This window comes from Microbacterium sp. KRD172 (genome assembly GCF_017168295.1).
Classification (GTDB): domain Bacteria; phylum Actinomycetota; class Actinomycetes; order Actinomycetales; family Microbacteriaceae; genus Microbacterium; species Microbacterium profundi.
Map to the genome: position 1 here is coordinate 1,134,101 of NZ_JABFAS010000002.1, position 56,440 is coordinate 1,190,540.

A 56,440-nucleotide genomic window follows, 5' to 3' on the forward strand; every position below is an offset into this window, starting at 1 on the left:
GATCAGCGGATGCCGCCGCCGCCCTCGTCGCGTGCGATGCGCTCTGGGGCACCGGGCTCTCGCCGCAGCGCCTGCATGAACTCGCCGCCCGCCTCGGTGCCGATGTGCCGTTCGCGCTGCATGGCGGGACTGCGGTCGGCACGGGGCGCGGGGATCAGCTGAACCCCGCGCTCGCGAGGGGACGCTTCGATTGGGTGCTCGTGCCCAGCGATGAGGGGCTGTCGACACCGGAGATCTACGCGCGCCTCGACACTCATCGAGCGGAGAACGGCGCCCTGGCAGATGACCCGCCGCTGTCGCTGGACGTGCCTGTCCCGGTTCTGCAGGCGCTGCGCGCAGGAGATCCCAACTCGCTCGCCGCGTGCATGTTCAACGATCTCGAGGTGCCGGCGCTGCTGGAGCGTCCCGCACTCGATGACATCATCAGCGACGGACTGCACGCCGGGGCTCTGAGCGGGATCGTCTCGGGCTCAGGCCCGACAGTGGCGTTCCTGTGCGAGACGCCGGAGAGTGCGCAGTACGTGCAGGCCTCACTCGAGGCGACGGGCCGCACGGCCCTGCACGTGCACGGACCCGTACCGGGCGCCCGGATCATCTCGGCCTGAGTTCATCCGATCTTCACCGAAAACCGTGATCGGGAGCATCCTCGGTTGCCTAACGTGGTGTCAAAGCCCGCACGTCATCCTCCACCTCGACGTCGCCGGTCAGGCCGCCGCCATCGCGACTCTGGTGTCGCGGCTGGAGATCCCGCGGACGGGCGACCAGGTGCTCGTGATGCGCGACCCGCAGAGCGGGAACCTGCTGTACGCCGGGCTCGCACCGCGCAGCTGACGGCGAGATCGGGAGGCGTGTGGCGACCGCAGGGTGCGTCGGGTGTGCGCGGGGGACATAATGGAAGGAGTTATGTGACCGTGCACACGCGAAGGAGGCGTCGCAATGGCAGCCTCCGTAGAGCGCGCACGGCTGCCCAGTATCCGTGACGTCGCGCGCCTCGCCGGGGTCTCGCACCAGACGGTCTCCCGTGTGCTGAATGACCATCCCAGCATCCGTCCGGAGACGAAGAAACGCGTGCAGGACGCGATCGCAGTTCTCGACTACAAGCCGAACCTCGCGGCTCGCGCCCTCGTCACCAGCCGTTCGCACACGATCGGAATACTGTCGGCCACCATCGGCGAGTTCGGTCCGACATCGTCGATCGCGAGCATCGAGGATGCCGCGCGCGTCGAAGGGTATTCGGTCACGACCGTCAACCTGCCGACCACCACTCCCGAGGCGATCGGGGATGCGATCCGGCAGCTGGGGCGGGAGCAGGTCAGCGGCATCGTCGTGCTCGCCCCGCAGGTGCGGGTGTTCAATGTGCTGCGAGGCATGGCCGTCGGCGTGCCGTTCGTGAGTCTTCAGACCGCCTCCGGCTCCGACGGCTTCTCGCACTCTGCGGATCAGGTGGCCGGAGCGCGTGCCGTCACGGAGCACCTGATCTCACTGGGGCACAGCGACATACTGCATCTGGCGGGCCCCCAGGACTGGATCGAGGCGGAGTCGCGCATGCGCGGTTATCTCGATGCCCTGCGCGAGGCCGACCTGCCGACGTTCCCGCCCATCCGCGGCGACTGGACGGCGGATTTCGGCTACTTCGCCGGCACCGAACTGGTGCGGCGCAGAGATTTCACCGCGGTGTTCGCCGCGAACGATCTGATGGCGATCGGCCTCATGCACGGGTTCAGGGATGCCGGCATCGAGGTGCCGCGCCAGGTGAGTGTCGTGGGATTCGATGACATTCCCGTCGCCGCTCACGTCTGGCCGCCGCTCACCACCGTGCACCAGGACTTTCCGTCGCTGGGGCAGCGCGCCGTGCACATCCTGCTCGCGCAGATCCGCGGGGACGACATCCCCGATTTCGGCCCGGCCGTGCCGCAGTTGCGCCTGCGTTCCTCCAGCGCGTCGCGCTGACTTCGCGACCGTCGCGTCTCGATAGCGCAACGACAGAGGACCCGTACTTGACACCGGAGATCAAGAGGCGCAATATTGTGTCTCATGTGAACGGTCACATTAAGAACGACCGTCAAGTATCGAGGAAGATCCGTGAGCAGCACAGCAACGATGCCAACAGTGTCGGGGCCGATCTTGGAGATGCGAAACATCACCAAGGAGTTCCCCGGTGTGAAAGCACTCTCCGACGTCTCGATCGCCGTGCGCGCGGGCGAGATCCACGCGATCTGCGGTGAGAACGGCGCAGGCAAGTCGACTCTGATGAAGGTGCTGTCCGGGGTCTACCCGTACGGCTCGTACGACGGCGACATCCTGCTGTACGGCGAGGAGCAGCGCTTCAAGGACATCGTGGCCAGCGAGCAGGCCGGCATCGCGATCATCCACCAGGAGCTCGCACTGATCCCCGAGCTCTCGATCACCGAGAACATCTTCCTCGGCAACGAGATCGCCAGCGGCGGCGTCATCGACTGGAGCGCGGCCAAGATGCGCGCCACTGAACTGCTCGCCAGGGTCGGCCTCAACGAGGATCCCGATATCGCGATCAAGCACCTCGGCGTCGGCAAGCAGCAGCTCATCGAGATCGCGAAGGCCCTCAATAAGGACGTGCGACTGCTCATCCTCGATGAGCCGACAGCGGCCCTGAACGAGAACGACTCGCAGCACCTGCTCGACCTGATCCTCGGCCTCAAGGCCAAGGGCATCGCGTCGATCATGATCAGCCACAAGCTCAATGAGATCGAGCAGATCGCCGACGAGATCACGATCATCCGCGACGGTCGCACCGTCGAGACCCTCGACATCACCAAGGGCGAGATCAACGAGGACCGCATCATCCGCGGCATGGTCGGTCGCTCGCTGGAGAGCCGTTATCCCGATCGCACCCCCGAGATCGGCGAGGTCTTCTTCGAGGTCAAGGACTGGTGGGTTCAGCATCCGACCGTCTCGGAGCGCATGGTCGTCAAGGGCTCAGGGCTGACCGTCCGTCGTGGCGAAGTCGTCGGCATCGCCGGCCTCATGGGTGCAGGACGCACCGAGTTCGCTCGCAGCATCTTCGGCCGCTCGTACGGCAACTTCCTCAGCGGCCAGATGTTCAAGGACGGCGAGGAGATCGAACTGCGCGACGTCTCCAGTGCGATCCGTCACGGACTCGCCTACGTCAGTGAGGACCGCAAGACCCTCGGACTGAATCTGCTCGACACCATCAAGCGCGCGGTCGTCTCCGCCAAGCTGTCGAAGATCTCCACCAGGGGAGTGGTCGACGACCGCGAGGAGTTCTCCGTCGCCGAGCGGTACCGCAAGGCGCTGCGGATCAAGACCCCGACGGTCGAGGAGGGTGTCAACAAGCTCTCCGGCGGAAACCAGCAGAAGGTCGTGCTCGCCAAGTGGATGTTCACCGACCCCGATCTGCTGATCCTCGATGAGCCCACCCGCGGTATCGACGTCGGCGCGAAGTACGAGATCTATTCGATCATCAACGAACTCGCGGCTTCCGGCAAGGGCGTCATCGTCATCTCCAGCGAGCTGCCGGAGCTGATGGGCATCTCCGACCGCATCTACACGATCTTCGAGGGACGCGTCACCGACTGCATCCCCGCCGATCAGGCAACTCCGGAGGCGCTCATGCGCAGCATGACCTCCACGAACCAGAAAGCGACCGCATGAGCACCAGCACGACCCCCGAGGTCAAGAATCAGGGATTCCACTTCCGCGACATCCGCAAGATGTTCGGCGGCGCGCAGTCGTCGTTGCGTCAGTTCGGCATCTTCGGCAGCCTCGTCGTCATCGTCCTGCTGTTCGAGATCCTGACGATCGTACGCAACGGCCCGAACGGTGCGACGCTCACGCCGGGCAACCTGATCAACGTCATCAACCAGTACTCCTTCATCCTGATCCTCGCGATCGGCATGGTGATGGTGATCATCATGGGCCACATCGACCTGTCGGTCGGTTCTGTCGCGGCCTTCACCGGCATCATCGTCGCGAAGTCGATGGCGGAATGGAATCTCCCCTGGCCGCTGGCGATCGTGCTCGGACTCGTCGTCGGAGCTCTGGTGGGAGCATGGCAGGGGTTCTGGGTCGCATACGTCGGGGTGCCGGCGTTCATCGTGACGCTGGCCGGCATGCTCTTCTTCCGCGGTGCCAACCAGTGGATCGGCAACTCGCAGTCGATCCCGGTGCCCAAGGAGTTCGTGTACATCGGCGCGGGCTATCTGCCCGAGGTCGGCGGTCCGTTCCAGTTCAACGTGCCGACCATGCTGCTCGCCCTCGCCGGCGTCGCCTGGCTGGTCTTCTGGGAGATCCGCACCCGCCGCATCCAGCACAAGATGGGCTCGATCATGGCGCCGCTGTGGGTGAGCGTGACCAAGGTCGTGCTGCTGTCCGTGGTCGTGCTCGCCGCTGGCTGGATGTTCGCCACCGGTCGTCCAGGCACGAGCTTCCCGGTGTCCGGACTGATCCTGCTCGCACTGGTCATCATCTACTCGTTCATCACCCGCAACACGGTCTTCGGCCGGCACATCTACGCCGTCGGCGGCAACCGCCAGGCGGCGAGTCTCTCGGGCGTGAAGGATCGCTGGGTCGACTTCTTCGTGATGATGAACATGTCCGTGCTCGCTGCCCTCGCCGGAATGATCTTCGTCGCACGGTCGCAGGCCTCCGGTCCCGGTGACGGCAACGGCTGGGAGCTCGACGCGATCGCGAGCGTGTTCATCGGCGGCGCCGCCGTCGCCGGCGGCATCGGCACCGTGATCGGGTCGATCATCGGTGGTCTTGTCATGGCGTTCCTCAACAACGGCCTGCAGCTGCTCGGCCAGGGTGCAGACGTCGTCTCGATGATCAAGGGGCTCGTGCTCCTGGTCGCGGTCGGCATCGACGTCTGGAACAAGCAGCAGGGGCGCCCGTCGCTGATCGGATTCATGATGCGCAAGCGGAACCGCCCAGACGCCCCCAACCTCACCGACTATCCAAAATCCAAGTAATCCACACCAAGAAACAGAGAAAGAGATCGCATGAAGAGAATGGCATTTGCGGCCACAGTGATTGTCGCCGCTACAGCTCTCGCCCTCACCGGTTGCTCAGGCGAACGTGGCGGCGACACCGGGGGAGGCACCGAAGAGGAAGCCGCCGGTTTCGACGCAGGTTCGACGATCGGCGTCGCGCTGCCCGACAAGACCAGTGAGAACTGGGTGCTGGCAGGTCAGCTGTTCACCGACGGACTGGAAGAAGCCGGCTACAAGGCCGACGTCCAGTACGCCCCGGCGAGCAACACGGTCGCCGAGCAGCAGAACCAGATCCAGTCGATGGTCACCAACGGCGCCAAGGTCATCATCATCGGCGCGAAGGACGGCAAGCAGCTGGCCACGCAGGTGCAGGCGGCCAAGGATGCTGGCGCCTACGTGATCGCATACGACCGTCTGATCGAGAACACCGACGCGCTCGACTACTACGTCGCGTTCGACAACTTCAAGGTCGGCAACCTCCAGGGCCAGGCCCTGCTCGACGGGCTCGCCGAGCGCGCCGATCACGAGGCGCCGTACAACGTCGAGCTGTTCTCAGGCTCGCCGGATGACGCGAACTCGGCTGTCTTCTTCGACGGTGCGATGGAGGTACTGCAGCCGGCGATCGATGACGGCACGCTGAACGTCGTCTCGGGTCAGACCGAGATCGCTCAGACCGCCACAGAGGGCTGGTTGGCAGAGAACGCGCAGAACCGCATGGACACGCTGCTCACCGGCTCATACGGCGGCGACGTGTTGCTCGACGGCGTGCTGTCGCCGAACGACACGCTGGCACGCGCCATCCTCACCTCTGCACAGCAGGCGGGCAAGGGCGTCCCGGTCGTCACCGGTCAGGACTCCGAGGTCGAGTCGGTGAAGTCGATCATGGAGGGCATCCAGTACTCCACGATCAACAAGGACACCACGCTGCTCGTGGAGCAGGCCATCAAGATGGTCGGCCAGCTGCAGAAGGGCGAAGAGGTCGATGTGAACGACACCGAGTCCTACGACAACGGCTCGAAGGTCGTGCCGTCGTACCTGCTCGACCCGGTGATCGTCACGAAGGACAACGCTGCCGAGGCCTATGCCAACGTGCCGAGCCTCCTGGAGATCGTGGAGTCGTACAAGTAACGACTCCGTTTGGGGACGCGCGAGCCGTCCGGACCTTTGGGTCCGGGCGGCTCGTTGCACATGCCATCGAGGCCGACGATCAGCCGGCTGCCGTAGCCTTGGAGTGACATGGCACATCTTCTCGGGGCCGAGGGCCTCCATCTGGAATACCCGACCAAGGTCGTCTTCGACTCCATCACTCTCGGCATCGAGGAGGGGGATCGCATCGGCATCGTCGGACGCAACGGTGACGGAAAATCCTCTCTGCTGGCGATGCTCGCCGGCCGCAAGGAGCCGGATGCCGGACGCGTGACGATGCGCGCCGGCACAACAGTCGGCGTGCTGGATCAGGCCGACACCCTCGACGACTCGCTCACCATCGCACAGTCGGTCGTCGGCGACATGCCGGAATACGAGTGGGCAGGCGACGCCCGCGTGCGCGACGTCATCCAGGGGCTGCTCGCAGACCTGGACTGGGACGCGCAGGTGCTGGGTCTCAGCGGTGGACAGCGGCGTCGCGTGGCGCTCGCCGCGCTGCTCGTCAAGGACTGGGACATCGTCGCGCTGGATGAGCCGACCAACCACCTCGACGTCGAGGCGATCACCTGGCTCGCCGGGCACCTGAAGAAACGATGGGCCGTGAACTCCGGCGCCTTCCTCGTCGTCACGCACGACCGCTGGTTCCTCGACGAGGTCTGCACCGAGACCTGGGAGGTGCACGACCGGATCGTCGAGCCCTTCGAGGGCGGCTACGCCGCGTACATCCTGCAGCGCGTGGAGCGGGACCGCATGTCGGCGGTCACAGAGGCGAAGCGGCAGAACCTCGCGCGCAAGGAGCTCGCGTGGCTGCGCCGCGGCGCGCCGGCGCGTACGGCGAAGCCGAAGTTCCGCATCGATGCCGCGAACGAACTGATCGAGGATGTGCCGGAGATCCGCGACAAGGTCTCGCTGCAGTCGCTCGCCGTCTCCCGCCTCGGCAAGGACGTCGTCGATCTGCTGGATGCCGGCGTGACGTACCCTTCGACGGGCTCAGTGACCGGTGAAATCGGTGCTCCCCGCGAGGTGCTGCGCGACGTCGAGTGGCGCATCGCACCGGGCGAGCGGACCGGGATCCTCGGCGTGAACGGTGCAGGCAAGTCGACGCTTCTCGGGCTCGTCGCGGGCACGATCGAACCGACCAGCGGACGAGTCAAGCGCGGCACGACCGTCAAGGTCAAGACTCTCACCCAGAGGATCGATGAGCTCACCACGGTCTGGAACGACCCGGTGCGCAAGGTCATCGAGAGTCTGCGCACCGAGTACACCTTCGGCACCGGATCCAAGTCGCAGTCCCTCACTCCCGGCCAGCTCCTCGAGCGCCTCGGCTTCTCGTCCGCTCAGCTCTCGACGCCGGTGAAGGATCTCTCCGGTGGTCAGCAGCGACGGCTGCAACTGCTGCTCGTGCTGCTCGAGCAGCCCAACGTGCTGATCCTCGACGAGCCGACCAACGACATGGACACCGACATGCTCGCGGCCATCGAAGACCTGCTGGACTCCTGGCCGGGCACTCTGCTCGTGGTCAGTCACGACCGGTACTTCCTCGAGCGCGTCACCGACCAGCAGTTCGCTGTCATGGGAGGCAGGCTCCGGCACCTTCCGGGTGGCGTGGACGAGTATCTGCGGCTGCGGACGGCAGAGCAGAGCGGCGCGCCATCGGCGAAGGCGACGACGTCGTCATCCGGACTGGACGGTGCCGCGCTCCGCGCAGCGCAGAAGGAGGTCGCTGCTCTCGAACGCAAGATCCAGAAACTCACCCAGCAGATCGACAAGGCCAAGCACGCGCTGGTGGAGCACGATCAATCCGACTATGAGGGACTCGCTCAGAAGATGAAGCGGATCAGCGCGCTGGAGTCCGAGGTCGAAGAGAACGAGACACGCTGGCTGGAGGTCAGCGACCAGGTCAACTGAGTGCTCAGGTACGAGGTGCGTAGCGCAGCGTCTGCCGTGTGCGGAAGTCTCGCTCTTCACCGCTGAGCGGGTCGACGAAGCGCAGCTCCCGGGCGAGAAGCTGCAGAGGCCGGTCGTGGTCGTCGGGCTTCTCGTCCGTGAGAATCGGATACAGGTTGTCGTGCAGGATGCCGAGACCGATGCTCGCGAGGTGCACGCGCAGCTGATGCATCTTCCCGGTGTGCGGACGCAGCAGCGTGTGGACCACGTGCTCGTCGGCGTCGAACAGCTCGATGAGCGTCTCGGAGTTCGGCTCGCGATCGGCGTCGACGTCGACGCATACCTGACTGCGCAGCTTCTCGATGTGCAGCCGCACAGTGCGAGGAAGATCGTTCGTCCATCCTGCGGGCCGTGCCGACACCGCTTCGTAGACCTTCTCGATCCTGCGACGTTGGAACAGTGTCTGGTACGCGCCGCGCGTCACGGGGCGTGCGGAGAACATCAGCAGTCCCGCTGTCGCACGATCCAGGCGGTGCACCGGAGCGAGATCAGGATTGTCCAGCAGGCGGCGCAGACGCACGAGCGCGGAGTTCTGCACATACCTGCCCGCCGGTGTCGATGGAAGGAAGTGCGGCTTGTCGACCACGACGAGATCCCTGTCCTCATGCAGGATCTCGATGTCGAACGGGATGTGCGTCTCCGCGGGCGGTTCACGGTAGTACCAGACGAACTCCTCGGCGCCCAGCGGTGCATCTCGGGCGACGGGCGAGCCGTCGAATGCGACGATCTCACCGTCGTCGAAACGCGTCAGAAGCTGCTGCGAATCGAGGTGGAAGAAGCGCTCGATCATGTATGCGCTCACGGTGGGCCATGGGCCGGTGAGTGGCACATGCAGGCGGGTGGCGCCGACGCCGTCGCGCACGGGCAGGGGGGAGCGCATCGCCATCATGAGTCGTAGCTCAGGCTGAGCTTGCGCAGCAGCGCTGCCATCCGGTCGCGGTCGGCGCGGGAGAGCGCCTGCAGCAGTTCGGCTTCGACGTCGACGAGGCGGGTGATCGCGGCATCCACCCGCATCTGGCCGTCCTCGGTCAGAGTGACGAGCACGCTCCGGCCGTCGCCGGGATCTGCCTCGCGCCTCACGAAGCGGCGCGCGACCAGCCGGTCGATCCGGTTCGTCATGGTGCCGCTGGAGACCAGGGTCTGCTGCAGCAGCTGCTTGGGCGAGAGCTGGAAAGGGGCGCCTGCGCGCCGCAGCGCCGAGAGCACATCCCACTCCCAGGGCTCGATGTCACTGCGGCGGAACACGTCGCGTCGCGCGCGGTCGAGGTGTTTGGAGAGCCGGTCCATCCGGGACAGCACCTCGAGGGGGGAGAAGTCGAGATCGGGACGCTGTGTGTTCCACGCGCCGACGATCCGGTCGACTTCGTCTGCCTCGCTCATCCTTCTATTATCCGTGTCAGACGAACATCACACGCAGTTCGGGAGTGTCGATGTACTCGCGTCCGAGCGGACTCGTCCACACCAGAGTCCCCTCGGGCTGCTGTCGGACAGTCCATCGATGTCGTGCATCGACGTCCGGATGCTTCAGCGGATGATGGCTCGTGCAGAAACAGGCGAGGTTGCACAATGACGTCGCCCCACCCAGCGCGCGATCGTGATTGTGATCGATCTGGCACCGAGAAGTCTTCGCCCGGCAACCGGGGAACCGGCAGTGCTGATCTCGAGCTCGCAGGTACCTCTTCATCCGACTGGAGGGGACGTACGTGTCGACGTTGGTGACCATGCCGTCGGGATCGAGGAAGAGTCGGGTAAAGCTCAGCGCCCGACCGGCGAGGCTGCGGGCGATGTCCGGGTGGATGGGGCCGATCCCGTCGAGTTCGGCCATGGCGTCGTCCCGGCCCGCCAGGGTGCTCGCAGCGATCGTCACCTGCACGTTCGGACGGAACGCATCCATATCGGTGCCGGTGGCCGTCGTCGCCATGGCGGTCAGCAGCAGATCGCAGAACAGGTCCGCGCGGCGCTGGTCCATCGTGCGGTCATCATCCATCGCTGCCGCCATCGCGGTGAGACGGTCGAAGATCGCATAGGCGAGAACTTCGGGGATCACCCCGATCAACTGGGCGATGCCGTCGCAGGTCGGGCGCACGCTGACCTCGCGCTCATCTCGCGCCTCGCGGTGCGCCTGCTCCTGGGTGACCGGTCGGAGCGCCGCTGTCACGGCCCTCGCGTGGGCTCTGGTCCGCGGAGCAGTCGTCTTGCAGGCGTAAGGCACGACGTCGTGTTCGTATGCCGCCCGCAGGGTCTCACCACCGTCGTCGGCGTCTTGGTCACCCTTCGGTGCCTCTTCCAAGATCACCTCGGCGTGTCGGCGGCTGATGTGCCCATCCTGCAGTGCCGCGAGAGTGCGCGGGTAGTCCCGCACGAGTATCGCAGCGACGGCGAAATGGTTGGTCATCACGCCGGGAGCGACATGACCGGCCGCGGCGAACTCGGCGACCATCGATCGCTGCGCCATCGAGCTGTGTACGATCTTCGGCCCGGTCTCATAGGCAAGAAGTTCATCGCGTTCGGCGAGTATGCGCATACGGCGCGCCTCGAGTCGAGCAATCTCCGCTCCGACGTCGACCCATTCGTCGAGCAGTACAGCCCGGCGGTCGGTGACGACCGCCGGGTCCGTTCGATTGTCTGCGATGATGGGCATATTCAAGTATCGAACATAACTACCAATAATGCAAGAGATTGTGTGAACCAATGTCGAATCTATCTGCACCTGCGAATCGTCAAGCGGCCGGCATGGCAGAATCGTCTGGTGGCCTTCAGGGTCGCGGTCCGCCGTGGTGTAATGGCAGCACGACAGCCTTTGGAGCTGTTAGGTCTAGGTTCGAATCCTGGCGGCGGAGCATGACGGAGAACAAGCTCGCGATCATCGTGCTCGCCGCAGGCCAGGGCACCAGGATGAAGTCCAGACTTCCGAAGGTGCTGCATCGGATCAGTGGTCGCCCGCTGGTGGGACATGTGCTGACCACGGCGGCTGCGCTCGACGCCGCACACGTCGAAGTGGTCGTGCGCCATGAGCGCGACCAGGTGGTGACGGCACTCTCCGCGGACTACCCGCACGTGACGTTCGTCGATCAGGATGAGGTTCCAGGAACCGGGCGTGCTGTCCAGGTCGCGGTCGACGCGCTGCCATCCGGTTTCGAGGGCGATGTACTGGTCCTCTCCGGTGACTGCCCGTTGGCGGATGCGGAGACGCTGACCTCATTCGTCGCGGCGCACAGGGCCGCCGCCGCCGCCGCGACGCTCATGACGGCGGTCGTGGACGATCCGAACGGCTACGGTCGCGTGATCCGTGACGCCGACGGCGGCGTCGACCGCATCGTCGAGCAGAAGGACGCCACTGCCGACGAGGCATCCGTCAATGAGATCAACGCGGGAATGTACGTGTTCCGCGCCTCCACGCTGCGCGAGTACCTCCCCGCGATCGGCGTCGACAATGCGCAGGGCGAGATGTACCTCACGGATGTTCCGGGGCTTCTTCGCCGCGACGGCGGCCGGGTGGCGGCATCCGTCGTCTCTGATGTCACGGTGACCTACGGTGTCAACGACCGCGCGCAGCTGGCGGAGGTGGGCCGCCTTCTCAACGCCCGCATCGTCAGGCGCTGGCAGCTCGAGGGCGTCACGATCGTCGATCCGTCCACCACCTGGATCGACGACGATGCGAAGCTCGCCGCCGATGTGACGATCCTGCCGAACACGCACATCGTCGGCGCGACGGTCATCGAATCCGGCGCCGTCGTCGGCCCCGACACATCGCTCGTCGACTGCGAGGTGGGCGCGGATGCCGTTATCCGCCGCTCGGAGGCGACCCTCGCCGTCATCGGCGCCGGAGCGACCGTCGGGCCGTTCTCGTACCTCCGCGCAGGAACGACCCTCGGCGTGGGCGGCAAGATCGGCGCCTTCGTCGAGACGAAGAATGCGCAGATCGGCGAGGGAAGCAAGGTGCCGCACCTCTCGTACGTCGGCGATGCGACTATCGGCCGCGGCGTGAATCTCGGCGCGAGCACGATCACCGCGAACTACGACGATGTGAACAAGCACCGCACCGAGATCGGCGACGAAGTGCACACCGGTTCGCACACGGTGCTGGTCGCGCCCGTTAAGCTGGGAGCCGGTGCGAAGACCGGTGCCGGCGCCGTCGTCCGCAAGGACGTCCCCGCCGGAGCGCTGGCCATGAGCGTGGCCCCGCAACGCAACATCGAGGGCTGGGTCGAGAAGAACAGAGCAGGCACGGGCGCGGCGGATGCCGCAGCTCGGGAACAATCGGCGGAATAGGCGGACCATGGCGCGCAAGAAGAAGACCGTTGAACTGGATCGGGACAACGGTGTCGCGCCGGGACTCGTCGCCAAGACGAAGAAGCGACTCGTCATCGCGGGCGGACGTTCGCACCCGGCTCTGACATCAGCGGTCGCCGCGGGCCTCGGCACCGAGATCGCACCGACCGAGCACCGCACGTTCGCGTCGGGAGAGATCTACTCCCGCTTCGAGGTGTCGATCCGCGGCTGCGACCTCTTCCTCATCCAGACCTTCGGCGAGCCGGTCAATGAGTGGCTCATGGAGACGCTCATCATGATCGATGCCGCCAAGCGCGCATCGGCCAAGCGCATCACCGTCGTCGCGCCGTACTATCCGTACTCGCGTCAGGACAAGAAGGGCCGTGGCCGCGAGCCGATCAGCGCCCGCCTGGTCGCCGACCTGCTCAAGACGGCCGGCGCCGATCGCGTCATGAGCGTCGACCTGCACGCCGCACAGATCCAGGGTTTTTTCGACGGTCCGGTCGATCACCTGTTCGCCAAGCCCGTTCTCCTCGAGTACTTCCGTGAGAATCTCACCGCCGAGGACCGCGAGACGCTCACGATCGTCTCGCCCGACATGGGTCGCGTCCGCGTGGCCGACACCTGGTCCGACAGTCTGGATGCTCCGCTCGCGATCATCCACAAGCGCCGCGACCCGAAGATCGCCAACCAGGTGTCGGTGCATGAGATCGTCGGCACGGTCGAGGGTCGTACGTGCCTGCTGGTGGACGACATGATCGACACCGGTGGCACCATCGTCAAGGCTGCGCAGGCTCTCAAGGCGGCCGGCGCCCGACGGGTGATCGTCGCAGCCACGCATGCGATCTTCAGCGACCCCGCCAGCGAGCGACTTCAGGACGCATCGATCGACGAGGTCGTCGTCACCGACACGATTCCGCTCACCGAGTCCCGTCGCTGGGACGGCCTCACGATCCTCCCGATCGCGCCGCTGCTCGCACGTGCCATCCACGAGGTCTTCGAGGACGGATCGGTCACGAGCATGTTCGGCGGCGACGCGTAACAGCACAGCCTGCCCATAGCGGGCCGACATAATCTCACAACCATGACCAGCCTGAGAGTCTCCTCCTCAATTCGCAAGGGTGCCGCTGTCGTCGGCGTCGCCGGTCTTCTCGCTCTGGCCGGGTGCTCCGGTGCGGCCGGCGCCGAAGACGCGGCCGGCGCCGAAGACGCGGCCGGCGCCGAAGACGCGGCCGACGCCGAAGACGCGGCCGACGGCACCGCGACGAACGACAGCGGGACAGACGCAGACACGTCGACGGCGTCATCAGATGCCGCGTACGCCGATGGCACCTACTCAGCGGACGGTTCGTACCAGACGCCCGAGACGGTCGAGCAGATCTCTGTCACGCTCACGCTCGAAGACGGCGTCGTCGCCGACGTCGAAGTGACCGGCGACCCGCAGGCGCGCGAGACCGAGCAGTATCAGGGGCAGTTCATCGACGGCATCGCCGAAGAGGTCGTCGGCGTCTCCATCGACGAGCTGAATGTCACCCGTGTCGCGGGATCCTCGCTCACGAGCGGCGGCTTCAACGCAGCGGTCGACGACATCAAGGCCCAGGCCGCAGCCTGAGCACCATGTCCGTCTGGCGCTTCGACGCGATCGGCACGCGCTGGGAGATCGAGACCGAGAATCCTCTCGGAGACGACGAGCGCGCCGCGGTGAACGTGGTGGTCGACGCCTTCGATCGCACATGGTCGCGATTCCGCGCCGACTCGCTCGTGTCCTCGCTCGCTCGCAGCGGTGGTGATGTGCCGAGCCCGACGGATGCCGTGGCGATGCTCGATGCGTACCGCGAACTCTCCGACGCCACAGGCGGTGCCGTGAACCCGCTGGTGGGGGAGAGCCTCAGTGCACTCGGCTACGACGCCGCGGTGTCGCTCGTCGTCGGTGCGCCGCAGCCGGCGCCCGCCGACTGGGCCGGCATTCTCACTTGGACCGATACGCGTCTGACCCTCGTATCGCCTCGGCAGATCGATGTCGGTGCCATCGGAAAGGGCCGCCTCGTCGATCTGGTTCTCGCGGAGCTCGCCGGCGTTCGCGGCGGCGTCACAGTGGATGCCGGTGGCGACATCGCCGTGCGCGGCGATGAGGTGCGCATCGGACTCGAGCATCCGTTCGACCGGACGAAGGCCATCGGCGTCGCGCACATCCGCGACCGGGCGCTGTGCGCCTCGGCCATCAACCGGCGCGCATGGGGAGACGGCCTGCATCACGTGCTCGACGCCCGCACAGGTGTTCCGGTGCGCACGTGGGCCGCGACGTGGGCGATCGCATCGGATGCGATGCACGCGGATGCCGTGGCCACGGCACTGTTCTTCGACGGAGGCGCGGAACTCGCCGCACGCTGGGGCGTGGAATGGGTGCGCATGAGCACGTCCGGCACGGCGGAGCGCTCGCCGAACTGCCCGGTGGAGCTGTTCACGACCGCCGGCATCCGCAGATAGGGAAGAGTTGTACTCGTGACGTTCTCATTCACTGCCCTCCGTCAGCGGGTTCTGGCGGTTCTCGGCGCGATGTCCATGTATCGCCTTGTGCTGTACTCGCTGGTCGCACTCGCTCTGATCGCCCTGGTGCTGTCGTCCTTCGGCGTGATCGTGTCGCCGACGCCTCTCGAGCTCCTGGCATCGTTCGTCGTGCTCGCGCTCGTGATCTCGGCAGTCGATGCCGGCGTGCAGCGGCTGCTGCACCTGCCGTGGCGCATCGAGTCGTCGCTCGTGACCGCGCTCATCATGCTGTTCGTGATGCGTCCGGGCGTGGAGCCCGCGGCGCTGGTCGGCCTCGCACTGGCCGGCATCCTCGCGAGTGCCTCGAAGTACCTCATCGCGTGGCGAGGCCGTCACATCCTCAACCCTGCGGCATTCGGCGCCGCGGTCGTCTCGGTCATCGGCTCGTTCGGGGCGTTCGAGTGGCTCGGCACCTCGGCTTCGTGGTGGGTCGGCAACGGCGCGCTGGCGATCCCGGTCGCGGTGCTCGGGCTCGCGGTCCTGTGGCGCACCGAGAAGGTGCGCGTCGTGCTCGTGTTCCTTCTGATCGCGATCGGTACGGCGGTCGTCCGCCAGGCCGTGCAGGCGCAGCAGTTCGGCATCGACTTCGACATCGCGGCCGCTCTGCAGTTCGCGGTGCTGCAGAGCCCGTTCCTGTTCCTCGGCGCGTTCATGGTCTCCGAGCCGCTGACGCTCCCGCCACGACGCTGGCAGCAGTTCTGGGTCGCAGCGCTCGTCGGTGTGCTCGCCGGATGGCCGATCATGGTGGGCGGGCTGTTCACTCTCGGCCAGGAGCGCGCTCTGCTGATCGGCAACCTGCTCGCGTTCGCGTTCGCATTGCGCGGCTCGGTGCGCCTGACCCTGGAGAAGCGCGAATTCATCACCCCGACCGCACAGGAGCTCACCTTCCGGGCGAAGGGGAAGTTGAAGTTCCTGCCCGGTCAGTACCTCGAACTCGACGTGCCGCACCATCATCCCGACGCCCGAGGCACCCGCCGGGAGTTCAGCATCGTCTCGGCGCCCGCCGATCTGCCGACGCTGCGCATCGCGTACAAGAACGGCGACCAGAAGCATCCCTCGAGCTACAAGCGTGCGCTGGCCGCCGCGGAGCCCGGCGCCACGCTCGCTGTCACCGGCACCTGGGGTGACTTCGTGCTGCCCAAGGGCGAGGCGCCTGTGCTCATGGTCGCCGCAGGCATCGGCGTGACGCCGTTCGTCTCGCAGCTGCGACAGCTGCACGCCGAAGGGCGAACGCGCGACGTCGTGCTGGTCTACGTCGCGGCTGAGGCGTCGGAGCTCGCGTTCCGCGCGGAACTCGCCGAGACCGGTGTGCCGACGATCGTGTTCTGCCGGGACCGGCCGGAAGGGCTCCCGGATCATTGGACGTGGGCGCAGGGCATCCGCCTCGATGCGGCCGGCCTCGAACGCGTCGTGGCGGACATCGCCGCGCGCCACACGTTCATCTCCGGCCCGCCGCGGTTGATCGCCGACCTTGCGCCCGCGCTTCAGAAGGCTCACTCGCTGACGACGGACGCGTTCGCCGGCTACTGAGCAGTGCCGGCGGGATCTGCCTCGCCGGTTCCGGATGCCGGAGTCAGAGGGAATCGCACGGTGAACGTGGTGTCGCCAGGAGTGCTGTCCACCGTGATCGTTCCGTGGTGGCCCTCGACGATGGCCTTGGCGATCGCGAGTCCGAGACCCGTGCCGCCCGTCTGACGCGCGCGTGAGCTGTCGCCTCGCGCGAAGCGGGCGAAGAGCTCGTCGCGCACCGGCGGTTCGATCCCTGGGCCGTCGTCGTGCACCCGGATGACCGCCTCGTCGCGTTCCCTCGCCACGCTCAGCGTGATGGTGGTGCCGGCGGGAGTGTGCGTGCGGGCGTTGGCGAGCAGATTGGCGACCACCTGGTGCAGTCTTCCCGCATCTCCGAGCATGATCACCGGCTGTTCGGGAACGTTGATGTTCCAGTGGTGCTCTGGCGCGGTCGGACGAGCGTCGGCGAGCCCTTCAAGCGCGAGCTGCGCGAGGTCGACGGTGCCGTGCACGAGCTCCTGACCCTCATCGAGCCGGGCGAGCAGCAGCAGATCCTCGACCAGGCGCGTCATCCGCAGCGACTGCGCCTGGATGCGCTCGAGCGCAGTCTGGGTGTTCTCCGGCAGCTCACGGTCCCGCAGCGACAACTCCGAATATCCGCGGATCGAGGCCAGCGGCGTGCGCAGCTCGTGGCTCGCGTCGGCGACGAACCGCCGCATCCGCTCTTCGTTCTTCTGACGCGACGCGAGTGAGTCGTTGACGTGATCGAGCAGGGTGTTCAGCGCGGCCCCCACCATCCCGGTCTCGGTGCGGGGATCCGCCTCGGACGCGGGCACACGCTCGGTGATGGTCACCTCGCCGCGATCGAGCGGCTGATTGGCCACTCTGGTCGCGGTTCCCGCGACCGCGCGCAGCGGCCGGAGGCTCACGCGGATCGTGATCGCCGTCGTGAGGGCGAGCAGGATGAGCCCGCCGAGGGTGGCGAGCGTGATCACCGTGAGCAGTTGCGCCATCGTGCTCTGCACTTCATCGCGGGAAAGACCTGTGATGATTCCGATGCCGCCGTACTCCCTGACGGTGATCGAGAACGATCCGAGCCCGTCGAGATCGACCGACGTGCTCGGCGACTTGTTGACGGCATCGGTGAGTGCTTCGAACTGCGAATCCGTGAGAGCGGTGGTCCCTTCGGAGGTGACCAGAGCGCCAGTCGCGCCGGTGTCGGAAGCGATTGCCAGCAGCAGACCGGGATAGTTCTGGCCGGCGAGCACATTCTGGGCTGTCATCGGTCGCCCCGCGACCGTCAGGATCTGCGCCTGCTTGACGAGAACCGTCGTCTGACTCGCGATCCGGCTCAATTGATCCTGCAGGCGCCCTTCCAAGGACGTGCCGAGGGTCGCGCTGGTTATGACGGCCACGATGATGAGGATGAGCGACACGAACCCGATGACGGCGGCCATGAGCCGTGTCTGAAGCGTCAGCGGGTGATGCGTCATCCCCGGTGTGGTCACTGCGGGGCCTTGATCATGTACCCGACGCCGCGGACGGTGTGCAGAAGCGGCGCCCGACCGGCGTCGATCTTCTTGCGCAGGTACGAGATGTAGAGCTCGACGACCGACGACTTGCCGCCGAAGTCATAGCTCCACACCCGATCGAGGATCTGCGCCTTGGAGAGCACGCGGCGCTCGTTGCGCATGAGGTAGCGCAGCAGCTCGAACTCGGTGGCCGTCAGCTCGATCTCGGCGCCGGAACGCTCGACCTCGTGGCTGTCCTCGTTGAGGGTGAGGTCGCCCACCCGAAGGATCGACTGTCCTTCGTCGGCGCTTGCGAGACCGGTGCGGCGGATGATCGCGCGCAGGCGCGCGATGACCTCCTCGAGGCTGAACGGTTTGGTGACGTAGTCGTCGCCGCCGGCCGTGAGCCCGGCGATGCGATCGCCGACGGCATCCTTGGCTGTCAGGAACAGCACGGGCACGAGGTTGCCCGATTCGCGCAGCCGACGCAGCACACTCATGCCGTCGAGATCGGGCATCATGATGTCGAGCACCAGCGCGTCGGGCTCGAAGTCCCGCGCGACCTGGAGTGCCTCGAGGCCCGAGGAAGCCGTGCGCACCTCCCAGCCCTCCATACGAAGCGCCATGGCGAGCAGGTCGGTGAGCATCTGCTCGTCGTCGACGGCGAGGATGCGCAGGGGGGAGCCGTCGGGGCGGCGCAGGTCGGGCTGATCGCTGGTCATGACCCCATTCTGAGGAATCAGCTATGGGATTTCTATGGAGAGTGCTATGGGTGACCTGTGAGTTCCGGCGAGTGTCAGCCGATGATCGGGGCCTTCTGCTCCCAGATCGAACTCATCTCCGCCTCATCGAGATGGATGCCGGTGGCACGATGTCGGAGCCCGGGAATACGATCTGCGCATGACAGAGAGTCCACTCGCAGTGCGTCCGGCGACGCCGGAGGACGTCGCCGCCCTGGTGCGCCGCGCGCACCGGGAATCGATCCAGATCACCGTCGTCTCCGGCGGTCACGGACCATGGTCGCACGACGCATCCGACGGCATGCGCATCGAACTCACCGACCTCGCCGACATCAGCATCGACGGCACGGCCGTGCAGATCGGGGGCGGGGCGACCTGGGGAGCGGTCGCCGCGGCGCTCTCGGGAGAGGGCGTGGCCATCAGCTCGGGCGACACCGCCACAGTCGGCGTCGGCGGATTGACGCTCGGCGGCGGCATCGGGTGGATGGTGCGCGCGTGGGGACTCGCCATCGACCAGCTGATCGGCGCGCAGGTGGTGACGGCGACCGGTGAGATCGTCGAAGCCTCCGCGAATGAGAACGCAGACCTGTTCTGGGCCCTGCGCGGAGGCGGAGGCAACTTCGGCATCGTCACCCGCTTCGACTTCGACGCGCATCGGATCCCTGGCATCGTCCATGGCGAGTACGTGATCGGCGGTGACGCGGCGGCAGTGCTGCGCACGTGCCGCGACATCATGCGCACGGCACCGCGCGAGTTGACCGTGACGTACATGGATGTTCCGGCGATGGATCCGAGCGCGCCGGCAGGTGCACGACTGGCCGCGGTCTGGGCGGGCGACGACGCCGATGCGCTCATCGCGGCGCTCCGGCCGGTGGCGGACTCGGAGGGTGTCGAGGCGACGGTGACGTCCCCGGCTTACCGGGACATCCTGCTCGAGATGCCGGCGCCGGCGGCGGGGGAGGACACTCCTGTTCCTCCCGGCTTCATCGGGGGCAACGGCCTGTTCGCCGAGCTCGACGACGACCTCATCGACCGGCTGGTGGCGTTCCGCGCGGCGTATCCGGCATCCGTGGTGTTCCTGCGATCCCTCGGCGGTGCGTTCGGCGACGTGCCTCAGGAGGAGACGCCTTTTCCCGCTCGATCTGCCCAGTGGTTCGTGATGGCCGGAGGATTCGACATCCCGGAGATGATCGACGATGACGCCAGGGCTGCGATCCTCGCCGACTGGCGCCGGATCGAATCGGGCCGCCTCGCTGAGTACGGCAATTTCGCAGACACGGAGCGACCGGACGCGGTGCCAGGCATGTTCACCCCGGAGGCCTACGACGGGCTGCGAGCGGTGAAGGCGACGTGGGACCCGCACAACCTGTTCCGACGCAATCACAACATCATCCGGTGATGCACGAAGGGCCGGCGACCACTCGGTCACCGGCCCTTCCAGGCGGAGTCTTCGCTCAGTGCGTGTCTTCTGCTTCGATTTCGGTGCGGTCGCCTGACCAGAGGGTGTGGAAGGTGCCTTCTTTGTCGATGCGTTTGTAGGTGTGTGCGCCGAAGAAGTCGCGTTGGCCTTGTACGAGTGCGGCGGGGAGGCGGTCGGCGCGGATGCCGTCGTAGTACGACAGTGATGAGCTGAACGCGGGTGCGGGGATGCCTGCGGTCGCTGCTGCGATGACGACGCGGCGCCATGCCTCTTGCGCGCGGGTGAAGACTTCGGCGAAGTAGGGTGCGGTCATGAGTACGGGCAGGTCGGTGTTGTCGGCGTAGGCGTCGGCGATGCGGTTGAGGAACTGGGCGCGGATGATGCAGCCGCCGCGCCAGATCTTCGAGACGGCGCCGAGGTCGATGTTCCAGTCGTATTCGGCGGCACCGGCGCGGATCTCGTCGAAGCCCTGACTGTAGGCGACGATCTTGGATGCGTAGAGGGCGAGGCGGACGTCTTCGATGAAGGCGGCCTCGTCGGTCACGGTGAACGCGTTGTCGGGGCCGGGGAGGTTCACGGCGACGGCGCGCTGTTCGGGGTGCGAGGACAGTGAGCGGGCGAAGGTGGCTTCGGCGATGCCGGAGACCGGCACGCCGAGGGAGAGGGCGGTCTGCACGGTCCAGGCGCCGGTGCCCTTGGCTCCGGCCTGGTCGAGGATGACGTCCACGAGCGGTTTGCCGGTGGAAGCGTCGACCTGCCGGAGTACTTCTGCGGTGATCTCGATCAGGTACGACTCGAGTTCGCCGGTGTTCCATTCGGCGAAGATGTCGGCGATCTCGGCCGGGCTCTTGCCGGTGCCGCGTCGGATGAGGTCGTATGCTTCGGCGATGAGTTGCATGTCGGCGTACTCGATGCCGTTGTGCACCATCTTCACGAAGTGTCCGGCGCCGTCGTGGCCGATGTGGGTGACGCACGGCTCACCCTCGGCGACAGCGGCGATCGATTTCAGGATCGGTCCGAGGGTGACCCAGGACTCGTCGGAGCCGCCCGGCATGATCGAGGGCCCCAGGAGTGCGCCTTCCTCGCCGCCGGAGATCCCGGCGCCGACGAAGTTGATGCCGCTCTCGCGGACCGTCTTCTCGCGGCGGATCGTGTCGGGGAAGTACGCGTTGCCGCCGTCGACGATGATGTCACCGGGCTCGAACACCTCGGTCAGCGCCTGGATCACAGCATCCGTGCCCGCGCCGGCTTTGACCATGATGATCGCGGTGCGCGGCTTCTGCAGCGACGCGGCGAACTCCTCATACGTGGATGCCGGGATGAATCCGGCCTCGGGGTGCGCGTCGAGCACGCCCTGGGTCTTCTCGTAGCTGCGGTTGAAGATCGCCACCGTGTTCCCCTCACGCGAGGCGAGGTTGCGGGCGAGATTCGAACCCATGACGGCGAGTCCGACGACTCCGATATTCGCTGATGCTTCGGGCACAGACTGCTCCTCGGTCGTGAAGTTGGGGATGATCTCAGATTATCGCTGAGCGCGACGGGCGGACGCGTGTGTGACGGGAGATGCCGTTTGTTGGCGTGCGACGTCGGATGCGCATCAGCGTGCCGAGCGAGCGGACTCCGCCCGCCATGCGGAGTCAGTCCTTGCGGTACCCGGTGCGTCCCATCGAGAACAGGGCGCCGATGGTGAACACCGTCGCGCACACCGTCATGGCGCCGATGAGCCAGAGGATGACGTGTGAGAGGAAGGCGCCGTCGAGCATGCCGGACTCCAGATTCTGCGAGGGAAAAGTGCTGAGTTTCAGCCTACCCGGTCATCCGGTACGATAGAGGAGTTCCTCGGCGAGGGATGCTTCGCGTGCGCGGCATCCGTTATCGACGCGGCGAACCAAGCCTCGTGGCTTTTTCGCACGTCTGCGTCCGGGAAGCCGACCAATAGACCACCACGCGGCGAGTAGTTCGTCGTGTGCCCGAAGGAGAATCCATGTCTGAGGACACCAAGGTCCACGCCGAGGTCCGCGAGCAGTTCGGCAAGGGCTTCGCCCGTCGCCTGCGTGCGGCCGGTAAGATCCCCGCCGTCATCTACGGCCACGGCACTGAGCCGGTGCACGTCGCACTTCCCGGCCACCAGGTCTCGCTCATCATCCGCCGCGCGAACGCGTTGCTCGAACTCGACATCGAGGGAACCGCCTCGCTCGCGCTCGTCAAGGACGTTCAGCGTGACCCGGTGCGCCAGATCATCGAGCACATCGACCTTCTCGTCGTGAAGAAGGGCGAGAAGATCCAGGTCGACGTCCCGATCGTCGTCGTCGGCGAGTCCTTCGCCGGCACTGTGGCCAACCTCGATGCCACGTCCCTCGCGGTCGAGGTCGAGGCGACGCACATCCCGCAGCACTTCGAGGTCTCCATCGAGGGACTGGAAGAGGGCCAGCACATCACCGCCGCCGATGTGAAGCTCCCCAAGGGCGCGTCGCTGCTCGCAGACCCCGAGACGCTCATCGTCGCGATCTACGTTCCGACGGCCGAGGCTGCCGCGGAGTCGACCGACGAGGTCGCCGCCGAGGGCGAGGCCGCAGAGGCTCAGGCTGAAGAAGCTGCTGCGGAGTAATCCACACGCACTTCCGACAGAGGGGACGCGAGCGCATCGCGTCCCCTCTGTCGTATCCTGACGACGTTCGAAAGGCGTGAGAGGTATGGCCGACACCTGGCTGATCGTGGGACTGGGCAACCCCGGACCCCGATACGAGGCGACCCGGCACAACGTCGGCCAGCTGGTCGTGGATGAACTGGCCGCACGCCGCGGCGAGAGCTTCCGCGCGCACAAGGGCGGTGCGCGGGTCGTGGAGACGTGGGTGCGCCCCGGGGCGGACAAGCTCGTGCTCACGAAGCCGAACTCCTTCATGAACGTCTCCGGTACTCCGGTGGCGGCTCTGGCCAGGTTCTACTCTGTACCGCCGGAGCGCACCGTCGTGATCCACGATGAGCTCGACATCCCGTTCGACACGCTCAAGCTGAAGATCGGCGGCGGGCACGGGGGACACAACGGCGTTCGAGACATCGCGAGCGCGATCGGCACTGCCGACTTCCCGCGGGTGCGCGTGGGGATCGGTCGACCGCGGGGGCGTCAGGATCCCGCGGACTGGGTGCTGTCACCGTTCGGCAAGATCGAACGCGAGACGCTGCCGATCCTCGTCGCCGACTCAGCGGATGCCGTCGAACTGCTCGTCACCGAGGGGCTGCTCGCCGCCCAGCAGAAACACCACGCTCCGCGTTGAGCCCGCCGACGTGCTCGGCAGATCAGGGCTCCGGACCTGCTGTCAGGCTCCGTAGAGCGTCACAGAACCGGCGCCTGCACCGATGCTGAGCGTGACGCCGAGCACGGTGAAGAAGATCACCGGGCCGAGCACACCGAGGATCAGTGCGGTGACGCCCCATGCACGTCCGGCGCGCTTGACGATAGCCATGATCCCGAGCACGATCGCCGCGATGCCGGCGAGGGTGCCCAGCCAGAACGAGACCTCGCCCATCAGTACCTGGTCGCGCACCGGCGCGAGGAAGGAGAGATCGCTCGTGGATCCGTCGATCTGCTGCATCACGGTCGGCAGCCTGAAGCCGATCTGGTAGCCGGCCGCGCCGGCGACGATCGGCGCGACGACGGCCGCCACGATCGACAGCGCGAACGCGACGATGCCGAGAGCAGAAGACTTCTGCTGCGGCGCGTCTGACGGCTGGTACGCGCCGGTGGGTGCGCCGTATCCGCCGACGGGCGCAGAATAGGCGCCCGGAGGTGCCTGATACGTCGGAGTCGGTGCTGGAGCTGCGTGATAGCCGGGTGCAGCGGGCGGCTGGTGACCGGGTGCCTGCGGCACGGGCGGCGGGAACTGTGGATCTGTCACGCCCCTATCCTAGGTGCCACTCGTCCTGCCGCCGGCCCGGCAGGCTCGTCAGACTCGACGCAGCAGCCCGACCTTGTCGTAGACGTCGGCGAGCGTCGCATCGGCCACCGCATCGGCGCGCGCGGCGTTCGCGGCGAGGATGCGGTCGAGCTCGGCCGGGTCGTCGAGCAGCTCGAGGGCACGTGCGCGCACCGGCTCGAATTCCGAGACGACGACCTCGGCGAGGCCCTTCTTGAAATCGCCATAACCGCGGCCGGCGTACTCGTCCTCGATCGCCGCGACCTGACGGCCGGAGAGCGCCGCGTAGATCGTCAGCAGGTTCGACACCCCGGGCTTGTTCTCCCGATCGAAGCGCACACTGCCTTCGTTGTCCGTCACCGCGCGCATGACCTTCTTCGCCGACTTGGCAGGGTCATCCAGCATCCAGAGCACGCCGGCATCGCTCTCCGCAGACTTCGACATCTTCGCTGCGGGATTCTGCAGGTCGTAGATGCGTGCCGTGTCCTTCTGGATCACCGGCATCGGCACCGTGAATGTCTCACCGAAACGGGAGTTGAACCGCTCGGCGAGGTCGCGCGTCAGCTCGACGTGCTGTTTCTGGTCGTCGCCGACGGGCACCACATCGGTCTGGTACAGCAGGATGTCCGCGGCCATCAGCACCGGGTACGTGAACAGTCCGACCGAGGTGGCGTCCGCGCCGTAGCGGGAGGATTTGTCCTTGAACTGCGTCATTCGCCCGGCTTCGCCGAACCCGGTGATGGTGCTGAGGATCCAGGCGAGCTCGGCATGCGCGCGCACATGCGACTGCACGTACAGCGTCGACTGCGACGGCTCGATACCGGCGGCGATGTACTGTGCGGCGGTGCGGCGCGTCTTCTCACGGAGCTCTTTCGACTCCTGTGCGACGGTCAGCGCGTGCAGGTCGACCACCGAGAAGTACGCATCGTAGGAGTTCTGCAGATCCCGCCACTGAAGGAGAGCCCCGATGTAGTTGCCGATCTGGAGAGAGTCGGCGGAGGGCTGCATTCCTGAGTAGAGACGAGGTTTCTTCACCGTTCAATCCTACGGGGATGACGCGGGGCGATCTGCGTGCCGTTCAGTACGAGTAGTCCACGATCACTGGGGCGTGGTCGCTCCAGCGCTGATCGTACGCAGCCGCTCGTGCCACGTGGTACGACTCGACCCTCTCGGCGAGCGACGGCGTCGCCAGGTGGTAATCGATGCGCCACCCGCTGTCGTTGTCGAACGCCTGGCCGCGCATCGACCACCACGTGTACGGACCGTCGATCTCACCGTGGAAGCGCCGCCCCACATCGATCCAGCCGAGACCGGTTCCGACGGTGCCGTCGACGCCTGTGACCTCCGAACCCGCATCACCGAGGAAGCGATCGAAGTACGCGCGCTCGCGGGGGAGGAAGCCCGCCTTCTTGCGGTTGCCGCGCCAGTTCTTGATGTCGAGTTCCCGGTGGCCGACGTTGAGGTCGCCGGTGACGAGAGCCAGCGCATCATCCCGGCTCAGCTCTTCGAGGCGGATGCCGAATGCGTCGAGGAACTTCCACTTCTCGTCCTGCTTCGGTGTATCGGCCTCGCCGGAATGCACGTACGCGCTCACGACGGTGAGTGTGCGATCGCCGAGGTGGAAGTCGCCTTCGATCCAGCGGCCCTTCGAGTCGAAGTCATCGGCGCCGAAGGTCGTGCGACTGGCCACCGCAGGGGTTCGGCTCGCGATCGCGACGCCCGCGCGTCCCTTCGCCGTCGCCTCGTCGTGGATGAACGACCAGCCGGGCAGGGCCGCTTCGATGTGCTCGTCCTGGCCGCGAACCTCTTGCAGGGTCAGGATGTCGACGTCTGCGGCATCGAGCCACCCGCTCATCCCGTTGCGGGCCGCCGCCCGGATTCCGTTGACATTGACCGAGGCGATACGCAGATGAGGCATGGGAACAAGCCTAGCCAGCGCCTCCGACACCGCGGCGCGATCGGGTGAGCTCGGCGAGCAGTCGGTGAGCGGCCGCGGCATCCGGTGTCGTGACCTTCGGCGGTTCGGCGAGGAGCTCGTCGAGTTCGGCGGCTGCCGAGCGCACCGCACGGCGTGCGCTCCACGCCCGGATCCAGCCGGCCTCATCCTGTGCCCGCCGAGCCTCGCGCAGACGGATGCGCGCGGCCACGAGCAGCGCCTGATACTCAGCGGCGATACGCTCATCCTCGCTCTGTTGAAGCAGCGGGAGATCACGATCGCGTGCGGCCACCGCGATCCATGCCGCTGCCACGAGCATGATGACGCCGTTGACGCGGAACCAGAGCAGGAGACCGACGAAGATCGCGAACGTGGCGAGCAGGGGATTGGCCGGTGTGTAGCTCAGCAGGAAGCCCGCACCGAACTGCAGGACCGTCATCGCGGCTCCGCCGAGCAGCGCTCCCGGCCAGATCGTGCGCCACCGCAGCGAGGTCCCGGTGAGGAAGCGCACCATGGCGGCCAGCGCGGCCGACAGCAGCACGAACGACACGACCACGGAGCCGATGCGGATCAGCAGGTTCACAGCGTCGGAGCCGCTGCCCCACTCCAGCAGCTCGATGAGCCAGATCAGCACCGCCGCACTGGCGTAGCTCAGTGCGGAGCCGGCGATCAGGGCGATCCCGAAGATGACGGCAGCGAAGAGATCGCGTGCTTTGAGGAGCAGGTAGCTGCGCCGATCAGGTGGCAGGCCGAACATGTCGCGGACAGCACGCCGGGAGAAGGTGACCCAGCCGATCGCCGTCCAGACGACCGCGATGAGGGCGATCAGACCGGTGATGCTGAGGACACCGGTCATATTGCCGGCGATCTCGTGCGCCTGAACCGGGGTGAGTATCTTGCTCTGCTCACTGATCAGATTGGGGACGTAGCCGTTGACGACGCCGATCAGCGCATCGACGGCATCCATACTGCCGCCGAGCCATAGCCCGGAGATGGCGAAGGTGAGGTAGATGGCGGCGAAGATCGCGAAGAGGGCCTGATAGCTCACACCAGCGGCGAGCAGGAAGCCGTTGTTCTGCAGGAAGTGGCGCCAGACACGCACCGGGAAGAGCCCGAGAGTGCGCCGGGTCAGTGCGGTGGCGCGCTCGACCGCGACGTCGAGGCGACCGGCGGGTGCATCCGCCCCAGAATCAGACACGCCCCCACCCTATCCAGGGCGGGGGCGTGTCGATGACGATGCGCGCCGTCAGCGACGTCCGCGAAGAACGGCCTGCTTGACCTCGGCGATGGCCTTGGTGACCTCAATGCCGCGCGGGCACGCCTCGGAGCAGTTGAAAGTCGTGCGGCACCGCCAGACGCCTTCCTTGTCGTTGAGGATGTCCAGACGCACGTCGGCGTTGTCATCGCGCGAGTCGAAGATGAAGCGGTGCGCGTTGACGATCGCGGCAGGGCCGAAGTACTGGCCGTCGGTCCAGAACACCGGGCACGACGAGGTGCACGCGGCGCACAGGATGCACTTGGTGGTGTCGTCGAAGATCGCACGGTCGGCGATCGTCTGCACGCGCTCCTTGCCCTTCTCGGGAATGGAACCCGCGACCAGGAACGGCTGCACCTCGCGGTAGGAGGCGAAGAACGGCTCCATGTCGACGATGAGGTCCTTCTCGAGCGGCAGGCCCTTGATCGCCTCGACGTAGATCGGCTTCGAGATGTCGAGGTCCTTGATCAGCGTCTTGCAGGCGAGGCGGTTGCGGCCGTTGATGCGCATGGCGTCCGAGCCGCAGATGCCGTGCGCGCACGAGCGTCGGAACGACAGCGAGCCATCGACCTCCCACTTGATCTTGTGCAGCGCGTCGAGCACGCGGTCGGTGGAGAACAGCTCCACGTCGTAGTCGACCCAGCGCGGCTCGGCGTCCTTCTCCGGGTCGAACCGACGGATGGTGAAGGTGACCAGGAAGGACTGGATGGCGGGGTCAGCCGCGGCGGGCGCCTCTGCGACAGCATTCGACATTTCAGTACTTCCTCTCCATCGGCTGGTAACGGGTCATGACGACGGGTTTCCAATCGAGATTGATGTGGTCGGCCGGCGTCGACGAGTGCGGGTCGCCGGTGAGGTAGGCCATCGTGTGCTTCATGTAGTTCTCGTCGTCGCGCTTGGGGAAGTCGTCGCGCATGTGACCGCCACGGCTCTCCTCGCGGTTCTGCGCCGCGTAGACGACGACCTCGGCGATGTCGAGCAGGAAGCCCAGCTCGACCGCCTCGAGCAGGTCGGTGTTGAAGCGATGGCCCTTGTCGTCGACGTAGACGTTCCTGTACCGCTCGCGCAGCTCGGCGATGACGCCGAGCATGTGCTCGAGCGAATCATGGGTGCGGAACACCTGAGCGTTGAGGTCCATCTCTTCCTGCAACTTCTTGCGGAGGACCGCGACGCGCTCGGTGCCCTTGCTGTCACGAAGCTGTTCGAGCAGGCCGGAGACGAATGCCGCGGGGTTCTCGGGCAGTGGAACGAACTCGGCCGTCTGGGAATACGCGACGGCGTTGTTGCCCGCCCGCTTGCCGAAGACGTTGATGTCGAGCAGCGAGTTGGTGCCGAGACGGTTGGAGCCGTGCACCGACACGCAGGCGCACTCGCCGGCCGCGTACAGGCCGGGAACGACCGTGTTGTTGTCGGCGAGGACTTCGGCGTTGTTGTTGGTGGGGATGCCGCCCATCGCGTAGTGCGCCGTCGGCATCACCGGAACGGGATCGGTCACCGGGTCGACGCCGAGATAGGTGCGGGCGAACTCGGTGATGTCGGGAAGCTTCGTCTCGAGCACCTCGGCGCCCAGGTGGGTGCAGTCGAGGTAGACGTAGTCCTTGTGAGGACCGGCGCCGCGGCCGTCGAGGACCTCCTGCACCATGGAACGCGCCACGATGTCACGGGGTGCGAGGTCCTTGATGGTGGGTGCGTAGCGCTCCATGAACCGCTCGCCAGAGGCGTTGCGCAGGATCGCGCCTTCGCCGCGGGCGCCCTCGGTGAGCAGGATGCCGAGACCGGCGAGGCCGGTGGGGTGGAACTGGAAGAACTCCATGTCCTCGAGTGGGAGGTTCTTGCGCCAGATGATGCCGACGCCGTCACCGGTGAGGGTGTGCGCGTTGGAGGTGGTCTTGTAGATCTTGCCGAAGCCGCCGGTCGCGAAGACGATCGCCTTGGCCTGGAAGACATGCAGCTCACCGGTGGAGAGGTCGTACGCGACGACGCCTGCGACCAGGGTGCCACCGTCATCGCCCTTGACCGTGATCAGGTCGAGCACGTAGAACTCGTTGAAGAAGTTGATGCCGAGCTTGACGCAGTTCTGGAACAGCGTCTGCAGGATCATGTGGCCGGTGCGGTCCGCGGCGTAGCACGCACGGCGAACGGGAGCCTTGCCGTGCTCGGACGTGTGACCGCCGAAACGGCGCTGGTCGATCTTGCCCTCTGGTGTGCGGTTGAACGGCAGACCCATGTTCTCGAGGTCGATGACCGCGTCGATGGCCTCCTTGGCGAGGATCTCCGCGGCATCCTGGTCGACGAGGTAGTCGCCGCCCTTGACCGTGTCGAACGTGTGCCACTCCCAGCTGTCCTCCTCGACGTTCGCGAGCGCCGCAGCCATACCGCCCTGCGCTGCGCCGGTGTGCGAGCGGGTCGGGTAGAGCTTGGAGATCACTGCCGTCTTGGCGCCGGGGCCCGCCTCGATCGCGGCCCGCATGCCGGCACCGCCGGCACCCACGATCACGACGTCGAACTGGTGGTAGTGCACACCGTCGCGGACGACGGAATCCTGTGTCTCAGTAGTCACTTCTCGTTGCTCTCTTCTCAGTTCCCGACGACGCCCGCGGCCACGCAGGTGTCCCACAGGGTGCTGCTCTCGGTCACGCCGAGGCAAGGGTCGAAGGTGAAGACGACCAGGGTGCCGAGCACGATCAGGAGCCCGGCTGCGAGGCCGACCGCCCCGACAAGGGCCTTTCGGACCTTCTCATGCGTGACGTAGTCGTTGATGATCGTGCGCATGCCGTTGCCGCCGTGAAGCAGTGCGAGCCACAGCATCAGCACGTCCCACCACTGCCAGAACGGGGTGGCGAACTTGCCGGCGATGAAGGCGAAATCGAGAGCGCGGATGCCCTCGCCGACCATCAGGTTCACGAAGAGGTGGCCGAAGATCAGCACGATCAGCACGACGCCGGAGCCGCGCATGAACAGCCAGCCCCACTTCTCGAGGTTGATCCCGCGGCGGCGGCGCGGCGGCGCTTGTACGGTCTGAGCGGACATCAGAGGCCTCCCAGTATCTCGGAGAACGCGAGAGCGAGGTGTCGACCGGAGAAGCCCGCCATCAGCACGACCCACACCGCGACGACGCCCCAGAACAGCTGCCGCTGGAAGCGGGCGCCCTTCGACCAGAAGTCGATGAGGATGATGCGCAGGCCGTTCATCGCATGGAACACGATGGCCGCGACGAGGACGACCTCGCCGATGGCCATGACCGGGTTCTTGTAGGTGCCGATCACGGCGTTGTACGCCTCGGGGGAGACCCGGATCAGTGCAGTGTCGAGCACGTGCACCAATAGGAAGAAGAAGATCGCGACTCCGGTGATGCGGTGAAGCACCCATGACCACATGCCTTCGCGGCCCCGGTAGAGGGTGCCGCGTGGCGTCTTGGAAGTGGTCTCCGAAATCGACGGTGCGGGGCGTGAGCCTGCGGACACGGTCGTCCTCCCTGATCGATACGAGGTCGGTAGCGCGCGCTGGGTCTGAGGCGACCGCAGACGTGCCCGATCGTGCTCCATCCTATTCCTGTTCAATCGCTGGGAGCGACGAAGGGTGGCCTAACTATCTCGACATCGAGATTGTTTCCGACGGCTACGCTGGGGTCATGAGCGAGCCGATCGATGACTTCTACGCCGTGATCCCCGCCGGAGGCATCGGAAGCCGGCTGTGGCCGCTCTCGCGTGCCGACGCACCGAAGTTCCTGCACGACCTGACCGGCTCCGGGCACTCGCTGCTGCGGGACACCTGGGATCGTCTGGAGCCGCTGGCCGGACCCGATCGCATCGCCGTCGTGACAGGACGCGCACACCGCGCGGCCGTCGAGGCTGAGCTTCCCGGCATCGCGGACATCAACGTCTTCCTGGAATCGGAGCCGCGCGAGTCGGCGGCAGCGATCGGACTCGCAGCGGCGATCCTGCATCGTCGCGATCCTGACGTGATCATCGGATCGTTCAGCGCCGATCACGTGATTCGCGGCACTCGGGTGTTCGAGTTCGCGGTGCGCGACGCCGTGGAAGTTGCGCGCGAGGGATACATCTGCACGATCGGTATCGCACCGACCGAGCCGGCGGTGGGCTTCGGATACATCAAGAAGGGGAAGGAACTCGTGGTCGGTGGTGCGCGTGAGGCCGCGCTCGTCGAGTCGTTCGTGGAGAAGCCCGACCTCGAGACCGCGACCGCGTACATCGCCGAGCGCAACTATCTCTGGAACGCCGGCATGTTCATCTCGAAGGCGAGCGTGCTGCTCGACGAGCTGGCGCTGAACGAACCGGAGCTGCACGCCGGACTGCTCGAGCTCGCCGAGGCGTGGGATGATCGCGAACTGCGCGGTCCTGCCGTCGACAGGATCTGGCCGGGACTCAAGAAGATCGCCATCGACTACGCGGTTGCAGAGCCTGCGGCCCGTCGCGGTCATCTCGCTGTCGTTCCCGGCCACTTCGACTGGGACGACGTGGGCGACTTCGCATCGCTCACCAAGCTCATCAGCAATGGCCGCAAGAACGACCTGGCGGTGCTGGGGCCGAAGGCGAGGGTGCTCTCGGATGCCGCGACCGGGATCCTCGTCAGCCAGACATCGCGGGTCATCAGCCTGGTCGGCGTGAAGGACATCGTGGTCGTCGACACTCCGGACGCGCTGCTGGTCACGACGACCGAGCACGCGCAGCGGGTCAAGGGCGTCGTGGAATCCCTCAAGCTCACCGGCCGCGGCGACGTGCTGTAGCACCCAGATCACCGGTCTATTGCGAGTTTGTAACCATTAACCGCAACCGTGATGTCGGATGCCGTAACACTGGGTAACTTAGCTCCACGGGGCTTTGCGATTGGCGCAGGCCAGTAGTCGTGGAGGCTTACGTGACCATTTCCACCAAGAAGCGCGCTCTCGCCGCGCTCGTGGCGACAGGCGTCGCCGTCGCACTCGCAGGCTGCGGAGCCGCTCCAGAGGATTCCGACGGCGGCGATGCCGGTGGCGAGAGCATCGACTTCCTGCCCTGCATCGTCTCCGACGCCGGCGGGTTCGACGACAAGTCGTTCAACCAGCTCTCCTTCGAGGGCGTCGTGCAGGCCGCCGATGAGCTCGGCGTCGAGTACAAGAACGTCGAGTCCAACAGCGAGACCGACTTCGCCCCGAACATCGAGAGCCTCATCTCGCAGGGCTGCAACGCCATCGTCTCCGTCGGCTTCGCGCTCTCGGCGGCGACCGTCGAGGCTGCGACCGCGAACGCGGACGTCGACTTCATCCTCGTCGACGACGCAGCGGACAACGACCTCGACGGCGAGAAGGACGCCGAGAACGTCAAGCCGCTCCTGTACGACACGGCCCAGGCCGCGTTCCTGGCGGGCTACCTGTCTGCGGGCTACTCGGAGACCGGCAAGGTCGGCACCTTCGGCGGCATGGAGTTCCCGACCGTGACTATCTTCATGGACGGCTACAAGCAGGGCGTCGACTACTACAACGAGCAGAACGGCACCGCCGTCGAGGTCGTGGGCATGACGTCGTTCACCGGTGGCTTCGAAGCCGGTCCCGAGGCCAAGTCGGTCGCGCAGAACATCGTCGACCAGGGCGTCGACGTGCTCCTGCCCGTCGGCGGTCCGATCTACCAGTCCGCACTCCAGGTCATCAAGGAGTCCGGCCGCGACATCGCACTCATCGGCGCTGACGCAGACCTGTTCGTCACCGACCCGAGCACGGAGGACTTCGTGCTGACGTCGATCCTCAAGGACATGAAGCTCTCGACCTACGAGGCGACCATGAGCAGCGCGAACGACGAGTTCGATGCAGAGGCCTACGTCGGAACCCTCGAGAACAAGGGCGTCGGCATCGCCGATCTCCACAACTTCGAGGACAAGGTCGACCCCGAGCTCTGGACCGCGGTCCAGGACCTGCAGCAGCAGATCATCGACGGTGAAGTGACCGTCACCTCGTACCTCGGCTGATCGAGAAACGAACCACAGGGGGAGGTCGGCGACCCGCCGGCCTCCCCTCGCTGTTGCCCCGGCTCCCACCGGAACCTGGGACGAGGCACCTTTGCTGATTAGGATCTGAAACATGAAGCTTGAACTGCGCGGCATAACGAAGAGGTTCGGCGCGCTGACGGCAAACGACCACATCGATCTCACCATCGAACCGGGGGAGATCCACTGCCTCCTCGGCGAGAACGGCGCGGGCAAGTCGACGCTGATGAACGTGCTCTACGGCCTCTACCAGGCCGACGAGGGTGAGATCCTGCTGGACGATGTCGTGCAGAACTTCGCCGGCCCTGGAGACGCGATGGCCGCCGGTATCGGCATGGTGCACCAGCACTTCATGCTGATCCCCGTGTTCACGGTCGCCGAGAACGTCATGCTGGGCCACGAGAAGACCCGCTTCGGCGGTCGCCTCGACCTGCCGGCGGCTCGAGCGATGGTGCGCGAGATATCCGACCGCTTCGGGTTCCACGTCGACCCGGATGCCGTCGTCGAGGACCTGCCCGTCGGCGTGCAGCAGCGCGTGGAGATCATCAAGGCGCTGTCCCGCGATGCCAAGGTGCTCGTGTTCGACGAGCCCACCGCGGTGCTGACGCCGCAGGAGACCGATGAGCTGATGGCGACGATGCGTCAGCTCAAGGAATCGGGAACCTCGATCGTCTTCATCACGCACAAGCTCCGGGAGGTCCGTGAGGTCGCGGACCGGATCACGGTGATCCGGCTCGGAAAGGTCGTCGGGGAAGCGTCTCCGACGGCCGGCAACGAAGAGCTCGCGTCGCTCATGGTGGGGCGGGCCGTCGAGCTCACTGTGCACAAGGACGCACCGAAGCTGGGCGAGGAATCGCTCATCGTGAAGAACCTCACCGTCACCGATCCTTTCGGCACGGTGCTCGTCGACGATGTGTCGTTCTCGGTGCGCGGCGGCGAAGTGCTCGTGATCGCCGGTGTGCAGGGCAACGGTCAGACCGAGGTCACCGAGGCGATCGTCGGCCTGCAGCCGCGTGTCGAAGGCAGCGTGCAGCTCAACGGCGCCGAACTGGTGGGGCGATCCGTGCGCGACATCCTCGACGACGGCGTCGGCTTCGTTCCGGAGGATCGCAGCGTCGACGGCCTGGTCAAGGAGTTCTCGATCGCGGAGAACCTCATTCTCGACCGCTCGGTCGGCGCTCCCTTCGTCAAGGCGGGCACTCTGCAGCTGCGTGCGCTCGACGAGTTCGCACGCGAGAAGATCGCCGAGTTCGACATCCGCACGCAAGGGCCGGCGCAGCAGGCGGGGCGACTGTCGGGCGGCAACCAGCAGAAGGTCGTGCTCGCTCGAGAGCTGAGCCGCGAACTCTCGCTCTTCGTGGCGGCGCAGCCGACGCGCGGCGTCGACGTCGGATCGATCGAATTCATCCACAAGCGCATCATCGAGACCAGGGACTCGGGCATCCCGGTGATCGTCATCTCCACCGAGCTCGACGAGGCGGCGGCTCTGGCCGACCGCATCATGGTGATGTATCGAGGCAAGGTCGTCGGCGTCGTGCCGGGCGACACCACACGGGAGAAGCTCGGCCTGATGATGGCGGGCATGCTCGAGTCGACCGAGGAGGCAGGCGTATGAGCGCTCCCGCACCTGGCCCGATCAAGGCCGCACCCGCGGACTTCGGCTCCACGGAACCGACCCGATGGAACAGTGCGCTGCAGCGCATCGCCACCGGCAACGGAATGATCTCGGTCCTCTCCGTGATCCTCGCGCTCGTGGCGGGGTCGATCATGATCGCCTTCACCGATTCCGAGGTGCAGCGCACGGCCGGATACTTCTTCGCACGCCCGGGTGACATGCTGCTCGCGGTGTGGGAATCGATCTCCGGCGCGTACGTCGCTCTCTTCCAGGGCGCGATCTACAACTTCCGCGTCGACGGGTTCGCTGCGGGGATCAAACCGCTCACCGAGACGCTGAAGTTCGCGACGCCGCTGATCGCGGCGGGCCTCGGCGTGGCGCTCGCGTTCCGCGCCGGCCTGTTCAACATCGGTGGCCAGGGCCAGATGCTCATGGCCGCGGCCGCCGCCGGCTGGGTCGCGACGAGCATGGACATGCCGTGGCCTCTGCACATGCTGGTCGCCATCATCGCCGGCATCATCGCCGGTGCGATCTGGGCCGGCATCGCTGGCATCCTCAAAGCCCGAACAGGCGCGCACGAGGTGATCGTGACGATCATGCTCAACCACATCGCGTTCTACCTGCTGGCATGGATGCTGGCCACACCCGGCATCTTGCAGGCGCCGGGATCCAACAACCCCAAGACCGCGGCGATGGCGGAGTCCGCCCTGCTTCCCGGCATCCTCGGATCGCAGTACAAGCTGCACGCCGGCTTCATCCTCGCGTTGATCGCGGTCGCCTTCACCTGGTGGCTGCTGGAGCGCTCGAGCCTCGGCTTCCGCTTCCGCGCCGTGGGGGAGAACCCGGCGGCGGCACGGGTGGCTGGTATCAGCGTCGGGAGGATGTACTTCCTGGTGATGGTGATCGCCGGTGGTCTGGTCGGCATCGCCGGCGTCAGCCAGGTGCTCGGCACCGTGACCAGCGGCTTCGGCAGCGACATCGACGCCGGGATCGGCTTCGACGCGATCACCGTCGCGCTGCTCGGACGTTCGACGCCGCTCGGCGTGCTGGCGGCCGGCATCCTGTTCGGCGCCTTCAAGGCCGGCGGGTTCGCGATGCAGGCCTCCGAGAACGTGCCGATCGAGATCGTCCTCGTCGTGCAGTCGCTGATCGTGCTGTTCATCGCCGCACCTCCTCTGGTGCGTGCGATCTTCGGTCTGCCGCAGCCGGGTGCTCGCAAGAAGCCCGCGAAGCCGAAGAAGCCCAAGAACCCGAAGGATCCGGCGACCAACGGCTCGCCCCGCACCGAGGAGGTGTCGGCATGACCGTCTCCGCTGAAGCTGTCGTCAGCGACGAGCAGCGCCGCGTCGCCATCACCTCATGGAAGACGCCCATCATCTTCGGCCTGTTCACGGTGCTCTTCGCGCTGCTGCCGCTGCTCGCACCCCGAGACGGTGCGAGCACGTTCCGGCTGGTGCGCTCGGCAGACGCTGCGATCCAGCTCCCCGAACTGGTGCTTCCCGCCAACGCGACCGCCTGGGTGTGCGTCGTGCTCATGGCCGCCACCACGCTGCTCGCGGTGATGTGGACGCGCGCGCAGCGCAGACTGCCGCTCTGGCTGACCGTGATCTACGTCGTGATCCTGCTGGTCGGGTTCCTCGCGTGGGCATCGGCCGGTGGCACGCTGCCGATGATCGGACTGCTGGGCGGTGCTCTCGCGCTCGCCACTCCCCTGATCTTCGGCGCACTGGGCGGAGTGATCGGCGAGCGCGTCGGAGTCGTCAACATCGCGATCGAGGCGCAGCTGCTGGCCGGCGCCTTCATGGCCGCACTCGTCGGCTCGGCGACCGGGAGCCCGTGGATCGGTCTCATCGCCGCGATGGTCGCCGGTGTGCTGGTCTCGCTCGTGCTCGCCGTGTTCGCGATCACCTACTACGTCAACCAGGTGATCGTCGGTGTGGTGCTGAACGTGCTCGTCGCCGGACTGACCACGTTCCTCTACCGCCAGGTGCTCAACGCGAACCCGGAGACGCTGAACTCGCCCCCGCTGTTCCCGGTGATCTCGATCCCCGTGCTCAGCGAGATCCCGGTGCTGGGTCCGGTGCTGTTCCGCCAGACGATCATCGTCTACCTGATGTACATCACGGTTTTCCTGGTGTGGTTCGGCCTCTACCGCACCCGCTGGGGCCTGCGCCTGCGCGCGGTCGGCGAGCATCCGCAGGCGGCGGACACCGTCGGCATCAAGGTCGCACCGACCCGCTACTGGAACATGATGCTCGCCGGCGCGATCGCCGGGATGGGCGGTGCGTTCTACACGCTGGTCACCAACCCGCAGTTCGGCCGTGAGATGACGGCGGGCGCCGGTTATATCGCACTCGCGGCCGTGATCTTCGGCAAGTGGGACCCGGTGCGCGCCACCCTGGCGGCACTGCTGTTCGGGTTCGCCACGAACCTGCAGGGTGTGCTGTCGGTCATCGGATCGCCGGTGCCGAGTCAGTTCATGCTGATGCTGCCGTACGTCGTCACGATCTTCGCCGTGGCCGGTCTGGTCGGGCGCTCGCGTCCGCCGGCGGCATCCGGCGAGCCATACATCAAGAGCTAGAGGACAGATGACTGACATCGACTGGGATGAGCTGCGTCAGGTCGCCACCGACGCCATGCACAAGGCGTACGCGCCGTACTCGCGGTACAAGGTGGGCGCGGCCGCTCTCGTGGACGACGGTCGTATCGTCGCCGGCTGCAACGTGGAGAACGCCTCCTACGGCGTGACGCTGTGCGCCGAGTGCGCGCTGGTCGGCGACCTGCACATGTCCGGCGGCGGGCGTCTCGTGGCGTTCGTGTGCGTCAACAACGATGGGCAGACCATCATGCCGTGCGGCCGGTGCCGTCAGCTGCTGTTCGAGCACTCCATGCCCGAGATGCTGCTGGAGACCGTGTCCGGCATCCGCACGATCGATGAGGTGCTTCCGGATGCGTTCGGACCGCGCGACCTGGAGGATGTCCGATGAGCGCAAAGCCGACTGCTGAGCCTGTCGAAGCACGAGGCGCCTTCGAGCCTTTCGACGCGATCGACGTCATCCGCGCGAAGCGCGACGGCGCCGAGGTTCCTGAGCCCGCACTGCGCTGGATGGTCGATGCTTACACGCGCGGCTACGTATCGGATGCGCAGATGGCCTCGTTCGCGATGGCGGTGTTCCAGCGCGGCATGCAGCGCGATGAGATCCGTGTTCTCACCGACGCCATGATCGCGTCGGGGGAGCGGATGAGCTTCGCCTCCCTCGGCAAGAAGACCGTCGACAAGCACTCCACCGGTGGCGTCGGCGACAAGATCACCCTGCCGCTCGCACCCCTGGTGGCATGCTTCGGCGTCGCCGTCCCGCAGCTCAGCGGGCGCGGCCTCGGGCACACCGGCGGCACGCTCGACAAGCTCGAGTCGATCCCCGGCTGGCGTGCGGCGCTCAGCAACGAGGAGATGTTCGCGCAGATGCAGGGCGACGTCGGCGCGGTGATCTGCGCCGCGGGTTCGGGCCTTGCGCCTGCCGACAAGAAGCTCTACGCGCTGCGCGATGTCACCGGCACGGTCGAGGCTATCCCGCTGATCGCGTCGAGCATCATGTCGAAGAAGATCGCCGAGGGCACGGATGCTCTGGTACTCGATGTGAAGTTCGGCTCCGGCGCCTTCATGCAGGACATCGACCGTGCTCGTGAGCTCGCACGGACGATGGTCGCGCTCGGCACCGATTCCGGAGTCGCGACGACGGCGCTCCTCACCGACATGAACGTGCCGCTCGGTCTCGCGATCGGCAATGCCAACGAGGTGCGCGAGTCCGTCGAGATCCTCGCAGGCGGGGGGCCGGCCGACGTGCGCGAGCTCACTGTCGCGCTGGCACGTGAGATGCTCGCCCTCGCGGGAGTCCAGGATGCCGACGTCGAGGCCGCTCTGGATGACGGGCGCGCCATGGACAGCTGGAAGGCGATGATCCGCGCACAGGACGGCGATCCGGATGCTGCGCTGCCGACCGCGCGTGAGACGCATGTCGTCACGGCTCCGGCCGACGGCGTCGTGACGCGGATGGACGCCCTGCCGTTCGGCATCTCGGCGTGGCGCCTAGGAGCCGGGCGCGCCCGCGCCGAGGATCAGGTCGTCCACGCCGCGGGCATCGATCTGCACGCCAAGCCCGGCGACCGCGTCACTGCCGGTCAGGCCCTGTTCACGCTCTCCGCAGACGACGACGCGCGCTTCTCCCGTGCCCTCGAGGCGCTCGACGACGCATGGTCCATCGGAGACACCGCGCCCGAGATCGGGCCACTCGTCCGCGAGCGCATCACCGCGTAGGCTGGAGTCTCACCGCTCGCTGAGACTGGCGAAGCGCCGGTCTCTGAGAGGACGAATTCCCATGTCGATCGCTTCCGACGGTGATATCAAGATCGAGGGCGTATCGCTGCGGTCGCTGCCGAAGATCTCGCTGCACGACCATCTCGACGGCGCTGTGCGCCCGGGCACGATCGTCGAACTGGCGGCGGAGATCGGCCTGGAACTGCCTGCGGGCGACGCCGAGGGTCTCGGCGACTGGTTCACGAAGCGGAGCGGATCCGACTCGCTCGTGGACTACCTGGAATCGTTCGACTACACCGTGGCTGTCATGCAGACGGCCGAGAACCTCACGCGCATCGCCCGCGAGTTCGTCGAGGACCTGGCGGACGACGGCGTGATCTACGGCGAGGTCCGCTGGGCACCGGAGCAGCACCAGTCGGGCGGACTCTCGCTCGACGACGCGGTCGAGGCCGTCCAGCAGGGGATCGAGGACGGCGAGGACGCCGTGGACCGCAGCGGGCGCAGCATCCGCGTGGGGCAGATCCTCAGCGCGATGCGTCAGAGCGATCGATCGCTTGAGATCGCCGAGCTCGCCCTGGATCATCGCGAGAGCGGCGTGGTCGGCTTCGACATCGCAGGCCCGGAAGACGGCTACCCCGCCTCCGATCATCGTGAGGCGTTCGATCTGCTCGCCGAGAACTTCTTCCCGGTCACCGTGCACGCAGGCGAAGCGGCGGGACTCGCGTCGATCCGCAGTGCACTCCTCGACGGGCGGGCGCTCCGCCTCGGTCACGGAGTACGCATCGTCAGCGACCTCGACGTGATCGATCGGGACGGAGACGAGGTCCAGGTCAAGTTCGGCGACCTCGCACGCTGGGTTCGCGACCGGGAGATCCCGCTCGAGCTGTCGCCTTCGTCGAACGTGCACACCGGCGCGATCGAGGCATGGGGCACCGAGCTCGCCGATCACCCGTTCGATCTGCTCTACCAGCTGGGCTTCGCCGTCACGGTGAACGTCGACAACCGCACGATGAGTCGCACGTCCCTCACCCGTGAAATCGCGCTGCTCGTCGACGCCTTCGGCTACGACCTCGATGACCTCGAGGCGTTCCAGTTCAACGCGGCATCCGCGGCATTCCTGCCGATCGAGGAGCGCGAGGAACTCGTCGAGATGATCGCCGACGGTTTCCAGAACTCCTGACGCGGACCCCGGAGCCATGACCGCGCCCGCTGTCTTCATCGCCGGTCCTGCATCCTGGAACTCGATCGTCGTCCTCGATCGTCTGCCGGAGCCGACTCCGCACATCCAGTTCGCCGAGGACAGCTGGGAGACGGTGGGCGGGACGAGCGCGGGCAAGGCGCTGAGTCTCGCAGCCCTCGGCACGCCGGTGACGCTGTACGCGCTCGTCGGCGACGATGAGCCGGGCAGGCGGGTCCGCGCCGCGCTCGGTGCGGCCGGAATCGAGGTTCGGTGGGGTTCGAGCGCGGCCACGGAGCGGCACCTGAACCTGATGACTCGAGCGGGGGAGCGAGTCTCGATCTACGTCTCAGGGGTCGACGAGCAGTCCGGCGCGGTCCCCGATGACGTGCTCGCGGCCATGGCGGATGCCGAGATCATCGTGCTCGATCTCGCGGCAGAGCCGCTGCGGCTGCTTCCGCTCGCGAAGGCGAGCGGAAGGCCGGTGTGGGTCGACGTGCACGACTACGACGGAGAGGCGGAGTTCCACAGACCGTTCCTCGACGCGGCGGATGCGGTGTTCTGCAACGCCGATCGGCTGAGTGACCCCGTCGGATTCCTGCGCTCACGCGTCTCGTCCGGGGCGTCGTTCGCAGTGTGCACGCTCGGCCCGGAAGGCGCGGTGGCAGTCGACGTCGACGGTGAGACCTATCGAGTGGATGCCGTGCCGGTGGACGTCGTCGACACCAACGGCGCAGGTGACGCCTTCTTCGCAGGAGTCCTGGCTGCACGGCTGGCAGGCGCCGCGCTGCCGCAGGCGCTCGCGTCCGGCGCGGCGTCGGCATCGACGGCTCTCGGCAGCAAGCACCTGCACCCGCTGTTGGACGGCGTGCCCTGACCGTGGACCTGCCCTGACCGTGGTCAGCGCGGCCGCGCCACGACCTGCGGATGCGTTCTCAGATACTCCTCGAACGCTTCACGGCTCGTACGGGCCGGGGTGAAACCGAACTCGTCCTTCAACCGGGCATTCGACAGCACCGGCCGGTAGCGGAGGAAAGGAACCTTCTCTGGTCCGTGCTCTGTGAGGCGCAGCATCCGCCCGGCTCTCAACATCCAGGCGAGCGCGGATGCCGGCACGGTGAACAAGGGCTTGCCGAGCCGATCGGCGAGCTCCGGCACGGTCATCCGCCCGTCGCCGGCGACGTTGAAGACCCCCGCCGGGCCATCCGTCGCCGCGCGCACCATGGCGGCGGCGACGTCATCAACCCACACGAACACGAACGGCGAGTCCGACCCCGCGATCCGCAGGATGCGGCGCCCGTTCCAGAGAGCGGTGATCTGGTTCTGAACGGTGGGGCCGAGGATCGTGCCGATCCGGAAGACCACCTGCTCCAGTTCGGGATGCGCCGATCTGTATCCGGCGAGCATCTCCTCGACCAGGCGCTTGTGCCGCGAGTACGAAAAGGCATCATTGCCGCGCAGCGGCTGGTCCTCGTCGATCCACTCCGGGTTGTCCGGGTGGTAGCCGTATGCCGCCCCTGAGCTGGAGACCACGATGCGGCGCACACCGCTCAGAGCACACGCGGCCAGGACGTTCGCCGAGCCTTCGACATCCACGCGGTAGTCGAGATCCACATCACGGCCTGGGTTGACGATCGCCGCGAGGTGCACGACGGTGTCGATGCGGTGCTCACGGAGCACAGGCGCGATGGCCGCGGCATCCGTCACGTCGAGGACGACGGGCAGGACGCCCGGCGACACGGCGCCGGCTCTGAGGTCGGCCGCAACGACGAGTTCGACGTCGCCTCGCGCGGCCAGCGCCGCCGCGACGTGCGACCCGAGGAACCCGCCGCCGCCGGTGATGAGCACGCGTGTCACGGCGCGGCCTCGACGGCTGTCTTCCCGGTGCTGTCGCCGGTCGCATTGCCGGTGCGCCGCCTGGTGTGCCGCGCCCAGAGTCCTGCGAGCACGAGTCCGGCGACGATGTCCCAGATGCCCCACCAGCCGGCGACGATCGCCATGCCGCCGAGACCGCCGAAGAAGGCGAAGACGAGTCCCAGACCGAGCCCGGCGTTGCGGATGCCGACCTCGAACGTCATCGCCTTGCGCTCCCGCGTGCCCAGGCCGCCGAGGACCGCAGTGCCGTAGCCGAGCGCGAGCGCTGTGGCATCGTGCACGGTCACCACGAGGACCACGATGCCGAGCACCGAGATGAACACCGCCCAGTTGCCGACCAGCGCGCCGATGATGAAGCCCACGAGCGCGAGCAGACTGAACCACTTCACGAACGGCTGCACGCGCGCCGCGAAAGTCGGGAGCTTCGCGCGCAGCAGCAGCCCGACCGCGAAGGGCAGGCCGACGATGAGGAAGATCTCCAGCAGCATCTTCCACGGGTCGAGCGCCACCTCTCGCAGCAGGTCGCGGGCGGTCGGATGCAGCGACCCCCAGAAGGCGATGCTCAACGGCATCGCCACGATGTACACGAGGTTTCCGACCGCCGTCATCGACACCGACAGTGCGACGTTGCCGCCGGAGCGATGCGTGAGCACCTGCGAGATGTTGCCGGGCGGGCAGCATGCCACGAGGATCATGCCGAGCGCCATCGACGGTGTCACCGGAAGCACGAGGGTGAGCAGGAACGTCACTACGGGCAGCAGGAGGAGCTGTGCCAGGATCGCGATGATGAAGGGCTTCGGATGCCGTGCCACCACGCGGAAGTCGCTGGGTGCGGTGTCCAGGGCGATGCCGAGCATGATGAGCCCGAGCACGATGTTCAGGATCGTGAGGGTTCCCGGCGTGAAGCTCAGGACGACGTCGTCGACGTTCATCGCGTCTGCTCCAGTGCCTCGCGTTCGTGGCGGACGGCCGCGCGGTAGGCGTGGTTGTTCACGTAGTACGACATCCTGGCGAGCCCGAGATAACGGTAGCCACCGGTGACATCAGGCCACGGGCTGCCGGTCACGCGGTCCCGGAACCGCACGGCCTGCTCCGGCGCGTTCTCCGCTGCGGCGAGGTAGCTCGCCAGCAGTTCGGCCTGCTCGTAGCGGCCCTGCCAGCCGATGCCAGACGCCTCGATCATGCCCATCAGGTACAGGCCGTTGAAGGACGCGGGGAACATGTTCAGGAACAGTCGCGGCGAAGACCCGCGCCACTGCAGGTGCGCCCGGTCGACGAACGGGTAATCGAGGCGGTATCCGGTCGCGAGCATCACGAGGTCGTAATCGCCGCCGGAACCGTCGCGGAAGCGGACCGTGTGACCGTCGAACCGTTCGACATCGGCGCGCACACGCAGGTCACCCTGCCCGAGGTGGTTCAGTACCATCGTGTTCACGATCGGGTGCGATTCGTAGATGCGGTAGTCGGGCTTGGGGAATCCGAAACGAACCGGGTCGCCGGTGAACGCCTTCAGCACCCGGGAGTCCACTGCCTGCTTGATGCGTGCAGGCAGCGGCTTGCCCTGGTTGAGGGTGTCGCTCGGCCTGCCGAACAGATAGCGCGGAACGAAGTAGTAGCCGCGGCGCACGCTCATGTCGACTGATGCGGCGTGGTGCACGGCATCCACCGCGATGTCGCACCCCGAGTTGCCCGCACCCACGATGAGCACGCGTCTGCCGTCCAGCTGCGCGGCGCTCTTGTATGCGCTCGTGTGCATGAGCTCGCCGGCGAAGTCTCCATCGAAGGAGGGCACGTTCGGCTCCGCGAGCGTGCCGTTCGCGATGATGACCCCGGCGTACCAGCGCGTGCCCACTCCGTCCGGACCCGCGTGAGCGAGGTCCCATCCGCCGTCGCGCGGTTCGAGCAGGGTGACGCGCGTGTCGAAGCGGAACAGCGAAGTGAGCCCGAAATGGTCGGCGTACGAGCGGAAGTAGTCGCGCAGCACCCGATGGCTCGGATAATCGACGCCCGAAGCCATCGGGAACTCGGCGAATTCGGTCGTCGTGCGGGACGAGATGAGGTGCGCGGACTCGTACATGGTGCTGCGCGGGTTGGTGATGTCCCAGAGGCCGCCGACGCCGTGCGACGCCTCGAAGCCGTCGACCTCGATGCCCTGCACCTGCAGCGCTCGCGCGATGGCAAGGCCGGACGGCCCAGCGCCGATGACGGCGTATCTGCTCATGATGCTCCCCGCACGACGCTGTGCTCGATCTGTCGCCCCCAGGCTCGATCGTAGCGGCATCGTCGTGCGGGAAGTCGTCAGAGGGCGCGCAGCTCCTGTTGTCTCGCGGCGAAGGCCTCGTGCACGGCGGCGAAGAGCGGATGCTCCGGCTCCAGGCCTGTGACGGTGGCGGTGAGTACATCGGCGTCCTCAGAGCGCAGCATCCGCTGCAACTCCACGGACTGCTCATCCGATTCGTCGTCGAATGCGACGGCCGCAGCGACGGCGGCGACGAGCGCAGAGGTCGAGAGCCCGCGCTCCGCGGCCTGGACTGCTGGGCCGATGAAGCGCTCGTTGCGGGAGAGCTTGCGCAGCGGCTGGCGGCCGACCCTCTGCACGGTGTCGACCAGCTCCGGGTTGCGGAATCGCTCGAGGATCGTGGCGCGGTACTCGGCGAGCTCGACGGGATCGAGCCCGTGCACGGCGCTGAGCACCGCTGATGTCTCCTCCAGCGCTGCACCGACTCTCGCGGCGATCGACGGATCGGCGAGTGCATCCGAGATGCGCGCGTGACCAGCCTGCGCGCCGAAGTACGCGGTCGCCGCATGGCCGGTGTTCACGGTGAACAGCTTGCGCTCGATGTAGGGGCCGAGATCGTCGACGAAGTGCGCGCCGGGAATGATCGGCAGATCCCCGCCGAACGGTGCGGACTCGATCGCCCACTCGAAGTACGGCTCGACCGTCACATCCACGCCGCCGCCGTCGGGCTGTGCCGGCACGATGCGATCGACGGCCGTGTTCGCGAACGCGGCGCGACCCGTCACGGACGGATCCAGCTTGTCGATCTCGGCACGCAGCAGATCCGTGGCGCCGATCGCGTTCTCGCACGCCATGATCTTCAGCGGAGCGAGGTCGGGGGAGCGGCGCTTGAGTCCTTCGACGATCGCGGGGGCGATGAAGCGCAGCACAGTCGGGCCGACGGCGCAGGTGACGACATCGGCGGTCGCGACCTCGTCGGCCACGGCATCCGGGTCTGTCCGGCTGTTCACCGCGCGGTAGCCGCTGACCTTTCGATCGACGCCGCCGGGGCCCGCCTCATGAACGGTGTACGACTCGGTGGCGTTGATCGCGTCCACCAGGGCGTCAGCGACATCCGAGAACACCAGGTCGTACCCGCCCTCGTGCAGCAGCAGCCCCACGAAGCCGCGCCCGATGTTGCCGGCGCCGAAGTGGACGGCCTTCATCCTTCGTTCACCGCCGACAGGAGCGCGTACAGCTCGTCGGGGGTGCCGGCGGCATTGAGCTTGGCGACATCATCCTCGTCCGAGAACAGGATGGCGATCTGGGACAGGATCTCGAGGTGCTCGTCGCCCCGTCCGGCGATGCCGATCACGAACGTGGCCTCATCTCCTGCCCAGTCCACACCGCCGTCGTAGCGCACGACCGAGAGACCGGAGTCGAGGATGGCCTCCTTCGTCTCGTTCGTGCCGTGCGGGATCGCGAGGCCGTTGCCCATGAACGTGGACACGGTCTCCTCGCGCTGACGCATGGCATCGACGTAGGCGGGGGTGACGGCGCCGGCGGCGACGAGGATGTCGGTCGCCTCCTGCAGCGCCTCGTCCTGGGTGGCGGAGCCGGAGTGGATGCGGACCTGTCCGATTGACAGAACGGCCATGATGTTCCTTTCTGAGGTGGGGCGGATGCTGTTCGCATCCGCCCCACCGGATCGATTACTCGCCGGATTCCTTCTGCTCGCGCACCATCTCGACGACCTCTTCATACTGCGGCGCATTCATGAAGTTGTCGACCGAGACGTGGATCGAGTTCGGGGACTTGCCCTTCGCGCGATCGGTGAGCTGCTGCTGGGTGATCACCAGATCGGCGGTGCCGTCGAGGTTCGCGATGGCCTGGTTGGTCACCTTGATGTCCTCGATGCCCGCCTTCTTCAGCTTGTTGCGCAGCACGCTCGCGCCCATCGCGGACGATCCCATGCCGGCGTCGCAGGCGAACACGATGTTCTGGATCGGAGCGGTCGCGGTCGCCGTGGCCGACGTCGCGGCAGCAGCTGTGCCACCAGCTGTGCCACCTGCGGCCGCAGAGGCTGCGAGATTCGACAGGTGCTCGGACTTCTTGCCCTTGTTCGCCTCGGTCTGCGCGATCGCCGCGCCGAAGGTGTCACCCTCAGCGGCCAGATCGCGCTTGCGCGACGCCCGCAGGATCACAGCCGTGATCAGGAACGTCACCACGGCGGCGATGATGACCGAGAGGTACACCACAACCAGGTTCCAGACGCCGCCGCCGATCGCGGCCGCCGTCACGGCGATGATGCTTCCTGGGGCTGCCGGGAAGCCGAGACCGCCGCCGAGGAGCATGTTGGTCGTGACGCCCGCTGCGCCACCGGCGATCAGAGCGAGGATCGTGGTCGGCTTGCTGAGCGCGTACGGGAAGTAGATCTCGTGGATGCCGCCGAAGAACTGGATGATCGCGGCACCCGGTGCCGAGGCCTTCGCAGCGCCGACGCCGAAGAACGTGAACGCGAGCAGCAGACCGAGGCCGGGGCCGGGGTTCGCCTCGATGAGGAACAGGATCGACTTGCCGTTCTCGGTCGCCTGCTCGATGCCGAGCGGTGTGAACACGCCGTGGTTGATGGCGTTGTTCAGGAACAGCACCTTCGCCGGCTCGACGATGATCGAGACGAGCGGCAGCAGCTGCAGCGTCACGAGCCAGTCGACAGCCGCTCCGAGCACGGTGCTGATGCCGAGCATCACAGGACCGAATGCGAAGAAACCGGCGATCGCGAGGATCATGCCGAGGATACCGGCCGAGAAGTTGTTCACCAGCATCTCGAATCCGGGGCGGATCTTCCCGTCCCAGAGCCGGTCCATCTGCTTGGTGATCCATGCCGCAAGCGGTCCCATGATCATCGCGCCGAGGAACATCGGGATGTTCGTGCCGACGATGACACCCATCGTCGCGATCGTCGCGACGACACCGCCGCGTTCGGCGTAGACGAGGCGGCCGGCCGTGTTCGCGATGAGCAGCGGCAGCAGGTAGGTCACCATGGCGCCGACCAGGCCGACGTAGCCCTGGAAGTTGCCGTTGTCGCCCTCCGTCAGCGCCGTCATGGCGCCCGGCCAGTTGATGAGCGCGGAGTCGCCGCCGCCGCCGATGATCTCGGCCACAGGGGCCCAGTGCCATCCGAACGGGCTGTCGGCGCCGAAGAATCCGGCGGGGATGAACAGCATCGTGATGAAGCCCCAGGCGATGAAGGCTGCGATGTTCGGCATGATCATGCCCGAGAGGAACGTGCCCAGTCGCTGCACGCCCACCCTGACCCCGTTCTGCTTCGGGGCCGCTGTTGACGTCGTCGTCATGATGTCGTCTCTTTCTGGTGTGAAGGGAGGGCCGCGGCGGCTTCAGCCACGGCATTGCGGGCGCTCGCGGCATCATCTGCCGCCAGTGCCACCTCGGCGAGGTGCTTCGCCTCGGAGGCGGTGCGCTCGGAGAGCGCGAGTCGTACATCGGCGAGGGCCGCCGATGCCATCGACAGGCTGGTGGCGCCGAGGCCGACCAGCACCGCCGCCAGCAGCGGGTCCGCTGCGGCCTCGCCGCAGACGCCGACCGGTTTGCCGAGGCGGGCGCCTGCCGCGCCCACCTCTCCGACCAGCCGCAGCACCGCGGGGTGCCACGGATCCTGGAAGCCGGCGACCGAGCCGAGCATGCGGTCGGCGGCCATCGTGTACTGGGTGAGGTCGTTCGTGCCGATGGAGGCGAAGTCGGTGTGCGCGAGCACCCGGTCGGCCAGCAGCGCGGCGGCCGGGATCTCCACCATGACGCCTGCGGTCTTCACCCCGTACTCGCGGGCGAGCGCCGTGAAGTACTTCGTCTCCTCGACGGTGGCCACCATGGGCGCCATGACCCACAGATCCGCGTCGGTATCGGCGTCGGCCTCGGCGAGGGCGGTGAGCTGCTCGCGCAGGATGTCCTCGCTGGCGCGCAGCGACCGCAGGCCCCGCAGGCCCAGTGCGGGATTCTCCTCATGCGCATCGTTGAGGAACGCCAGCGGCTTGTCGGCACCGGCATCCAGCATCCGCACGACGACCTTCTTGCCGGGGAACGCCGAGAGCAGTTCGCGATACGACTCGCGCTGCTGCGCGACGGTCGGGGCCTGGGCAGAGGAGAGGAACAGGAACTCGGTGCGGAACAGCCCGACGCCCTCCGCTCCTCGCGCCACGGCATCCGCCGCATCGGCCGGCTTGCCGAGGTTCGCGAGCAGCGCGACGGCGGTGCCGTCGGCGGGGGCGCCCGCCGTGAGGGGGGCGCTCCCTGCGGCGTCCAGCGCCGCTGCTCGCTGCGATGCGCGTTCGAGCTGTTCGGTCGCGGGGTCGGTCGTGACGGTGCCTGCAGCGGCATCGACGATCACCGTCGTCCCCGTGGTCAGCGCCGCGGCCTCCGTCGCACCGACGATCGCGACGATGCCCTTCTCCCTCGCGAGGATCGCCGTGTGAGAGGTGGGGCCACCGTCCGTCGTGACCAGCGCGAGCACCTGCTCGAGGTTGAGCAGTGCTGTGTCGGCGGGGGCGAGATCGCGAGCGACGAGCACGAACGGATGCCCCGGATCAGGCACGCCGGGCGCATCCACGTCGCGCAGGTGGGCGAGCACGCGCTGTGCGATGTCATCCAGATCCGCAGCGCGCTCGCCGAGATAGCCGCCGACGGCCTCCAGCGTGGCGCGGAACCCCGCGAAGGCGTCGTGCACGGCCCACTCGGCTGTGCCGCCCTCATCGATGCGGGAGTCCACCTCGTCCTGCAGGGTCGGATCCTCGGCGATCATCGCCTGCGCCTCGAGCACCTCCTGCGCCGCGCCGCCCGCGGTGTCCGCACGCTGCTGCAGCTCGGTCGCGACCGCGGCGACGGCTTCCCTGGCACGGGTGCGCTCGGCATCCGCGCCGATCGTGCTCGGCGTGTTCTCGGGGGCGGGCAGCGGCTCCGCCATGCGTACGACGGGCCCCTGGGCGATGCCGCGGCCCACGCCGACGCCGCGCAGCTCGGTCATCCGGCCGCCTCCTGGTCGTGATCGGTCGTCAGCAGCTCGGTGAGCGAGTCGAGCACAGCCTCTGCGCCTTCACCGTCGGCCGTGAGGGTCACGTAGTCGCCGTACTCGACCGCCAGGGCGATGACTCCGAGGATGCTCGCCGCGTTGGCCGGTTTGCCGGAGTCCTTGGCGATCGTCACGGAGATGCCGGAGTCCTTGGCAGCCTGCGCGAACAGCTTCGCCGGGCGCGCGTGCAACCCGTGGGAGGAGCCGATGCGGACGGTGCGTGAGATCTCGGTCATGATGTTCCTTTCGCGGTGGACGGTGGTTCGTTCGTCGAGGAGGGGAGCGACGCACGGGCGGCGGCGAGCGTGCGGACGCCGTCGTGGTCGGCGAAGACGTCGTCGGGCAGTACGGCCACCGGCGCGGACGACGCGGAGCGGATGGCGTCCAGCCGGTCGGCGAGGTGCGGACCCACGAGCACGAGATCCGCGAACGCGGTGGAGATCGTCTGCTCGGTGCCGGCGGAGGTGTCCCAGTCGAGGCCGGCGGCGGATGCCGCGCGCCGCAGTCGCTGTGCGACGAATGTGCTGGACGCTCCCGCGCCGCAGACCACCAGGATCCTCATCGATGCCACCTCTTCCTGTCCTCCATTCTGGGAAGAGGCTGTGAGCGGCGCCACCAGGTTCCTTTCCGCCCCTGCGGAACCTTCCGCCGCGCCCCGGCTGTGCGACGGTGCTGGCATCATGGGAGCATGTCGCGCCAGCGTCAGGATCAGCTCCTGCAGACCCTTCTCCGGCAGGACGAGTGGGCGACGGCGGCGAGCCTCGCCGATCTGTTCGGTGTGACGCCGCGCAGCATTCGCTCCTACGTGGCCGCCCTCAACGCCCGCGCGGCAGGCGGCGACGCGGTCGAGTCCGGACCTGCCGGATACCGCGCCGGTGCGGGCGCGCATGCGACCCTGCGCGCGCGGGCGACGGGGGAGTCCGCACCGCGCGATCGCCTGCACACCGTCGTGCGGATGCTGCTCGACGAATCCGACGGCATCGATGTGTACGCCACGGCCGATCGGCTGCACGTCAGCGAGGCCACCCTGGAATCCGATCTCGCCCGTGTACGCGGCCTGCTCGACGGCACCGATCTCCGGCTCGAACGCGATCGTGAGATCGTCCGCCTGCAGGGGACCGAGATCGCGCAGCGCCGGCTGCTGAGCCGGCTCGCGCACGACGAGATGGATGCCGGATCGTTCCATCCCGAGAGCATCCGCCGCGCGCTCACCGGCAGCGCGGTCGCCGCGCATGCCGTGGCGCCGTTCAAGACCGCGCTGGTGCGCGAGCTGGGTGCGCTCGGCTACTACGTCAACGAGCTCGCGATCTCCGACGTGCTGCTGCACATCGCGATCGCCGCCGATCGCGTCTCGGCGGGGCGCGCGCTCGACACCCCGCAGGCGGGTGCCTCGGAGGAGATCCCGAAGCTGGGCGGCGTGATCACGCAGCTCGCCGAGGAGCACTTCGGTGTGGCGCTCGGAGAGGGCGACAGCGCGCACCTCGCGACCCTCGTACTGACGAGGGCGATCGCGCCGGGTCAGAGCATCGGGCACGATGCGGCGCGCAGCGGTGTGGATCAGGTCGTCGAGGCGGCTGTGCGCGCCGAGATCGTCCAGGCTGCGGCGGACTATCAGGTCGACCTCGTCGATGAGGCGTTCATCCTGCGACTCGCGCTGCACGTGCAGAATCTCCTGCGGCGCGCCGAGGAGCAGGCGTGGACGCGCAATCCGCTCACACGGTCGCTGAAGTCCTCCTACCCGATGATCTTCGAGGTCGCCGTGTCGATCGCCAGCGGTCTGCACGACCGGCTGGGCGCACCGATCCACGACGACGAGATCGCCTATATCGCGATGCACATCGGCGGGCGCCTGGAGCGCAGCCGCAAGGCCGAATCGATCCTCACCGCGACGATCGTCTGCCCCGGCTACTACGAACTGCACGAGCTGCTGCGCTCGAGCGTCGATCGCTCACTCGGCTCGTCGGTCGAGGTCACCAGCGTCGTCACGAGCGTCGATCCGGACTGGGATGCCATCGACACCGACCTGGTGCTGAGCACGATCGAGCCCGGTGCGACCGGCGACCGCTACGTGCGCATCCAGCCGTTCCTCACTGACGCCGATGTGGAGCGCGTGTCGCAGGCAGCCGCACGCATGCGCCGTGCGCGACGACTGAACCGGCTGCGCGCGGAGCTGTCGCGTTACTTCGTCGCGGATGCGTTCGTGCGGCCGTTGCCGGACGAGGGCGAGGAAGCCGTCATCCGTCGACTCGGCGGTCTGCTCGTGGACGCCGGACTCATCGGCGGTGACTACGTCGAGAACACGATCGTCAGGGAGCGGATGTCGTCGACCGCCTTCACCGATGCCCTGGCGGTGCCGCACGCACTGCAGATGACGGCGCAGCGCACGGCGATCGCGATCGGAGTCGCCGACGGATCCGTGTCATGGGGCGAGGGACGCGTGCAGGTGGTGGCACTCGCGGCGTTCAGCGAGAGCGACCGCACCGCGTTCCAGACGGTGTTCGAACAGCTGGTCGAGGTCTTCAGTGAACGTGAGAGCGTGCAGCGCATCGTGCGCCGTGGCACGACGTTCGAGGCGTTCCTGGATGAGCTGGTCGCCGTGATCGACGGGTGATCGATTCAGCGGTCGTGGCGCACGAGCACTTCGGTCATGGCATCCAGCACTCCCGCCGCCGCCGATGACTCCGACGTGGACAGCGTGACCTCATCACCCTGCGCCAGCGCGAGATCCATCACTGCGAGCACGCTGCTGAGATCGACCTCCGCACCGCCCTTCGTCCGAAGAGTGATCGGATCCCGGTGGGACTGCGCCAAGCGCACGAGCTCGGCGACTGGCCTGGCGTGCACACCGTTGTGCGCGCTGATGATCACGTGTCGGGTGGGCATACAGCGATGCTAGCCGGGCTCACGTCGCGAGGGCGAGGAGCCCGCGGATGAACACGACGACCGTCCCCGCCCAGGCGCACGACAGCATCGCCCATCTGGCAAGCGAGAGCGGGATGACCCGTGTCAGAAGCGCACCGCCGATGATTCCCGCCGCCGTGCAGACTCCGAGAACGGCCAGATCGGTCACCGGAATCGAGGGCATTCCTCTCAGAAGCACCGAGACGAGCCCGTATCCGAGGAGGATCACCTGGGCGCTGGCGGCGAAGCGGCGCTGATCCCAGCGGTCCCCGACCGCGAACGCGGCGAGGGCGGGGCCGGAGAGACCGCTGGAGGCGTGCATGAAGCCGGCCACCCCGCCGGCGAGCAGCGCACCCCGTCTGCCGCGCAGAGAGGCGGCGACGACTCCGCCCAGCCGGTGCGCGAGCAGCGCCAGCGCCGCCATGCCCGCGATCATGAGCAGCAGAGCCGGCTCCGGCAGGAGCCGGGTCAGCAGCGCGCCGAACGGTGCGGCCACGAGTCCGGCGCCGAGCAGCCACAGGATGCGTCGCCAGTCCAACTGATTCCAGGCTGAGGGAAGCGCGATCGCCGAGGCGATGATCGCGAGCAGTACGGCGACGGTCACACCCTGGGTCGGCCCGTACACGACCACGGCAGGGCCGATCAGTACGAGGATGAACGCCAGACCGGTGACGCGCTGGATCACCGCCGCGACGACGGCCGCGACGCACAGAAGGGCGAGAGTCATCGCACGACGTTGATCAGGAGCGCTCCTCCAGCAGTGCGCGCACACCGGCCTCGAGATCGGCGACGGCGCGTAGGGAGTCCTCCGCCGAGTCGGCCCGTGCGTCGATGTACACCTTGAGCTTCGGCTCGGTGCCGCTCGGCCGCACGATCACCCGCGAGCCGTCGGCGAGGCGGTACCGCAGCACGTCTCCCGACGGTTGCCCCTCCGCCGCCTGCAGGAGATCCTCGGCGGAATCGATCGCCGTGCTCCCGATACGGCTCGGCGGCAGCGTGCGCAGCGCGAGCATGATCCCGTCGATGATCGACAGATCGTCGACGCGGATCGACACCTGGCCACTGGCGAAATGGCCGTACGTCTCGCCGAGCTGCGCGACGAGGGTCGCAAGGGTCTCTCCGCGCTCCCGAGCCTCTGCGGCGAGACCGAGCACGGCGATCGCCGCGGAGATCCCGTCCTTGTCGCGCACGGTCTCCGGATTGACCAGGTACCCGAGCGCCTCCTCGAATCCGAACACCATGCCGGGGGCGCGCGAGATCCATTTGAAGCCGGTGAGGGTCTCGTGGAAGTCGAGCCCGTGATGCGCGGCGATCGCCCCGAGGCCGGGCGAAGAGACCAGCGAGCACGCGAGTGATGCGCCGGGCGTGCCCTCCGCCGCACGTGCCGCGCGAGCGCCCAGCAGCAGGCCCACCTCGTTGCCGCTCAGCCGGCGCCATCCGCCGTCCGCCGATTCATCGGGGATCGCGACGGCCAGGCGATCCGCGTCCGGGTCGTTCGCGATGATGAAGTCGGCGCGCGTGCGCCCGGCCGTCGCGAAGGAGAGATCCATCGCACCGGGCTCCTCCGGGTTCGGGAACGACACGGTGCGGAAGGTCGGATCGGGGTGCAGCTGTTCGCCGACCGTCTTCGGCTGGGGGTAGCCGGCGGTGCGGAGAATGCGCGAGAAGGTCTCCCAGCCCACGCCGTGCATCGCGGTGTAGACCCAGTTGAGGCCCTTCGCGGATTCCGGAGCAGGAGCGACAGCAGCCGTCTCGCGGATGTAGGCGGACACGACATCCTCCGCGGCCGTCTCGTACGACGCCGAACGCGGCAGAGCCGTCGCATCAGCGCGGTCGGCGACGCGCTGGATGTGCGCGGCGATCTCGGCGTCGGCGGGGGCCACGATCTGCGACCCGGCGTTCGCACCACCGAGATAGACCTTGTAGCCGTTGTCATCCGGCGGATTGTGGCTCGCGGTGACCATCACGCCGGCATCCGCGTCGAGATGACGCACGGCGAACGCGAGCACCGGCGTGGGCAGCAGGCGCGGCAGGAGGATCGTGCGAAGGCCGGCGCCCGCGAACAGCTCGGCCGAATCGAGGGCGAACTGCCGGGAGTTGCGGCGACCGTCGTATCCGACCACGACGGTCGGGGTGCCTGGCACGTGCTCACGCAGGTATTCGGCGAAGCCGGCGGCGGCCTGGGCGATCAGCACCCGGTTCATCCGGTTGCTTCCCGCGCCGAGCGCGCCGCGCAGTCCGGCGGTGCCGAAGGCGAGGCGGGCGCCGAAGCGGTCGTCCAGGTCGGTGATCGCCGCGGCGTCACCGGATGCCGCCCTGGTGACGATGCCGGCCAGTTCGTCGCGGGTCGCGGGATCCGGATCCTGCCGCAGCCACGCGCGCGCCTGTGCCAGTCGAGCCTCGGCCTGCTCGCTCACAGCGCCTCCACCACTCTGGCCAGCAGCGCCGAGATCACGGGCTCGGCCTCACGACCGGCCTCGATGACCTCGGTGTGGCTGAGCGGTGTCTTCTGGATGCCTGCGGCGAGGTTCGTGATCAACGAGAAGCCCAGCACCTCCATGCCCGCCTCGCGGGCGGCGATCGCCTCCAGCGCGGTCGACATGCCCACGATGTGGCCACCGATGGTCTTCGCCATCTGCACTTCGGCGGGGGTCTCGTAGTGGGGTCCGCGGAACTGCGTGTACACGCCCTCGTCCAGCGACGGGTCGATCGTGCGTGCGATCTCGCGCAGCCGCGCCGAGTAGAGGTCGGTCAGGTCGACGAAGTTCGCTCCCTCCAGCGGAGAGTCCGCTGTGAGGTTGATGTGGTCGCTGATGAGCACTGGCTGGCCGGGTTTCCACGTCTCGCGGATTCCGCCTGCGCCGTTGGTCAGCACCATGATCGCCGCACCCGTGGCGGCCGCGGTGCGGACGCTGTGCACGACACGGCGGACGCCGTGGTCCTCGTAGTAGTGGGTGCGGGCGCCGATGACGAGCACGTGCCTGCCTCCGGGCGTGCGGATGCTGCGGAGCGTACCGACGTGGCCCTCGAGAGCCGGCTTGGAGAAGCCGGTGACCTCGGTGGCCGGGATCGTCGCGATGGTCTCCCCGAGCAGGTCGGCGGCCTTGCCCCATCCGCTTCCGAGCGTGAGGGCGATGTCGTGCTTCTCGACGCCGCTGAGCCGCGCGATGTCCGCGGCGGCGAGGGCTGCGACCTGGAACGGATCGGCGTTCGGGTCGTCGAGAGGGTTGTCGTGAATGTCGGTCATGGATCCACTCTAAGAGTGGTGACGGCAACGCACTCAGGATTGCGGAAGAATGGGGGTCATGTCTTCCACTCCTTTCGAGCGCACTCAGCGGGTCGCCGTCCTCGGCGGCGGTCCCGGCGGTTACGAAGCGGCGCTCGCCGCAGCCCAGCTCGGTGCTGAGGTGACGCTCGTCGAACGCGTCGGCGTCGGAGGATCGGCCGTGCTCACCGACGTCGTGCCCTCGAAGAGCCTGATCGCGACGGCCGATGCCGCGGTCGCGATCTCGGAGGCCAGCGACCTCGGTGTGCAGTTCTACGCGAAGGGTGCGAGCGGCAAGCCGCTCAAGCCCGAGATCGCGATCAACCTCGCCGCGGTCAACAAGCGGCTGCTCGCCCTGGCAGGGCAGCAGTCGGAGGACATGCGCGAGACCCTGCTCGAGGCGGGGGTGCGCATCCTGTCCGGTCACGGACGACTCGAGGGCCCGAACGCGATCGTGGTGGCCACCGGCCCCGGTGGAACCGATTTCGATCGCGTGGAGGCCGACACGATCATCGTGTCGGTCGGTGCATCGCCGCGAGAGCTCGACAGCGCGAAGCCCGACGGCACGCGCATCCTCACCTGGACGCAGCTGTACGACATGAAGGCGCTGCCCGAGCACCTCATCGTCGTCGGCTCCGGCGTCACCGGCGCCGAGTTCGCTTCGGCCTACATGAACCTCGGCGCCAAGGTGACCCTCATCTCCAGTCGCGACCAGGTGCTGCCGGGCGAGGACCAGGACGCGGCCCGCGTGCTGGAGAAGGTCTTCAAGCGCGGCGGCATGACCGTGCTGTCCAAGTCGCGAGCCGACAAGGTCGAGCGCACGGAGA

At 67.2% G+C, this 56,440-nt stretch carries 53 protein-coding genes, 1 tRNA gene and 1 pseudogene (1 of these 55 only partly in view); 27 read left to right on the forward strand and 28 right to left on the reverse strand.

Annotated elements, in window-relative coordinates; translation table 11 throughout:
• From J1M43_RS05790 to J1M43_RS05820, 7 genes and pseudogenes are all read left to right on the forward strand, one after another.
• Nucleotides 1–605 (forward strand): annotated as a pseudogene (locus J1M43_RS05790) (4-(cytidine 5'-diphospho)-2-C-methyl-D-erythritol kinase); the annotation flags it as partial.
• 25 nt (nt 606–630) lie between these two features.
• Nucleotides 631–831 carry a hypothetical protein gene (locus J1M43_RS05795; RefSeq protein ID WP_206476244.1) on the forward strand — a complete coding sequence of 67 codons (201 nt, stop codon included), beginning with the start codon at nt 631–633 and terminating at the stop codon, nt 829–831.
• Between the two features lie 105 nt (nt 832–936).
• The gene (locus J1M43_RS05800; RefSeq protein ID WP_206476246.1) at nt 937–1,950 is read left to right on the forward strand and encodes a LacI family DNA-binding transcriptional regulator; all 1,014 of its coding nucleotides are present in this window, start codon (nt 937–939) and stop codon (nt 1,948–1,950) included.
• A gap of 150 nt (nt 1,951–2,100) precedes the next feature.
• Nucleotides 2,101–3,651 (forward strand): multiple monosaccharide ABC transporter ATP-binding protein, encoded by a 1,551-nt coding sequence (mmsA, locus tag J1M43_RS05805; RefSeq protein WP_241245351.1) that lies wholly within the window; start codon nt 2,101–2,103, stop codon nt 3,649–3,651.
• Complete coding sequence (gene mmsB / locus J1M43_RS05810) at nt 3,648–4,967, forward strand: multiple monosaccharide ABC transporter permease (RefSeq protein WP_052167008.1); 1,320 nt, start codon at nt 3,648–3,650, stop codon at nt 4,965–4,967. The genes mmsA and mmsB overlap by 4 nt, the downstream gene beginning before the upstream one ends.
• A gap of 30 nt (nt 4,968–4,997) precedes the next feature.
• A complete protein-coding gene (locus tag J1M43_RS05815) occupies nt 4,998–6,116 on the forward strand; it encodes a sugar-binding protein (protein ID WP_033106806.1) in 1,119 nt (372 codons plus the stop codon).
• 108 nt (nt 6,117–6,224) lie between these two features.
• The gene (locus J1M43_RS05820) at nt 6,225–8,042 is read left to right on the forward strand and encodes an ABC-F family ATP-binding cassette domain-containing protein (protein ID WP_033106807.1); all 1,818 of its coding nucleotides are present in this window, start codon (nt 6,225–6,227) and stop codon (nt 8,040–8,042) included.
• 4 nt (nt 8,043–8,046) lie between these two features.
• On the opposite strand, the gene J1M43_RS05825 is transcribed toward J1M43_RS05820, so the two are convergent.
• From J1M43_RS05825 to J1M43_RS05835, 3 genes are read right to left on the reverse strand one after another with little or no spacing between them, the layout of a single operon-like run.
• On the reverse strand, nt 8,047–8,961 hold the full coding sequence (locus J1M43_RS05825; protein WP_200881014.1) for a pseudouridine synthase: 915 nt from the start codon (nt 8,959–8,961) through the stop codon (nt 8,047–8,049).
• A gap of 5 nt (nt 8,962–8,966) precedes the next feature.
• Nucleotides 8,967–9,461 (reverse strand): MarR family winged helix-turn-helix transcriptional regulator, encoded by a 495-nt coding sequence (locus tag J1M43_RS05830; RefSeq protein WP_033106809.1) that lies wholly within the window; start codon nt 9,459–9,461, stop codon nt 8,967–8,969.
• 16 nt (nt 9,462–9,477) lie between these two features.
• Entirely contained in the window at nt 9,478–10,722 is a 1,245-nt protein-coding gene (locus tag J1M43_RS05835; protein ID WP_033106810.1) for an HNH endonuclease signature motif containing protein, read from the reverse strand.
• A gap of 127 nt (nt 10,723–10,849) precedes the next feature.
• Here J1M43_RS05835 and J1M43_RS05840 point away from each other — a divergent pair.
• The 6 genes from J1M43_RS05840 (at nt 10,850) to J1M43_RS05865 (ending at nt 16,430) form a co-directional block, all read left to right on the forward strand.
• Nucleotides 10,850–10,921, forward strand: a tRNA-Gln gene (locus J1M43_RS05840).
• A gap of 1 nt (nt 10,922) precedes the next feature.
• Nucleotides 10,923–12,353, forward strand: a complete 1,431-nt coding sequence (gene glmU, locus J1M43_RS05845) for a bifunctional UDP-N-acetylglucosamine diphosphorylase/glucosamine-1-phosphate N-acetyltransferase GlmU (RefSeq protein WP_033106811.1) — start codon at nt 10,923–10,925, stop codon at nt 12,351–12,353.
• 7 nt (nt 12,354–12,360) lie between these two features.
• Nucleotides 12,361–13,395: a ribose-phosphate diphosphokinase gene (locus J1M43_RS05850; protein WP_206476248.1), complete on the forward strand. Its 1,035-nt coding sequence runs from the start codon at nt 12,361–12,363 to the stop codon at nt 13,393–13,395.
• A gap of 42 nt (nt 13,396–13,437) precedes the next feature.
• Complete coding sequence (locus J1M43_RS05855; RefSeq protein WP_206476250.1) at nt 13,438–13,965, forward strand: FMN-binding protein; 528 nt, start codon at nt 13,438–13,440, stop codon at nt 13,963–13,965.
• A 5-nt stretch (nt 13,966–13,970) separates the two neighbouring features.
• Nucleotides 13,971–14,840, forward strand: a complete 870-nt coding sequence (locus J1M43_RS05860) for an FAD:protein FMN transferase (protein WP_033106814.1) — start codon at nt 13,971–13,973, stop codon at nt 14,838–14,840.
• A gap of 15 nt (nt 14,841–14,855) precedes the next feature.
• Nucleotides 14,856–16,430, forward strand: coding sequence for a flavodoxin reductase (locus J1M43_RS05865; RefSeq protein WP_374058515.1), 1,575 nt, complete (start codon nt 14,856–14,858; stop codon nt 16,428–16,430).
• On the opposite strand, the gene J1M43_RS05870 is transcribed toward J1M43_RS05865, so the two are convergent.
• The gene (locus tag J1M43_RS05870; protein ID WP_234001159.1) at nt 16,424–17,866 is read right to left on the reverse strand and encodes a cell wall metabolism sensor histidine kinase WalK; all 1,443 of its coding nucleotides are present in this window, start codon (nt 17,864–17,866) and stop codon (nt 16,424–16,426) included. The genes J1M43_RS05865 and J1M43_RS05870 overlap by 7 nt on opposite strands.
• A 47-nt stretch (nt 17,867–17,913) precedes the next feature.
• The gene (locus tag J1M43_RS05875; RefSeq protein ID WP_033106816.1) at nt 17,914–18,642 is read right to left on the reverse strand and encodes a response regulator transcription factor; all 729 of its coding nucleotides are present in this window, start codon (nt 18,640–18,642) and stop codon (nt 17,914–17,916) included.
• A 178-nt stretch (nt 18,643–18,820) separates the two neighbouring features.
• Between J1M43_RS05875 and J1M43_RS05880 the strand changes: the two genes are divergently transcribed.
• Nucleotides 18,821–20,059: an FAD-binding oxidoreductase gene (locus J1M43_RS05880; RefSeq protein ID WP_084595831.1), complete on the forward strand. Its 1,239-nt coding sequence runs from the start codon at nt 18,821–18,823 to the stop codon at nt 20,057–20,059.
• A gap of 55 nt (nt 20,060–20,114) precedes the next feature.
• On the opposite strand, the gene gndA is transcribed toward J1M43_RS05880, so the two are convergent.
• Both gndA and J1M43_RS16970 read right to left on the reverse strand, forming a co-directional pair.
• Nucleotides 20,115–21,563, reverse strand: coding sequence for an NADP-dependent phosphogluconate dehydrogenase (gene gndA / locus J1M43_RS05885; RefSeq protein WP_206476252.1), 1,449 nt, complete (start codon nt 21,561–21,563; stop codon nt 20,115–20,117).
• Between the two features lie 154 nt (nt 21,564–21,717).
• Nucleotides 21,718–21,843, reverse strand: a complete 126-nt coding sequence (locus J1M43_RS16970; RefSeq protein ID WP_268746248.1) for a hypothetical protein — start codon at nt 21,841–21,843, stop codon at nt 21,718–21,720.
• Between the two features lie 221 nt (nt 21,844–22,064).
• Here J1M43_RS16970 and J1M43_RS05890 point away from each other — a divergent pair, with 221 nt between their 5' ends.
• Together J1M43_RS05890 and pth are read left to right on the forward strand one after the other, a co-directional pair.
• Nucleotides 22,065–22,688: a 50S ribosomal protein L25/general stress protein Ctc gene (locus tag J1M43_RS05890; protein ID WP_033106818.1), complete on the forward strand. Its 624-nt coding sequence runs from the start codon at nt 22,065–22,067 to the stop codon at nt 22,686–22,688.
• 85 nt (nt 22,689–22,773) lie between these two features.
• Nucleotides 22,774–23,355 carry an aminoacyl-tRNA hydrolase gene (pth, locus tag J1M43_RS05895; RefSeq protein ID WP_206476254.1) on the forward strand — a complete coding sequence of 194 codons (582 nt, stop codon included), beginning with the start codon at nt 22,774–22,776 and terminating at the stop codon, nt 23,353–23,355.
• A 42-nt stretch (nt 23,356–23,397) separates the two neighbouring features.
• On the opposite strand, the gene J1M43_RS05900 is transcribed toward pth, so the two are convergent.
• Genes J1M43_RS05900 through sdhC form a run of 8 tightly spaced genes read right to left on the reverse strand, consistent with a single transcriptional unit; the run spans nt 23,398 to nt 30,649 of the window.
• Complete coding sequence (locus tag J1M43_RS05900; protein ID WP_206476255.1) at nt 23,398–23,976, reverse strand: hypothetical protein; 579 nt, start codon at nt 23,974–23,976, stop codon at nt 23,398–23,400.
• 48 nt (nt 23,977–24,024) lie between these two features.
• Nucleotides 24,025–25,029 carry a tryptophan--tRNA ligase gene (trpS, locus tag J1M43_RS05905; protein WP_084595832.1) on the reverse strand — a complete coding sequence of 335 codons (1,005 nt, stop codon included), beginning with the start codon at nt 25,027–25,029 and terminating at the stop codon, nt 24,025–24,027.
• Between the two features lie 43 nt (nt 25,030–25,072).
• Nucleotides 25,073–25,912, reverse strand: coding sequence for an exodeoxyribonuclease III (locus J1M43_RS05910; protein ID WP_033106822.1), 840 nt, complete (start codon nt 25,910–25,912; stop codon nt 25,073–25,075).
• Nucleotides 25,913–25,922: 10 nt separating this feature from the next.
• Nucleotides 25,923–27,128 (reverse strand): YihY/virulence factor BrkB family protein, encoded by a 1,206-nt coding sequence (locus J1M43_RS05915; protein ID WP_033106823.1) that lies wholly within the window; start codon nt 27,126–27,128, stop codon nt 25,923–25,925.
• Nucleotides 27,129–27,176: 48 nt separating this feature from the next.
• Complete coding sequence (locus J1M43_RS05920; protein WP_033106824.1) at nt 27,177–27,938, reverse strand: succinate dehydrogenase iron-sulfur subunit; 762 nt, start codon at nt 27,936–27,938, stop codon at nt 27,177–27,179.
• 1 nt (nt 27,939) lies between these two features.
• The gene (gene sdhA, locus J1M43_RS05925) at nt 27,940–29,745 is read right to left on the reverse strand and encodes a succinate dehydrogenase flavoprotein subunit (protein ID WP_033106825.1); all 1,806 of its coding nucleotides are present in this window, start codon (nt 29,743–29,745) and stop codon (nt 27,940–27,942) included.
• Nucleotides 29,746–29,762: 17 nt separating this feature from the next.
• Entirely contained in the window at nt 29,763–30,215 is a 453-nt protein-coding gene (locus J1M43_RS05930) for a succinate dehydrogenase hydrophobic membrane anchor subunit (protein WP_033106826.1), read from the reverse strand.
• Nucleotides 30,215–30,649: a succinate dehydrogenase, cytochrome b556 subunit gene (gene sdhC, locus J1M43_RS05935; RefSeq protein ID WP_268746249.1), complete on the reverse strand. Its 435-nt coding sequence runs from the start codon at nt 30,647–30,649 to the stop codon at nt 30,215–30,217. The genes J1M43_RS05930 and sdhC overlap by 1 nt, the downstream gene beginning before the upstream one ends.
• Before the next feature lie 167 nt (nt 30,650–30,816).
• Between sdhC and J1M43_RS05940 the strand changes: the two genes are divergently transcribed.
• The 9 genes from J1M43_RS05940 (at nt 30,817) to J1M43_RS05980 (ending at nt 41,148) form a co-directional block, all read left to right on the forward strand.
• Complete coding sequence (locus J1M43_RS05940; protein WP_033106828.1) at nt 30,817–31,932, forward strand: mannose-1-phosphate guanylyltransferase; 1,116 nt, start codon at nt 30,817–30,819, stop codon at nt 31,930–31,932.
• Nucleotides 31,933–32,063: 131 nt separating this feature from the next.
• Nucleotides 32,064–33,146 (forward strand): BMP family protein, encoded by a 1,083-nt coding sequence (locus tag J1M43_RS05945; protein ID WP_206476257.1) that lies wholly within the window; start codon nt 32,064–32,066, stop codon nt 33,144–33,146.
• Nucleotides 33,147–33,258: 112 nt separating this feature from the next.
• Nucleotides 33,259–34,779: an ABC transporter ATP-binding protein gene (locus tag J1M43_RS05950; protein ID WP_033106829.1), complete on the forward strand. Its 1,521-nt coding sequence runs from the start codon at nt 33,259–33,261 to the stop codon at nt 34,777–34,779.
• Nucleotides 34,776–36,083 carry an ABC transporter permease gene (locus J1M43_RS05955; RefSeq protein WP_084595834.1) on the forward strand — a complete coding sequence of 436 codons (1,308 nt, stop codon included), beginning with the start codon at nt 34,776–34,778 and terminating at the stop codon, nt 36,081–36,083. The genes J1M43_RS05950 and J1M43_RS05955 overlap by 4 nt, the downstream gene beginning before the upstream one ends.
• A complete protein-coding gene (locus J1M43_RS05960; protein ID WP_033106830.1) occupies nt 36,080–37,360 on the forward strand; it encodes an ABC transporter permease in 1,281 nt (426 codons plus the stop codon). The genes J1M43_RS05955 and J1M43_RS05960 overlap by 4 nt, the downstream gene beginning before the upstream one ends.
• 7 nt (nt 37,361–37,367) lie before the next feature.
• Nucleotides 37,368–37,766 carry a cytidine deaminase gene (locus J1M43_RS05965; protein ID WP_033106831.1) on the forward strand — a complete coding sequence of 133 codons (399 nt, stop codon included), beginning with the start codon at nt 37,368–37,370 and terminating at the stop codon, nt 37,764–37,766.
• Nucleotides 37,763–39,094 (forward strand): thymidine phosphorylase, encoded by a 1,332-nt coding sequence (locus J1M43_RS05970; protein ID WP_206476259.1) that lies wholly within the window; start codon nt 37,763–37,765, stop codon nt 39,092–39,094. Before J1M43_RS05965 ends, J1M43_RS05970 begins: the two co-directional genes overlap by 4 nt.
• A gap of 61 nt (nt 39,095–39,155) precedes the next feature.
• The gene (locus J1M43_RS05975) at nt 39,156–40,274 is read left to right on the forward strand and encodes an adenosine deaminase (protein WP_033106833.1); all 1,119 of its coding nucleotides are present in this window, start codon (nt 39,156–39,158) and stop codon (nt 40,272–40,274) included.
• Between the two features lie 16 nt (nt 40,275–40,290).
• A complete protein-coding gene (locus J1M43_RS05980) occupies nt 40,291–41,148 on the forward strand; it encodes a carbohydrate kinase family protein (protein WP_033106834.1) in 858 nt (285 codons plus the stop codon).
• A gap of 23 nt (nt 41,149–41,171) precedes the next feature.
• On the opposite strand, the gene J1M43_RS05985 is transcribed toward J1M43_RS05980, so the two are convergent.
• The 9 genes from J1M43_RS05985 to J1M43_RS06025 all read right to left on the reverse strand — a co-directional run bounded on the left by J1M43_RS05985 (nt 41,172) and on the right by J1M43_RS06025 (nt 50,009).
• On the reverse strand, nt 41,172–42,128 hold the full coding sequence (locus tag J1M43_RS05985) for an SDR family oxidoreductase (RefSeq protein WP_033106835.1): 957 nt from the start codon (nt 42,126–42,128) through the stop codon (nt 41,172–41,174).
• Nucleotides 42,125–43,078, reverse strand: coding sequence for a bile acid:sodium symporter family protein (locus J1M43_RS05990; protein WP_033106836.1), 954 nt, complete (start codon nt 43,076–43,078; stop codon nt 42,125–42,127). The genes J1M43_RS05985 and J1M43_RS05990 overlap by 4 nt, the downstream gene beginning before the upstream one ends.
• A complete protein-coding gene (locus J1M43_RS05995; RefSeq protein WP_033106837.1) occupies nt 43,075–44,367 on the reverse strand; it encodes an NAD(P)/FAD-dependent oxidoreductase in 1,293 nt (430 codons plus the stop codon). The genes J1M43_RS05990 and J1M43_RS05995 overlap by 4 nt, the downstream gene beginning before the upstream one ends.
• Before the next feature lie 77 nt (nt 44,368–44,444).
• Nucleotides 44,445–45,590: a mannitol-1-phosphate 5-dehydrogenase gene (locus J1M43_RS06000; protein ID WP_033106838.1), complete on the reverse strand. Its 1,146-nt coding sequence runs from the start codon at nt 45,588–45,590 to the stop codon at nt 44,445–44,447.
• Nucleotides 45,587–46,021, reverse strand: coding sequence for a PTS sugar transporter subunit IIA (locus tag J1M43_RS06005; protein ID WP_033106839.1), 435 nt, complete (start codon nt 46,019–46,021; stop codon nt 45,587–45,589). Before J1M43_RS06005 ends, J1M43_RS06000 begins: the two co-directional genes overlap by 4 nt.
• A gap of 55 nt (nt 46,022–46,076) precedes the next feature.
• Nucleotides 46,077–47,720 (reverse strand): PTS mannitol transporter subunit IICB, encoded by a 1,644-nt coding sequence (locus J1M43_RS06010; protein WP_206476261.1) that lies wholly within the window; start codon nt 47,718–47,720, stop codon nt 46,077–46,079.
• Complete coding sequence (gene ptsP, locus J1M43_RS06015) at nt 47,717–49,402, reverse strand: phosphoenolpyruvate--protein phosphotransferase (RefSeq protein WP_206476263.1); 1,686 nt, start codon at nt 49,400–49,402, stop codon at nt 47,717–47,719. Before ptsP ends, J1M43_RS06010 begins: the two co-directional genes overlap by 4 nt.
• Entirely contained in the window at nt 49,399–49,683 is a 285-nt protein-coding gene (locus J1M43_RS06020; protein ID WP_206476265.1) for an HPr family phosphocarrier protein, read from the reverse strand. The genes ptsP and J1M43_RS06020 overlap by 4 nt, the downstream gene beginning before the upstream one ends.
• Nucleotides 49,680–50,009, reverse strand: coding sequence for a PTS sugar transporter subunit IIB (locus J1M43_RS06025; protein WP_206476267.1), 330 nt, complete (start codon nt 50,007–50,009; stop codon nt 49,680–49,682). The genes J1M43_RS06020 and J1M43_RS06025 overlap by 4 nt, the downstream gene beginning before the upstream one ends.
• 126 nt (nt 50,010–50,135) lie before the next feature.
• Between J1M43_RS06025 and J1M43_RS06030 the strand changes: the two genes are divergently transcribed.
• Nucleotides 50,136–52,058: a PRD domain-containing protein gene (locus J1M43_RS06030; protein ID WP_206476269.1), complete on the forward strand. Its 1,923-nt coding sequence runs from the start codon at nt 50,136–50,138 to the stop codon at nt 52,056–52,058.
• A 5-nt stretch (nt 52,059–52,063) separates the two neighbouring features.
• Here J1M43_RS06030 and J1M43_RS06035 read toward each other — a convergent pair whose 3' ends face one another.
• The 4 genes from J1M43_RS06035 to J1M43_RS06050 are packed head-to-tail and all read right to left on the reverse strand — an operon-like array spanning nt 52,064 to nt 55,595.
• Nucleotides 52,064–52,330 carry an HPr family phosphocarrier protein gene (locus J1M43_RS06035; protein ID WP_206476271.1) on the reverse strand — a complete coding sequence of 89 codons (267 nt, stop codon included), beginning with the start codon at nt 52,328–52,330 and terminating at the stop codon, nt 52,064–52,066.
• A 19-nt stretch (nt 52,331–52,349) separates the two neighbouring features.
• Entirely contained in the window at nt 52,350–53,075 is a 726-nt protein-coding gene (locus tag J1M43_RS06040; protein ID WP_206476273.1) for a TSUP family transporter, read from the reverse strand.
• 13 nt (nt 53,076–53,088) lie between these two features.
• Entirely contained in the window at nt 53,089–54,765 is a 1,677-nt protein-coding gene (locus tag J1M43_RS06045) for a phospho-sugar mutase (RefSeq protein ID WP_206476275.1), read from the reverse strand.
• On the reverse strand, nt 54,762–55,595 hold the full coding sequence (locus J1M43_RS06050; protein ID WP_206476277.1) for a purine-nucleoside phosphorylase: 834 nt from the start codon (nt 55,593–55,595) through the stop codon (nt 54,762–54,764). The genes J1M43_RS06045 and J1M43_RS06050 overlap by 4 nt, the downstream gene beginning before the upstream one ends.
• Before the next feature lie 49 nt (nt 55,596–55,644).
• Here J1M43_RS06050 and J1M43_RS06055 point away from each other — a divergent pair, with 49 nt between their 5' ends.
• Nucleotides 55,645–56,440, forward strand: the 5' portion of a protein-coding gene (locus tag J1M43_RS06055) for an NAD(P)H-quinone dehydrogenase (RefSeq protein ID WP_206476279.1). 653 nt of this gene lie beyond the right edge of the window; only the first 796 of its 1,449 coding nucleotides appear in the window; the start codon lies at nt 55,645–55,647; its stop codon lies off the right edge, out of view.

What these genes read in the sequence shown, in the direction of transcription:
- J1M43_RS05835 (WP_033106810.1), bottom strand. Translation starts at nt 10,722, where the DNA reads ATGCCCATCATCGCAGACAATCGAACGGACCCGGCGGTCGTCACCGAC.
- J1M43_RS05980 (WP_033106834.1), top strand. Translation starts at nt 40,291, where the DNA reads ATGACCGCGCCCGCTGTCTTCATCGCCGGTCCTGCATCCTGGAACTCG.
- J1M43_RS06035 (WP_206476271.1), bottom strand. Translation starts at nt 52,330, where the DNA reads ATGCCCACCCGACACGTGATCATCAGCGCGCACAACGGTGTGCACGCC.
- J1M43_RS05880 (WP_084595831.1), top strand. Translation starts at nt 18,821, where the DNA reads ATGACAGAGAGTCCACTCGCAGTGCGTCCGGCGACGCCGGAGGACGTC.
- J1M43_RS06025 (WP_206476267.1), bottom strand. Translation starts at nt 50,009, where the DNA reads ATGAGGATCCTGGTGGTCTGCGGCGCGGGAGCGTCCAGCACATTCGTC.
- J1M43_RS06040 (WP_206476273.1), bottom strand. Translation starts at nt 53,075, where the DNA reads ATGACTCTCGCCCTTCTGTGCGTCGCGGCCGTCGTCGCGGCGGTGATC.
- J1M43_RS05970 (WP_206476259.1), top strand. Translation starts at nt 37,763, where the DNA reads ATGAGCGCAAAGCCGACTGCTGAGCCTGTCGAAGCACGAGGCGCCTTC.
- J1M43_RS05825 (WP_200881014.1), bottom strand. Translation starts at nt 8,961, where the DNA reads ATGCGCTCCCCCCTGCCCGTGCGCGACGGCGTCGGCGCCACCCGCCTG.
- J1M43_RS06000 (WP_033106838.1), bottom strand. Translation starts at nt 45,590, where the DNA reads ATGAAGGCCGTCCACTTCGGCGCCGGCAACATCGGGCGCGGCTTCGTG.
- J1M43_RS05890 (WP_033106818.1), top strand. Translation starts at nt 22,065, where the DNA reads ATGTCTGAGGACACCAAGGTCCACGCCGAGGTCCGCGAGCAGTTCGGC.
- J1M43_RS05850 (WP_206476248.1), top strand. Translation starts at nt 12,361, where the DNA reads ATGGCGCGCAAGAAGAAGACCGTTGAACTGGATCGGGACAACGGTGTC.
- J1M43_RS05820 (WP_033106807.1), top strand. Translation starts at nt 6,225, where the DNA reads ATGGCACATCTTCTCGGGGCCGAGGGCCTCCATCTGGAATACCCGACC.
- pth (WP_206476254.1), top strand. Translation starts at nt 22,774, where the DNA reads ATGGCCGACACCTGGCTGATCGTGGGACTGGGCAACCCCGGACCCCGA.
- J1M43_RS05975 (WP_033106833.1), top strand. Translation starts at nt 39,156, where the DNA reads ATGTCGATCGCTTCCGACGGTGATATCAAGATCGAGGGCGTATCGCTG.
- J1M43_RS06005 (WP_033106839.1), bottom strand. Translation starts at nt 46,021, where the DNA reads ATGGCCGTTCTGTCAATCGGACAGGTCCGCATCCACTCCGGCTCCGCC.
- J1M43_RS06030 (WP_206476269.1), top strand. Translation starts at nt 50,136, where the DNA reads ATGTCGCGCCAGCGTCAGGATCAGCTCCTGCAGACCCTTCTCCGGCAG.
- J1M43_RS05875 (WP_033106816.1), bottom strand. Translation starts at nt 18,642, where the DNA reads ATGACCAGCGATCAGCCCGACCTGCGCCGCCCCGACGGCTCCCCCCTG.
- glmU (WP_033106811.1), top strand. Translation starts at nt 10,923, where the DNA reads ATGACGGAGAACAAGCTCGCGATCATCGTGCTCGCCGCAGGCCAGGGC.
- J1M43_RS05920 (WP_033106824.1), bottom strand. Translation starts at nt 27,938, where the DNA reads ATGTCGAATGCTGTCGCAGAGGCGCCCGCCGCGGCTGACCCCGCCATC.
- J1M43_RS05965 (WP_033106831.1), top strand. Translation starts at nt 37,368, where the DNA reads ATGACTGACATCGACTGGGATGAGCTGCGTCAGGTCGCCACCGACGCC.
- J1M43_RS05960 (WP_033106830.1), top strand. Translation starts at nt 36,080, where the DNA reads ATGACCGTCTCCGCTGAAGCTGTCGTCAGCGACGAGCAGCGCCGCGTC.
- J1M43_RS05990 (WP_033106836.1), bottom strand. Translation starts at nt 43,078, where the DNA reads ATGAACGTCGACGACGTCGTCCTGAGCTTCACGCCGGGAACCCTCACG.
- J1M43_RS05950 (WP_033106829.1), top strand. Translation starts at nt 33,259, where the DNA reads ATGAAGCTTGAACTGCGCGGCATAACGAAGAGGTTCGGCGCGCTGACG.
- J1M43_RS06010 (WP_206476261.1), bottom strand. Translation starts at nt 47,720, where the DNA reads ATGACGACGACGTCAACAGCGGCCCCGAAGCAGAACGGGGTCAGGGTG.
- J1M43_RS05800 (WP_206476246.1), top strand. Translation starts at nt 937, where the DNA reads ATGGCAGCCTCCGTAGAGCGCGCACGGCTGCCCAGTATCCGTGACGTC.
- J1M43_RS05815 (WP_033106806.1), top strand. Translation starts at nt 4,998, where the DNA reads ATGAAGAGAATGGCATTTGCGGCCACAGTGATTGTCGCCGCTACAGCT.
- J1M43_RS05855 (WP_206476250.1), top strand. Translation starts at nt 13,438, where the DNA reads ATGACCAGCCTGAGAGTCTCCTCCTCAATTCGCAAGGGTGCCGCTGTC.
- mmsB (WP_052167008.1), top strand. Translation starts at nt 3,648, where the DNA reads ATGAGCACCAGCACGACCCCCGAGGTCAAGAATCAGGGATTCCACTTC.
- J1M43_RS05930 (WP_033106826.1), bottom strand. Translation starts at nt 30,215, where the DNA reads ATGTCCGCTCAGACCGTACAAGCGCCGCCGCGCCGCCGCCGCGGGATC.
- J1M43_RS05955 (WP_084595834.1), top strand. Translation starts at nt 34,776, where the DNA reads ATGAGCGCTCCCGCACCTGGCCCGATCAAGGCCGCACCCGCGGACTTC.
- J1M43_RS06050 (WP_206476277.1), bottom strand. Translation starts at nt 55,595, where the DNA reads ATGACCGACATTCACGACAACCCTCTCGACGACCCGAACGCCGATCCG.
- J1M43_RS05870 (WP_234001159.1), bottom strand. Translation starts at nt 17,866, where the DNA reads ATGGCCGCCGTCATCGGGTTCGTGTCGCTCATCCTCATCATCGTGGCC.
- J1M43_RS05940 (WP_033106828.1), top strand. Translation starts at nt 30,817, where the DNA reads ATGAGCGAGCCGATCGATGACTTCTACGCCGTGATCCCCGCCGGAGGC.
- ptsP (WP_206476263.1), bottom strand. Translation starts at nt 49,402, where the DNA reads ATGACCGAGCTGCGCGGCGTCGGCGTGGGCCGCGGCATCGCCCAGGGG.
- J1M43_RS05830 (WP_033106809.1), bottom strand. Translation starts at nt 9,461, where the DNA reads ATGAGCGAGGCAGACGAAGTCGACCGGATCGTCGGCGCGTGGAACACA.
- J1M43_RS05995 (WP_033106837.1), bottom strand. Translation starts at nt 44,367, where the DNA reads ATGAGCAGATACGCCGTCATCGGCGCTGGGCCGTCCGGCCTTGCCATC.
- J1M43_RS06020 (WP_206476265.1), bottom strand. Translation starts at nt 49,683, where the DNA reads ATGACCGAGATCTCACGCACCGTCCGCATCGGCTCCTCCCACGGGTTG.
- J1M43_RS05910 (WP_033106822.1), bottom strand. Translation starts at nt 25,912, where the DNA reads ATGCCTCATCTGCGTATCGCCTCGGTCAATGTCAACGGAATCCGGGCG.
- mmsA (WP_241245351.1), top strand. Translation starts at nt 2,101, where the DNA reads ATGCCAACAGTGTCGGGGCCGATCTTGGAGATGCGAAACATCACCAAG.
- J1M43_RS16970 (WP_268746248.1), bottom strand. Translation starts at nt 21,843, where the DNA reads ATGCTCGACGGCGCCTTCCTCTCACACGTCATCCTCTGGCTCATCGGC.
- J1M43_RS05860 (WP_033106814.1), top strand. Translation starts at nt 13,971, where the DNA reads ATGTCCGTCTGGCGCTTCGACGCGATCGGCACGCGCTGGGAGATCGAG.